Origin of the sequence: Lacrimispora xylanolytica, from assembly GCF_026723765.1 — a bacterium.
Taxonomy (GTDB): domain Bacteria; phylum Bacillota; class Clostridia; order Lachnospirales; family Lachnospiraceae; genus Lacrimispora; species Lacrimispora xylanolytica.
On the sequence record NZ_CP113524.1, the window covers coordinates 2,933,499 to 2,991,169 of the forward strand.

The window sequence follows — 57,671 nt, forward strand, 5'->3', positions numbered from 1 at the left end:
CTCAACATCAAATATAGATGATGAGGACTCTCTTCTATATCTCAGCAAAGCTGCTATAGGAGATAAGATCCGGATTGGATACATGGATGACATAAAAGAGAGCTACCCTGCCAAAATCAATGAAGTATTCCATATCTCCTTGATCGAGTCTGAGCAAAGCACTCAATGGGCCAGAATTCCCATGGTGTTAATAGACGGAAAATTATATTAAGTTTCATAAAAACAGAAAGCAAAGACCGGGAATGATTCGGCTTGCTTTCTGTCTTTATAAAACGATATACTATCTTTTAATTTTTACATGGTATTGGCTTTTTAGGGCATTTGGGTTTAACTGCTCCCGCTATTATAATTGCTTTCTCCTCACAGGCATCTATGCAATCACCACACCCGGAGCATTCTTCCTGGTCGATGATATGGATAAATTTCTTTTTCCCAAGAATGGCATCATCCTCACAAACATCCGAGCATTCATTACAGCCAGTACACAGATCAGGCAGAATATGAAACGTTAAAAACTTCTGGCACACTCCTGCTTTACAGCTTTTCCTTGTGATATGTTCTTCTATCTCACTTTTGAAATGCTCAAGAGCACTCTCCACCGTATTGGCAATGGAAACACCCGCCTCACACAGAGACTGCTGCTGCATCTCATGGCATAATTCTAACATTAGGTCCAGATCGGATATTTTCCCTTTTTTTAAGGTCATATCCGTTAAAAACATGCGTATCTGAAATACACCTTCATGACCAAATAAACATCTTCCACAAGCTTCTTTTCCGTATCTGTCTGCGGTCTTAAGAAGAAAATCCAGCATGCAATCTGTCTCGTTCAGAATTTCAATATAATCCGTGGTTAGTTCCATGGGTTGATTCAACATGGTTTCATTGATAAAGATTCCCATTGGATGACCGAAGTACATTGCCTTAAAATTCCCCTGTACACCAGAGGAAGCCAGTATTTCTGCCGGAGTTGTTATCCTTCCAAAATCAAGAATCCCCTTATTCTCTGCCTTACCTCCAACGTATACGTTCTTTTTCCCGGCATTTAGCAATTCTTCAACCGTTACCACCATGCATTCCCCCACCGTAAATGCATCGTTACGGCATAGTGGAATGGGTTTTTCTCCCTCTGATACCTTTTTTAAGGCAAATAAATTTCCATAAGTAAAACCGGATTTATGACTGGCCTCGATAATTGTCAGGCCCTCAGGTTTATCCCAGCCCCAACCGTCTTTTGGTACTATCAGGTAATGAATATTGGCAGGTTCCCTTAACAACGCTTTTACAATATTTTCTTTATTTTCTTTTAAAAGCTTAGGAGAAACAGGTGCCTCATGATAAGCCGGCACTGCATTGCAAATAATTATATCCATCATCCTTTGTTCCTCCTAATATTCGTTCCAAAGCTTTGGATTTGTTATATTCAGTCTAAGATCACATTGCAGGCAGCGTCCGGCCTCGCATGATGCTTCTCCACAGGTAAAGGGTTGCTCCACTGCAGCAAAGCTTTTTTTCCGCTCCTGAGGTTCCAATCGAGAAGGGGTGAGCCGTTCTAAGTTTCCAAAACCTTCCGTTCTTCCAAGAAACGGATCCGCCATTTCCTTTTTAAGCAGTTCTTCTGAGATATCTCCGTCCCCACCAAGATAACGGTCCATCTCTATGGCAGATTGTCTCCCGGCTGCAATTGCTTCTATCACAGATTTTGTTCCCGTTACCACATCACCGGCCCCAAAAACTCCGGACACGCTGGTAGAAAATGAGCTGTTTACCTTTACATAGGAACCGTGATTCAGCTCGACTCCCAACGTATTCGTCCCATCAGGAGCCTGTCCCACAGCAAAAATCACATGATCCACAGGAATGATTTCCTGGGACCCCTCTACAAGTTTTATCACGGCTTTTCTGTTTTCATCAAAATAAAACTGATCTACTTTTTGAAGCTCTACGCCCTGTACCTTTGTATTTCCTGTAATGCGAAGAAACGAATAGCCGGAATGAAGAATGATTCCTTCGTCCTTTCCCTCCTTGATTTCTTCTGCATCCGCAGTCATGTTATTCTTGCTTTCCAGGCAAGCAATATGCACCTCTTCTGCTCCCAGGCGAAGGGCTGTTCTTGCGCAGTCATAAGCAACATTTCCACCGCCCAGCACCATCACTTTTTTACCAAGATCACCAATCTGGTCTCTTCGTGCATTTTTTAGGAAATCCGTATTAAGAATGACTCCGGAAAGCTTATTTCCCTCCAGAGGCAGCAAGATACCCTTATGGGTACCAATTGCAATCAAAACCGTATCATATCCCTGTTTTAAAAGAACTTCTGGTGCTTCTGACGTAGTATTTACCTTGAGCCTGACGCCTACTTCCAGGATATCACTAATCTCACGGTCCAGAACCTCATCTGGCAGCCGGTAGGAGGGGATGCCATAACGACACTGTCCCCCCGCTTTTTCATTGGCCTCAAAAACGGTTACCTCATGGCCTTTCTTTGCCAGATAATAGGCCGCTGTCAGACCAGCCGGACCGGCTCCGATAATGGCTGCCTTTTTTCCTGTAGGAGCTGCACTCTTTCTGTTTTTCTTCCATTTATCAGAATGTGAGGCAGCAGCGGCTCTTTTTAACTTACAGATAGACAGAGGCTCTCCAAGTTCATTGCGCTTACAGGCTGTTTCACATACGTGATTGCAGATACAACCCAGTGTTTCCGGAAAAGGAAGTTTTTCTCGGATGACGGACGTTGCTTTTTCATAATCTCCCTCTTTTATGTACCTCAAGTACCTGGGAATGTCTGTGTGCGCTGGACATGCCGTCCTGCAAGGAACCACGTGCTCCCCGTAAGACACGTCTTCGCTTATCTGTCCCAAGGCATCCATAATGGAACCGGTAGGGCAAACTTCAATACAGGCCCCACAAAATTTACACCCTGCTTCTATTAAAGAGATGTTACCGTCAGTTCCGATACGAACCCCTTCCTCGGTTGTTTGGAAATCCAGCACCTTCACGCCACGAAGCTCCCGACAGGCACGCACACAGCGTCCGCAACGGACGCATCTGGTAAACAAATGCCTGATCAGGGGATTGCTCTCATCGGTTGGAACTGTTCTGGTCTTCTTTTTCCACCGCTCAGGACCCACACCCAGATATTGATACATGGACTGCAATTCACATTTTCCATACTTTGGACATCCGGTACAGTCTGCCGGATGGGTTGCAAGGATCAGTTCCATTGCCGTCTTTCTGGTTTTTTCTGCTTTGGGTCCATTAACAGTAACCTTCATCCCCTCCTGCACTTTTATCATACAGGAAGGAACTGCCTGATTCATGCCCTCAATTTCTACCGAACACAGACGGCATCCACCTACAGCCTCCAAATCAGGATGTCCGCAAAGATGTGGAATGTATATTCCTGCCCCCAAAGCAGCATTTAAGACAGACATTCCTTCGTTTGCCTCTATCTGCTTATCATTAATTGTTAACCACATATTTCCTCCATTGAACGGATCAGCGCTCCGATTCTAAGACATTAATACTCGACCGCTTCTTCTGCTGCGTTTTCTCCTGCAATTCTTCCACTGTTTAAGCAAAATCCCATTGAATTTCCCGAAAGGATGAATGGGTAACTATCTCCAAAGATATTGCACGCATCTGTACCCACACAATAAAGTCCCGGGATGACCTTTGCCTCTTTGCTCAAAACCTGCGTCTTATGATTAATCTTTACTCCGCCCAAAGTGCCGTAAGCTCCTACATTCTGACGGCAGCAATAAAATGGTCCCTTCTCAATGGGCTGCATATAGGCTCTGTTTTTTTCAAAAATCTCATCAAATCCACCATCGCACATCTCATTGTACTCTTCCACTTGTTTCACAAGCCCCTCCGGATCTATTCCGGCTTTCTCTGCCAATTCTTCTATGGTATCCGCTTGGCAGATGGGTTCGTATCCAGCCGCCAGATCCTTTTCCCACTGATCGTCAAAGTGGTCAAATAAATCGTGAGGATGCACATGAGATATGATATCCGGGCCTTTTTTCTTATATTTCTTTAATAACTTACTGTCAAAAATAGAATACGCTACATACCCTGGCTGGGTGGAAATGGCATTGCCTGTAAAGGTAGTGTTGGCAATCTGGTCTTCCGGCATAAAGCGGTATCCATTACGATTGACCCAGAGACATGGCTGACGAAATGCTCCGTCCAGGATAAAATGATTCATGTTATCTGGAAGCTGGTACATCAGCTCCATGGTACAGGGAGCCTGTCCGGCACCGGCTTCCCATGCCATTTTGATTCCATCTCCCTTCATGCCTGGGATGGCAAAATTAAAGATAGTCTTACCAAATTCATATCCAGTCTGTTCCCGAATCATTTCCGGATTATCCCCAAACCCACCGGTTGCCAGAATCACGGACTTAGCCCTAGCCTCTATTTCTTCTCCAGCTCTGTCTCTGGCAATGACACCTACAGCCTTACCATCTTCCATTATCACTTTTGAAACAGGAGTCTCCATGTAAAATTCAATTCCCAGCTCCTTGGCCCGTTCCGTCATTTTCTTTATCATAGCCGTTGCACAGCGGGGGCCGGGTGCTCCACCGCCTTCTGGTTTTACTACATGCCAGGTAAACTCCCCATCCGAATATGCCCTAGTAGCTTCCGGTGCATTAAACGCCCTTTGTACGCCCAAAAATTCGACTCCCATGTCCATGAGCCATTCAATGGTCTCTCCTGACTTGAAATAGTAATCCCGGACCAGACGCGCATCTACCCGGTAATGGGTATAATACATGTGCTTACGGAATGCTTCGCCAGCTGTCAGGGAAATCATATGCTCCTTCTGTATGGGAGACCCCACCCCAAGAGGTCCCATTCCCATATTGGCAGCGCCGCCCGTTGTATTGGATTTTTCAAACATAATTACTTCCACCCCATTTTCAGCTGCAGAAATGCCTGCTGCCAAACCAGAAAGTCCTGCTGCAACCACAATAACATCTGTCTGTAACTGCTTCATTGAAATACCTCCGTCTTTTCGTATTTATATCGTTTTAAAATTTAAGCTTTTGTATTTTTCTAACTTTTCTTTGGCGATTTTACGTTTCTCTGGATCAGAGAAGAACCCACCCTGTGTATGGATAATTTCTTCCAAATGATGTCCTCTGCCTTCCAGTGTGGTGCGGTCTCTGATAAGCCCATTTTCCTGAATTACAAATTTCCACTTTCCACCCTCTGCTTTTTCAAGGGTTCCACCGGCACCGCATACCTGGCATTCGACGGGAAAATGGAGTCCATCCCACTGCACCTCTCCCAAAATCAGCGCATTGGAATGGCAATTCGGACACCAACCCATGTCTTCCTCTCCCAGCCATTTGCGCTCTTCCACAGGAGTCTGGATTGCAGTCATGATGTTTTTACCCATTTGCACCATCCGTTCTAACATATCGTCATGAAGGAGACATTGAGCCGGAGCTGGCACTCTGGTCGCGAGATACATATCTACAACTTTAAAGTCCGAAGTGAACATTGCTGCCTGCATGGATTCCAGCGCCATGGACTGCCAGGAACGGGTAGACCCCCCTACAGCGATCAAAGCGCTGACTCTGTCCTTGTGCTCGATTGCTCCAATGGACTCAAGAAATGCGTTCTCATAGCTTAAGCTTCTCTGGGCAAACTTTGCAAATACGGAACAGGCTTGTAAGTCATAGGTGGGAGCTGCAAAAATAACACCGTCAGCTTTTAACAGCACTTCCATAATTCTCTTCTTATCGTCCTTTTCATCTAGTACACATCCCGTGTTTTTTCCTTGTGACATGCCTATAGTACATGAAGTGCATCCGGTACAATCTATGATGTTGTAATCTCTCAAATTGATCATTGTAACATCGGCTCCCTCCTCCTGACATGCAAGAAGTGCCTCCTTTAACAAAATATCACAATTGCTGTTTTTACGCCCCGTACTGACTCCTAAAATTTTTACTGACATACATATTCTCCTTTTCAATTTTTATAAAATTTAGTACAATCATAGAAAGTAACGTTTTAATACCTCTGTAAATATCTCTGTTATGTAACTATCTATAAAATACTTATTTATTGGTACTTGTTAAAATAGTAACATGATATAATAGAAGATGCTTCCAACAGTTATCGAATATTTTTCTCATATGGATGGGATCATTTCCTACAGTTGTCTTAATCAAAAAGGAGATAAAATGGCTTGTTTAGAAACTATTATAAGAAATATTCAAGATACCTTTCAGATTCATGTTCATGGACCCGTTTTTTCCGACCAGCGGATAGAGAGTGTTTATTACCTGCTGCCTCCTCATGACGACCAGTTACCCCTTGACCCCCATACCCTTTACATAGGAAATTATAAGGATTTTCCTCCTCCCATTCCAGACGGTTGCATTCTATTACTCAACTGCTGTGGGGAGTGTAAAGACTTAAGCCGATTATACATCAACGAAGACCTGGACTCGTTTGCGGTCCTAAACTGCATACAACAGGAATTATATGCCAGCCGCAAAGCAGATTTAAAAATTGATGAAGTTTTTCAAGTATTGCAGGCAGGATATGGTTACCAGAGTATGCTTGACACGGCAAGGTCCTATCTGAATAACCCCATAACCTTATGTACCACAAGCTTTTCCGTCCTTGCCTCCAGCCCGAAAGAACGTTTTGATGATAAATTTGATGTTTATGAAAAGAAATTCTATCTAAAAAATGAGTTTATTCGGAATATGAAAGAAAAAGAGGTTCTTCAGCATTTATTCACCTCTTCCTCTCCCATGGTTGTGGAAATTGATGATTCTCCCGGAATCGCTTACCTTTTTTGCAGCATCCATATCAGACGTGCCGCTGTCGGATACTTATGTATAAGCTCCCTTTACCGCCCCTTTGAAGCTGCGGACAGTGCCTTTGTTATGAATTTATCAAAGCTGATATCCTTAGAAATGCAAAAGGCTGAGTGTTATGCAGAAAAAACAGGTTTGAAATATGAGTGTTTCTTAACCGACTTAATAGAGCAGAATCTGCACAGTGAGACCATTGCAGTTCGGCACTTAGTACAACTGGGGGAACCTTTTTACCAGTACTTCTGGGTGCTGGGATTCACCTTTCATGGTTTTTCCAACCACCAGTTGAACCCCAATTACTATATAGACCAGCTATCAGGAATTTTTAAACACAGCATGGCTTTCTTTTACAAAGGGACTGTAATTCTTTTGCACACCAGTAGCTACAAAGACCCCTATCAGTCAATTGACAAACATAAGCTGACTCATTTTCTACAACTGAACCAGATTAATGCTGCAATCAGTTATCGGTTCGAAAAAATTCTGGACACCTGGCGTTATTATAACCAGGTCATATTCATGTTGAAGAATAAAAAATGTGTGAGGAAGGAGCGCTGTCTCAATTACGAAGACAACTATTTGAACCATCTTCTGGAGGCCGCTCAAAATGACATCAATGCTGAGACCATCATTCACCCGGATCTTTTGTTTCTGCAAAAATATGACCAGGAAAATAATACAGAATATATAAAAACGTTAAAGGCTTATTTTTTAAATAACCGCAATGCCTTAAATACTTCCAATTACCTTCATATACATAAAAGCACCTTTTTTTACCGCATCGGTAAAATTGCAGACTTGACGTCATTCGATCCCGCCAATGCACAGATTCTTTTTTCCTATGAATTTTCCTTTCGGGTCATGGATTTTTAGAAACTATCTTTGTTCTGAGCGTACACTTCCGGCAAAATGGCTGCCAGATTGGAAAATTCCTTAATGTTGTGGGCAAAAAGACTTTTTGTAACGATTTCCGGGACCTTTACGCCTTCAGGCAGGGCTTTTTTCATGACTCCCTGTTCCATTTTAAAGCCGATCCAGAAGCGGGAGCAGAACATCACCCCTCCCTCACAGGGGTACCATTTATGAGTCATGGCAGCGGCACAGGAGCCCTCTCCGATGGCACAGACCAGGGACTCACAGGCTTTACTTCCGACGATGGCGGAATCATAACCAAAGTCAGCCGGACTTTTAAAGCACAGCTTAAGGAATTCAAAACCAGGGCCTATGTCTTCCATTATGTAGTGGTTGACCCCCCATGTCTTCTCCCTCATTGGGACCAACGGGTCACAGACGTAATCCGGGCGGTCAGCTCTGGCAAAACAATGATCCTCAGGGTCCCAGATTTTATAACGGAGATCAGAACCTACACTATGCCACGGGAACCACCAATCCAGCATCTCTCCTGTGACTCCGGGCATGTAGGTGGTATTGCATACGTAGCCAGTACCATCTTCATGGACACCATAGCCGCTCTGGCAGTATGCTTCATCATCCCCGGCAAGATAGAGGTTTCTTTTTTCAAATGGAACTCCTGGTTTCCTGTCCCCCTGACCTTCTAACAGAGCCAGTTTTTCCTCTGGAATCTCTGCCATAGGTCGTTCAAAAAATTTGTAATAGGATAAGTTCTTTTCTTCCTGGCTTACGCCCACTTTTTTCCCCATATTCCAATCTCCTGTTCTTAATTTTATTGTTGGTATTAGAAACCCCAATTGTTTCTTTAAACTCTATTTATAATTCATTTTACTAAATAATTCAAGCTCCATAACATGTTAGAAGCGCCCAATGTTTTCTGCCATAATGAGAGGTGCTTCTGTCTTTGCGGCCACCTCTTTTGGCGTTGTATGTACAGAAACCTCCATAAGGAGAAGGCCTTCCTTTGTCACTTCAATGACTGCAAGCTCTGTCACTATTATGTGGACCTTACAAACTGCGGTGGGGGGCAGTGTGATGTTATTTAATATCTTAGGAGAACCGTCCTTTGCTGTGTGGGTCATGGCTATGATTACTTTTTTAGAGCCTGTAACCAAATCCATGGCTCCCCCCATGCCTGGAACCATCTTGCCAGGTATGATATGGCTTGCAAGGCTTCCTTGCTTATCCACCTGCAGCGCTCCCAAAACGGTTACATTCACGTGTCCCCCTCGTATAATAGCAAAAGAAAACGCGCTGTCAAAATAGCTGGCTCCATGTTCCACGGTCACAGGTTTTCCTCCTGCATTGACGATATTGGAATCATAGCCGTCGGCTCCAGGCACAGGTCCCATACCCAGTATTCCATTTTCAGACTGGAGATGAATCGTCATTCCCTCCGGTATATAATCAGCAACCATAGTGGGAAGCCCAATTCCTAGATTCACTACATCTCCGTCGTTTAACTCCTTTGCCACACGTCTTGCTATGGTTTCCTTAATCGACATAAGGTTCTCCTCCTACAAGAAAGTCCACGAATATTCCAGGTGTGGCTACGCTTTCTGCCTGAATGCTTCCTACTTCCACAATCTCTTCGGCAGCTGCAATGACTGTTTCTGCCGCTGTTGCCATCATGGGATTGAAATTCCTGGTGGTAGCCCGGTAAAATAAATTGCCTTTCTCATCGGCAACCGAAGCACGAATCAGAGCAAAATCAGCTTTTAGGGGCTTTTCAAGGATAAAGTTCTTCCCATCCACTTCAATCACCTGCTTCCCTTCTTCAATCTCCGTCCCCAGTCCTGTAGGGGTCAGTACGCCTCCAAGGCCTGCTCCTCCCGCACGAATCTGTTCTACGAGAGTTCCCTGGGGCACAAGCTGCACCTCCATCTTCCCCTCGTTCATCAGTTGTCCGGTCAGCGGGTTTAAGCCGATGTGGGAGGCGATCAGACGGCTGACCGCTCCCGTTTTAATGAGACGGCCGATTCCTGTGTCAAGAGTTCCTCCGTCATTTGCAATAATTGTTAAATTCTTTAAATCTTTCTCTATCAGCGCATCAATCAGAATCTCCGGGGTTCCATTTGACATGAAACCTCCAATCATGATTATGGCTCCGTCGTTGATGGAAGCGACCGCTTCCTGGGGCGAAACTTGTTTCATGCGCATTCCTCCTATCGTTCCACTACGATTGCTGTTCCCATGCCGCCGCCAATGCATAAGGTAGCAAGACCCTTTTTTGCATTTCGCTTTTCCATCTCATAAAGGAGGGTGGTCAGGATTCTTGCTCCGGATGCACCGATTGGGTGGCCCAAGGCGATGGCGCCGCCATTTACGTTCGTCTTTGCCGGGTCAAGTCCTAAGCCACGGCACACCGCTATGGCCTGGGCTGCAAATGCTTCGTTTGCTTCTGCCAAATCAAGCTCACTCGAGGTGATACCGGCCTGTTTCATGGCAAGTGTTGCAGCCGGCACAACGCCAAGTCCCATAACTTCCGGCTCCACGCCTGCGGAGCCATAGCCCGTAATCCGTGCCATAACCGGTAACCCTAATTCCTCAGCCTTTTCTTTGGAGCAAAGAATCACCATGGCTGCCCCATCATTTAAGCCGGATGCGTTGCCCGCGGTAACGGTACCTTCTTTTAAAAACGATGGCCGAAGCTTTAAAAGGGTTTCTTCTGTAGTTCCAAACCTGGGAAATTCGTCGGTATCAAAAATCTTTGGCTCACCTTTTTTTACTGGGATGGAAACCGGAACAATTTCTTTTTTAAAGCGGCCTGCTTCTATGGCTTTTTGAGCCCTTTGCTGGCTTTCTGCGGAAAACGCGTCCTGCTCCTGTCTGGTGATATTGTACCTCTTAGCAATATTTTCTGCTGTGACGCCCATATGATAATCGTTAAATGCATCCCAAAGTCCGTCCTGAATCATGGTATCCACTAAAGTTTCATTCCCCATCTTGTGCCCCAACCGGTGATTCCTTAAGACATAGGGAGCATTTGACATGCTCTCGGCTCCGCCTGCCAGGATGATGTCTGCATCTCCAGCTTTAATAATCTGGGCGGCCAGGGTGATTGCTCTTAAGCCTGACCCACAGACCTTGCTGATTCCCATGGCAGGAATCCCCACTGGAATTCCTGCCTTTAAGGATATCTGACGTGCCACGTTTTGCCCCAGGCCTGCACTTAATACATTTCCTACAATGACCTCATCTATTTGTTCCGGTTTTATTTGGCCCCGTTCCATTGCACCCTTTACTGCTATAGCTCCTAATTCCACCGCCGGGATGGCTAAAAGACTGCCGCCAAAGCTGCCGATGGCTGTCCTGGCAGCACTTACGATAACTACTTCTCTCATGTTCTCTCTTCCCTTCCCTTGCTACACCCCAAGAATCTGTCTGGTTTCCTCTGGTGTGGCTACCTCTTTGCCGAATTCATGAATGATGCGTTTTGCCCGTTCCACAAATTCCACATTGGATTTTGCCAGCTCACCCCTTCCGTACATGATGTTATCTTCCATGCCCACGCGGATATTTCCTCCAAGGGCCAGAGCTGTGTATAGAATAGGAAGATGGCCTTTCCCAATACCAAGGGCACTCCAGGTGGAGCCCTCGGGAATGAGATTTTTTAAATAGACCAGATTCTCTACGGTAGCAGGCATTCCTCCTGCCGCGCCTAAGACGAACTGAAAATGAAGAGGCGCTTTTAAGACACCTTTTTTTAAGTAATAAAGGGCATTGTAGATCATGCCGACATCAAATATTTCAATTTCAGGCTTCACACCAGCTTCCTGCATGGTGTTGCCGAGTTTTTCTAAAAAGGCAGGACTGTTCTCAAATACGCAGTTGTTCTGCCAGTTCATGGAGCCACAGTCATAGGAAGCCAGCTCAGGCTTTAATTCTTTAAAGGGCCTGATTCTCATCTCATCGTCTAATCCGATTCCTCCGGAGGTTGTTAAATTTAACACAATGTCGCAATCCTTCTTATCACGGATGAGGCGGACAGTCTCTTCGAATTTACTGTAATCCATGGAAGCTTTCGCTTCGTCATCCCTTACGTGGATATGGGCCATGGAGGCTCCGGCTTTCCAGCAGGCGTAAACCTCTTCAGCGATCTCTGCAGGCTGAATGGGCACGTAGGGAGTGATTTCTTTTGTGGGCCAGGCGCCTGTAGTGGCTACGGTCAGAATTACCTTATTGCTCAAATCTCCCATGTTAAAATCCTCCATACTGATAGGTTCTTTCAGGAACATCATTTAAATCATCCTCTTCGATTTCTGCCACACAACGGGCCATGGAACCGTCGCCTAAGTACCAGCGGAGAGGGAAGCAATAAAAACGGAACCGTTTTCCGGAAACTTTATCTAAATTGCCGCCTAAGTTCTCCACGCCCACAATACCGTGTCCCAGCATTTCCTTATGACATGGCTCCCATGTGCCCCAGCATCCGATCTCTTCCAGTTCACCGAACTTCTTGTCATAAGCCTCCTTGCCGTGAAGCTTGATGTACAATTCCTTATCGAATTCCGCATAGGCCTCCTCACCGAATTTCTCAATATATTCCTCGGTGATGGGTCTACCGGAAGCGCCGAGTAAATTCATTCTTGTCATGCCGTTGTTGCCCATAGCGGTGTGTAGGGGATGGTCTAAGGCCTGCATATCCATGGCAACACATTTTACCTTGTGCTCCACAAACCATTTTCCGGCTTCAATACCGGTGCCGCAGGAATAATGGTAATACTCCTTGGAATCGTCAAACTTGCGGTGCATTCCTGTGTTTAAGCAGACAATCATGCCTTCCAGTTCTTCTGGTTTGATATTGGCTCTTCTGCATGCATCTTCCAAATGCTTACCTGTAATAAGCCCCCAGGCTTCAATCTCAATTTCCAGACAGACAGCGTCTCCGGTATAAGCGTCAACAGGCATCTCATGAGTATAACGGGCACGCTTCCCGTCAAATTCCTTTTCCATGACGTGTCTTGGCGCGTCGCAATGGGTTCCGGTATGCATGGTACAGCCTATGTACTGGGTGAGAACACCGCCCTTTGCCAGGGAATGTTTATTGTCAATGACTGGCTTATCAAAATACGGCCAGCGGGGAATATCGGCACTGAATGGGTGGGTTAAGTCAACAAATACTTTCTTGCTCATGGTGTATACCTCCAAATTTAACTTTATATTTTTGTATGTTTTAATGGTTTGGCTCCAATTAATTGGCCCAATACCCGCCGTCTGTTGCCACATTGGCCCCTGTCATGAAATCACTGGCCTTTGATGCCAGGAAAATGCAGGGTCCCACAAAATCTTCCGGCTCGCCCAGACGTCCGATGGGAAGCCGCTTTAAGAAATTCTGGTAAACAGCACTTTCCGGATCAAACATCCACTCCGTCAAGTCAGAGCGGAACACCGTAGGGTTAATGGTGTTAACATTGATGTGATATTTCGCCGTCCACTCACAGGCCAGAGACTGAGCCATTAAGTCAATGCCGCCCTTTGCGGTGCAGTAACCTGTATAATTTGCCATGCCCATCTTGGAGCGGGCAGAGGAAACCATAATGACCTTTCCTCCCTTGCCCTGCTTAATCATCTGTTCGCCTGCATATTTGCAGAAGAGCCAGGTTCCCTGAACGTCGGAATCCATAATCTGCTTCCAGGTGGATAAATCCTGTTCTATAATAGGCTGAGGCTTGTTATATCCTGCTGCCGTCACCAGCACGTTGATTTCCCCAAATGTGGTGATGGTATCCTTTACCACCTTAATTACATCTGCTTCCACTGCCGGATCCCCTGTGGAGTATCCGCACTCAATGCCCTGTGCCTTTAACTCCTCACAAAGCGCTTTGCAGGTTTCCTCCTTGCGGCCCGTGACCACGACCTTCATTCCAGCCAGCCCGTAACCGATGGAGACTGCTTTTCCCAAAGCTCCTGTAGCTCCCGTCACAAGAGCAACCTTACCGGAAACGTCAAATAAATCCCCCATAAATTCCTTGCTTACCATATGTATTTCCTCCTATTCCGGATAATTGATGATGACCAGCATACTTGCCGGACGGTTGGATTCATTGACTAAATACCGTCCCTCATTGGGCCTAAAGGAAATGCTTTCGTTCTGATGAACCACATACTTCGTTCCGGCTTTGTCCGTCACCGTCATCTCTCCTTCCAGGACGTAATAGACTTTCTCTAAGGGATTGTCTTCATAGGCATATTCCGCACCGCCACCTGGTAAAAAGGTGGAAAGCCCCATCCAGAACTTCTCCGCACCTGTCTCCTCTTTTCCATGAATCCTCATAGCCGTCATACCGAAGTGGCCTGGGGCGTTGTAGGTTTTTAATTCTTCCATGGTTCTCTTTATCATAAATTCCCCTCCGTTTTATATATTTTTCTGCTTTTAATCGTAATTCTTACTGGCCTTAAGCTGTCTGATCAGACGCTTATGAAACTGGTTCTGAAGCTCCTGCTTTTCCTCCTCCGGATAGGTAAAGAACCCCTCTCCCGTCTTAAAGCCCAGCTTCCCTTCCATAACCTTTTGCCGAAGCAGTGGACTTGCCTCTGCCGACCGGTCCATAACAGCTAAGAGGTTATCTCCAACTGTGCACCAGATATCCAGCCCGCCGAAATCCGTCACCTCAAGCTGTCCTGTGGTGGCATATCGAAAAGCCGGTCCGTATTTTAAAGCGGTGTCTATATCCTTTGGATCAGCTGCTCCCATAGCCATGAGAGAAAATACCTCTCTTGCAATTCCCTGCTGTATCCGGTTGGCTAAAAGTCCAGGAATGTCCTTTTTTACCTTTGCCGGACGTTTCTCAATGGAGCGGTAAAGGTCCTCCACCTCCTGATAGCGGCTTTCCGGCATATTTCCGAAAAATGACAGCTCCACCAAAGGAATTAAATGAGCCGGGTTATACCAGTGGCATACCATGGTCCTGGCTTTATCCTTCTCAGCCATATTGGCAGTTAAATCTGAAAACCCTATGCTTGATGTGTTACTGGCGATGATCGCGTCAGCGGGTGCATGCTTAATAAGGCTCTCAAAAAGCTGCTGCTTTAAATCCAGTCTTTCCGGAATGGCTTCAATAATATAATCTGCCTCCTTTACGGCGGACTCAAGATCATCATAGGTCTCTATGTTAGCCAAAGATTGTTCTGCTTTGGCTGGCTCCATCAGCCCTTCCTCCTGGAGAAATTCATACTGTTTTCTGATTTTTTCCTTGCAGGTACTTCGTACCTCTTCAAAGCTTTCGTATATGGAAACATGATATCCATATAAGGCAAAGCATCCCGCAATGGCATGCCCCATGGTACCGGCTCCTATGACGGCAATCGTTTGAATCATATGTAACACCTTCTTTCTCTTTCTTCCCTGTGACCATGAATTCGCATTTGTCACGTCTTCACATCGTAATTTCAGTGTATCATCCTTTTGTTTTTATAATAAATTGATAATTTTCATTACTGTAATAACATTTTTTCATGTATTTTGACTATGATTTTAGGGGTTATTGAGATTTTTAAGAGAATTTATGATATGATAGTTGAGTAAATATGAGACTTTTTTAGTGAAATGGAGAGTGTAAATGAACCTTTTTCAATTAGAATACTTTATTGTCCTGGCTGAAACCCTCAGTTACACAAAGGCTTCCCAGCAGCTTCACATCACCCAACCGACCCTTAGCAAGCTGATTCTCAACTTGGAGCACTCCATCGGTTCCCAGCTTTTCATACGAAACAAAAGGGAGGTAAAACTGACTCCTACCGGAAAGGTTTTTTACCATGAAATAAAAAGGACCCTCCACTCTTATGATTCTGCTGTAAAAAAAGTAAAAGACTTGGAAAATGGGACAACAGGAGTCATAAGCATCGGTCTTTTAGGCACTGCCCTTGTCCATCATTTCCCTAAGCTTATCAAGCGGTTCCATGAGCTTTACCCAACCATCAAGGTCAATCCCATGGACTACACCTACAATCACATTATGGAAACTTTAATAAGCGGACAGATCGATGTTGCCATCCTGCCGGATATCGAGATCGACTGCCCGCCTCATATTTTAAAAAAGACTGTTTTCACAGACCACATGTGCGTGGTATTTCCTGAAAGCCACAAATTTTCAGAGCTTAAATCCGTCTCTCTCACCATGATTAAGGACGAGCCATTTATCCATATGGATCCAAAGTTTTCCAGAACCGACCACAATTTAATCGACAACATTTATTCAAAAGAAGGCTTTTCTCCAAATACGGTCTACGAGGCTAACTCTCTTCTTAATATGATGCTCATGGTAGACTGCCAGATTGGCATCTCTCTTCTTGCCAGTCATATGAAGCAGTTTGCTAATGACACGGTGCGTTTTGTTCCTTTGACGGGATTTGAGGATTATTTTAAGGTGACATGCCTTTATAACAGAGAATCCAACGACTGTATTGAGAAATTACTGGAGGTGGCGGACGAATATTCCAAAAGCTGTAACGCTTGACCTTCTATATGGAAGAGGTATCCAATTTGGGTAAAAATATAGCCATAGAGCTTTGACCCTATGGCTGTTCATTCATAATATCATTAATTTTACTCAAATGTTGAACGAATCATCTTACTAACAACCTTAACAATAATGTTATTATATGCCTCGTCAAAATGAGACTTTGTTGCAGTCATGGCAGTAATACAGCATTGCACTTTTACACGATTTTCAATGGTGTTTTCCACATAGTTTACAGACATAAGCCTATTTAGAAGTACTTCCGTTACATAATATGGCAGAAAAAGACTATGAGTTCCCTCCGTATAAAAGGGAAATGTTTTCTTTATGTCATTTACCCTGAAATCACAAAGAAATTTTTGAAGAAAACGTTCTGGTTCTGTAAAGAACTCTTCATAATAATCAAGGGAACCGATCGTGTTCTCAATAAAATCAGACACAAGTTCGTGATATAAATCATAAATATCGGAGTAATGATGATAAAATGTCCCTTTGTTTATAAAAGCCTGGGAGGCAAGCTCAGTAACCGTAATCTTTTCTACAGGCTTTTTCTGTAATAGTTCCATCATTTCACTTTTTATGTTTCTTCTTGTCTTAACAACTCTCAAATCTTCTTTCATATAGCCCCCATCCTCCAATTAAATTGATTCATTTATCAAGAGATAATCAACGCTTTCTTAAATTCGTCTCATATTGAACAAAATATAATCATTGACCATTGACTAAACAACCATAGTTCAATAAAATAATACTCGTTTGAAAAACAAATGTAAAGGAGAAAGTAACATGATAAAGACGCTGATGAAGAGTATTAGAGAATATAAAAGAGCCTCTATTTTAACGCCATTATATATAACGTTGGAAATAATATTAGAATGCTTATTACCTCTGGTCATGGCTAATTTAATTGATAAAATGACTGGACAATCAATGATACCAATAATACGTTATGGAATTATGTTAATTATTATGGCAATGTTATCCCTGCTATTTGGGTACATGTCAGGAAGGATTGGTGCCACTGCATCCTGTGGCTTTGCCAAGAATTTAAGACAGGATGTATTTTTTAAAATACAAGACTTTTCTTTTGCCGATATCGATAAGTTCTCCACCTCATCTTTGGTCACAAGAATGACAACGGATGTGACCAATGTACAGAATGCATATCAAATGATTATCCGGATTGCAGTAAGAACTCCGCTTATGCTTATTTTTTCAGTCATTCTCAGTCTGACAATCAGTGTGAAAATGTCTCTCATCTTTTTAATTATGATCCCTTTTGCAGCCGTTGCATTATTTTCAATTGTATTTACTGTATTTCCTATTTTTAAACGCATTTTTAAGAAATATGATGCTATGAATAATTCGGTTCAGGAAAATATACAAGGTATTCGTGTTGTGAAATCTTTCGTAAGAGAGGACTATGAACGAGAACGGTTTCAAAAGGCAGCCGCTGATGTGTGTAAGGAATTTACACGAGCGGAGAAAATTATTGCTTTGAACAATCCCATTCTGATGTTTTGTATTTCTCTTGCTATCTTTCTTGTAAGCTTTATTGGAGCAAAGACTATCATAAACAGTGGTGCAACAGAATTAACAACGGGACAGTTATCTTCACTGATCAACTACGGGGTGCAGATTCTCTCCTCCCTTATGATGTTATCCATGGTTTTCGTTATTTGTTCCATGGCAAAAGAATCGGCCAATCGTATCTGTGAGGTGCTAAATCACGAAAGTACATTAACCTCCCCAATAAATGGGGTGATGGAAGTAAAGAACGGAAGTATTCAGTTTGAGAATGTTTCATTCAGCTACTCTGAAAAGAGCAAAAAACCCGCATTGGTAAATATCAATTTGGATATTAAATCGGGGCAGACCATTGGCATCCTTGGAGGAACCGGTTCCTCCAAAACATCCTTGATTCAGTTGATCTCCAGACTTTACGATGTCACAGAGGGCAAGGTCTGTGTTAGCGGAGTCGATGTGAGAAATTATGATCTGGAATCCCTCCGTGATGAGGTCGCAGTCGTATTACAGAAAAATGTCTTATTCTCCGGAACAATCAAGGAAAATCTCCGTTGGGGAAAGAAAGACGCCAGTGACGAAGAGCTTGTGAGAGTATGTAAGCTGGCCCAGGCAGATGAATTCATTCAGCAGTTCCCTGACAAATATGATACCTATATAGAGCAGGGCGGAACCAATGTTTCAGGTGGACAGAAGCAGAGGCTCTGTATCGCACGGGCCTTATTAAAAAAACCTAAGATTCTCATTTTGGACGATTCCACCTCTGCAGTCGATACAAAGACCGATGCCATGATTCGGAAGGCACTTCGTGAAGAGATTCCCGAAACAACCAAAATCATCATTGCACAGAGAACCTCTTCTTTGGAAGATGCAGACCAGATTATTGTTTTAGATGGCGGTAAGGTCTCGGAGCAGGGAACCCATGAAGAATTGCTCGCACAAAAGGGAATCTATTATGAAGTTTACCAGTCACAGACCAATGGAAAGAAGGAGGACTAACCAATGAGTCAGAAAAAACAACACAGCTTTGGGCGTCTGGTCCGCTATTTATTTTCACATTACAAAATCCAGTTAATTGTAACTTTAATTTGTATTGTAATCAGTGCATTCTCCTCTTCCATTGCAACGATTTTTATTCAGAGGTTAATTGATGAATGTATCACTCCTGGCGTGAATCAGGGATTTGAAACTGTTGCAGGCAAATTTACATCCATACTGTTAACCATGGGCTTCATCTATATCTGCGGTACCATTGCAGCAATCATCTATAATCAGATCATGGCAATTGTGACACAGGGAACGCTTAGAAATTTAAGAAATGATATGTTTGATAAAATGCAAACACTTCCAGTCAAGTATTTTGATACCCATGCACATGGAGATATCATGAGTACTTATACCAACGATACCGATGCCATAAGACAGCTCATCGGACAGAGCCTTCCTACACTTTTTCAGTCTGCTTTGACTATTACGGTCATGTTCCTTACCATGTTATACTACAGTATCTGGCTTACCCTCGTGGTAGTGCTTGTAATCATCCTGATGCTAAAGATTACAAAAAAACTGGGTAGTATCACTGCAGCCTTCATGATTCAGCAGCAAAAATCTTTAGCAAAAGAAGAAGGCTTTATCGAAGAAATGATGCAGGGACAAAAAGTTGTTAAAGTATTCTGCCATGAAGAAGAGAATAAAGAAGCATTTAAAAAACTGAATGAACAGCTTTTTAAAGACGGAGAAAAAGCAAACCAGAACGGTAATGTTCTGATGCCGATTCTAGGTAATGTGGGAAACCTTATGTATGTTCTTCTTGCAGTCATTGGTGGACTTATGGTCTATTTAAAGGCACCAAACATTAGTCTTACTGGTGTCAGCATTGTTTCAATTGGTATTATTGTTTCATTTTTAGGCATGTCAAGACAGCTTTCCCAGACCATTGGTCAGGCATCTATGCAGGTCTCCATGATTGCAATGGGACTTGCCGGTGCGACCCGGGTGTTTGAGTTAATGGATGAACAGCCTGAGGAAGATCATGGCTATGTGACTCTGGTGAATGTGAAAAAGGATGCCGGGGGCAACTTGATAGAGACGAAAGAAAACACAGAAATGTGGGCTTGGAAGCACCCTCACCAGGATGGAACGGTTACTCTCACCGAGCTTACTGGAGACGTCAGATTAGAAGATGTTGACTTTGGCTATGTGCCTGAAAAACTGGTGCTAAACAATGTATCCCTGTTTGCAAAGCCAGGACAAAAAATAGCATTTGTTGGCGCTACCGGTGCTGGAAAGACTACCATTACGAATCTGATCAATCGTTTTTACGATATTATGGAAGGTAAGATTCGTTATGATGGAATTAATATTTCTAAAATCAAAAAGCCAGCTCTTAGAAGCTCATTGGGCGTAGTATTACAGGATGTCAATTTATTTACAGGTTCTGTCATAGATAATATCCGCTACGGCCGTCTGGATGCGACGGATGAGGAATGTATCGCTGCTGCAAAATTAGCCAATGCGGATGATTTTATAACCAGACTTCCAGATGGCTATGAAACAATATTGACCGGTAATGGCTCCAGTCTCTCTCAGGGACAGAGACAGCTGATTTCCATCGCCCGTGCAGCCGTCGCTGACCCGCCAGCTATGATCTTAGATGAAGCAACTTCCTCTATTGATACGAGAACAGAAGCCCTGGTTCAGGCAGGTATGGATAACCTAATGAAAGGAAGAACTGTATTTGTCATTGCACACAGGCTTTCGACTGTAAAAAACAGTGATGCAATTATGGTTCTGGATCATGGAAAAATTATCGAAAGGGGCTCCCATGAAAGCCTGATTGAACAAAAAGGGACGTATTATCAGCTTTATACAGGCGCATTTGAACTGGAAATTTGATGGCATAACACAATCAACTAAAAAGAAGTTCTGGAAATTTTATTTTGTTTAATAACATAGTTAAAAATTACCATAAATTTCTACAAACTTCTACATATTTCTACAAGTTACCATAAATTTCCACCAATTCTTGCAGATCTACTATAATGTATTTATTAATAATGTAACAAATTCTTATGATGAAGGCATGACCAGTAAAATAGTACACTTCTCTGTACAAAGTTATTCAGCATCATTGGAGTATGAAAGCCCAGCAAACTCAAGAATACCCCTTGTTGTCTAGAATCAAGGTCCCATCCCCTATAAGATATAATTTAAGCCACAAGCATTCATGCCTGTGGCTTATTGATTAAGTAAAGATAGAGGGATTCAAACCATGACCTCTCGAATACCATTCAAGCGTTCTCCCGATATGTCATGTGTGCACCGAGTATGCATGACTCGGTTAATCTTTAATTTATAGGTTTTCAATTCGTTCCACTTTGTGTCCTAAAAATTCCTCAAGTCTCTTATCGGAGTATTGAATATTTACTGTTTTATAGATATGCTGGTATCCGCGGCCTAAAGGCCCTCGGTCAAACGGTTTATCCTTTAAATAATTCTGCTGAAATTCTCCCGAAAAGCATTCGATGTATGCGTCGACGTAATCGATTGTAATTGGGAGCATTCCATGGGCACTATAAATATCCTTAATATCATTTTCCAATCTTTTTATCTTTTTCCAGCTGTCTAGTGCCATGAAAAATGGTGCGTTTCTATCAGATTCAAAAAAGTAAATGATGACATAATCACAAATCATATCTCCTGAAAAAAGTCTCTTTTTTTCCCTATCCAGCAGCATGATATGTCCATAAGAATGCCCTGGTGTAAATATTACTTCCAAGGTTTTTCCGCCTAAGTCAAACATTTCTCCGTCCTTTACAAAATGCGGAGTCAAGATTCGAAGCAGGCTCCTTTCAGTGAATGCCTTGCTATCAAATTCTTCAATGGCTTCAGGCTTATTTTCCTTCAGATAATTCACTCCCATCTCAGCTATGAACTGTCTTTCCTTTTTCGTGTCAAAGCCTATAATCTGACCGTAGTCAGGCTGATACAGCCATATATCTCCAAAATATTCACTTCCGTAGCTGTGGTCAGGATCGCCATGAGTCAATACCAGCATAACTGGCAGACTCGTTATACTTCGAATGATAGGCCTTATGTCCTCGAATCCATAACCAGCATCAATTAAGATCGCTTTTTTTTGCCCCAGGATAAGATAAAGATGCACAAGTCCAGCTTGAGTAATGACATATAAATCATCGTCCAGTTTTTGTACCTTACAGAAATTTGTTGATGTAATCATGATTATCACCTTCCCCGTATTAATAGTATTTTTTATAGTCCCTCTCCAAGGACTGTATGTAATTCATTGGAATTACTACGAATTGATTTCACCTCCCTACCAAAATATTTCTTTATCACGAACTCAGATAATGCGGTATATTTAAAATTTCATCTATATACACATTTTATGTTTGAACAATTATTATATCAAGTACTATAATATCTAATATATACTATTGAAAATGATAGTATTAAGTTAGAAAATGAGTGAAGCTACATATTGGAAATAAGATTCCTGCCATTCATTCAGAGGTAACAAGGATAAAGGACTTTATATCCATCTATCTTTACTTTTGAATATTACAATGTATAATAATTACTAAGGAGTACAATATTATTTGATTGGTACTATTATATGTGATAGTAATGGGAGGCATATGGGAAAAAAGTCTGAAGATGATTATGTGGAAAATTGTCCAATATCAAATGTGCAAAAGATAGTCCGTGGAAAGTGGACCATGGTTATCGTGTTTTTCTTAAGCCAAGGTACTTTGAGATTTGGGGAACTTAGTAGGAAAATACCACAGGTAACGCAGGCAAACTTAACGAAAGAACTTAGAACGCTGGAAGAATATAGGATTATACATAGAGAAATATATAAAGAAGTTCCTCCTAAAGTGGAATATTCATTAACAGAGTTGGGCATAAAGTTTTTACCAGTGCTGAAATCCCTGGAAAAATGGGCAATCGAATATGAAAAAATGTTAAAGCAGTGACAATAAGTAATGTAGAATCTATAATATAAGTGCTGGACAAAGGTTCCATCCCTATAAGTTATAAGTTAAGCCACAGGCATTCTTGCCTGTGGCTTATTATCTAAGTGGAAATTCCCAACAAATATTGTTGAGCAGTGAAAATTCGAGTGCGTCAACGGTATCTCTCGCATCTAATCAGCCAATATCGGATCTCCAATCGTTTCCAATCCTAAAAGGTGTTTTTCATTGACATTAATCAACGGAGTCTATTTGCCCATCGGAATTTAATTCACTCAAGATTCCTGAATTACTTCCTGTACCAAATTTGAACCAGTTTAAGTTGAATATGTATCCGCTTCCTCCCGTAAATTTCAGATATAAGTCATGCTTTCCGCTCACCCCACTAACATTGCACCTTGCAACCGCCCAAGTCTGCCAACCCCCAGTCCCGGCGACTGGACAAGTCCCTATCAAAGTCCCGGTAAGACTATCCAGCCTGATTTCAATATTCCCTCCGCTGGCAGCACTGGCGACTCTGGCCTGAAAGCTTGCAGAACCACTGCCGAAATCAATATTTCTGTAAACGGCATAATCCCCGTTTTCGATATATCCGACATTCTCCCCACCTTCCGAACAGCTTTCGGTTTGAACTCCCGATTGGTTATCGTAACTCTCCGCTTCGATTTGTGTAAAGGCCGATCTTGGATCAGGAGCTGGCGGTACACTCCCAGAATCTAATGCTGCACCATCAAACGGAATGACGATAACCTTACTGCCATGACTGTCGTTGCCCAAGTCTTTGTCTTTTGCAACGTCTATTGCCGAGAGTGTCATCGCAACCACATGGCCATTCTCCATATACACATTGGGACGTTCTAATTTATTCCAATGATTGACCGTACCATTTGAATAGCGGATAAAATTTGCTGTTGGGTCATAGGCATATCCAGGTTCTAATTTCCAGTTGCTGATACCATCTTTGGATGTGATGTGATACGCCTTACGTGTGTCCCACTTATTGACAATAATATGATAAAGTCCACCACTATACCACATAACGGGATCTTCCATGTTGACTGTCGGACAACCGGGAATCTTCGCATAAATATTGGTTCCTTGAATGGTGTAAGGTCCAAGGACATTATCAGCAATACCAATGACCCCATCTCTTTCAATCAACCCATAACGTCCATCCGGACGAAGCATAATGTAAACATTCGACGCTGTATAATTGGATGAGTAAGCATTGGAAGCAATCGATACACTACCCAGCTTTGACCATGGCCCATCCAGGGAATTGGAGACAAAAATTTCCGCCGGCCGCCTGGTTTCACTCACAAGAATAGCATACCGCCCGTCTTTCAGTTGAAACGGAACCACGTTGTGACCTTTACCACCCTGATCGTTGGGCCAGCACAAACCCTTGTCCGTATATGGTCCATACAGATTGGAGCTCGTCGCATGAACAGCCACAGAACCAAACCACCCGTTATGACCAGCAGATTGATTCCACCGGCTGGCAAACATATGATACGTGCCATCCTGCCCCTTGATGATTCCTCCATCCCAATAAGCATACTTTGACATGGTCCTGTCTTCCAAACCATTCGATTGATCACGAGGGCCCACTGCTGCTGCGCCCCAACAGGACGACGATAGGGAATCTATTATTGGCGTCGCTTTAAAATAATCAATATACGATGAAGCAGCATGTACTTCCTTGAAAGATGCCATTGATAAAACTAATCCAATCATTAATATAGAGATTTTTTTCATAATCCACAATTACCTCCTTATTTGAATTTAGCGGTATTGTTGTAAACAACTTAAGAACTCACGTCTTTAAGGTAAAAAGGTAATTTCGTAATAGTACCCGGCAGGAAATCCGCAATAGACCCGAGCAGGTACATTTTCATTAAGGCATAGTCTGTTCATTGACACTCTCATCTTCCTTGAGAGCTCCGGCGGTTACACTTTTACCGGTAAACTTGAACCAGTTAAGGTTGAATAAGTATCCGCTTCCTCCTGTAAATTTTAGGTATAAGTCATGTTTTCCACTTACTCCGCTAACACTGCAGGTTGCATCAGCCCAAGTCTGCCAGCCTCCGGTTCCGGTAACCTGACAAGTCCCTACTAGAGGACCGGTAAGACTATCAAGCCTGATCTCAATATTCCCTCCACTGGCGGCGCTGGCTACCCTAGCCTTAAAGCTTTCTGCACCATTGCCGAAATCGATATTGTTGTAAACTACATAATCCCCGTTTTCGATATAGCCGACATCTTCTCCTCCTTCGCTGCAGCTCTCAGTTTGGATTCCAGATTGGTTGTTGTAGCTTTCCGCTTCAATCTGTGAAAAAGCCGATGTCTGGCCAGGAGTTGGAGTTACACCTGTGCCAGTGAACTTCCACCAGTTAAAGTTAAATAGATAACCGCTTCCTCCAGTAAATTTCAGGTATAGGTCATGTACCCCTGTTGCACCGCTTACATTACAGGTCTTAGTTATCCAGGTCTGCCAGCCTCCGGTACTTGGAACAGCACAAGTTCCCACCAGTTTCCCTGTCGGGCTGTCTAGGCGGAGTTCAATATTCCCACCGTTCGTTGCCGAAGCTACTCTTGCTTCAAAAGAGGCCGCACCAGAACCAAAATCTACACCTTTTACTTTAATCCAGTCCCCGTTTTCGATATTGCATACATCCATTCCGCCTTCACTGCATTTTTCTGTCTCAACGCCGGATTCCCAGCAAATTGTTTCAGCTTCCGTTTTGACATATGGGTTTAGATTGCTAAGCTGGTTCGGACCATTTTGGGTAATTGGAATATTGGGAATTGTGCCATCCGCATTGTATTTGAATTGCTCCAAGCCAACAGAACGATGGTAGCTTCCGCCACCCGGTAAGATGCCGGTATGATAAAAGAGGTAGGAATTTCCTTTATAATCGATTACTCCCGGATGATTTGTATAGCTGTTTTTCGAACCCATTAAAGTTCCCTTGGAGGTCCATGGCCCGGTAGGACTGTTGCTGGTAGCATAGGAGATATTTTCGGATCCTCCAGTCATACCTGCGTATACCATGTAATATAAATTATTGCGCTTGTAGAACCACGGACCTTCGATAAAGTTTGCTGGTTTCGGAGATACTTGGACAATACCTCCTGAGTATGAAATCATATCTTGATTCAATTTCACATAATAGAGGTTTCCATTCCCCCAATAGAGATACGCCTGTCCGTTGTCATCAATGAATACGGTAGGGTCGATATCCTGTGCCCCGTTATTGGTAATTAAAGGTTTCCCCAGAGGATCGGTGAACGGCCCGGTAGGACTGTCTGATACCGCTACACCGATTACCCTTGCGCCTCCGGCATTTTTCCGGGTCATCGGACCGTAGAAATAGAACTTTCCGTTCCTATTAATAACCTGTCCAGCCCATGCATCGCCTTGCGCCCAACTGAATGTATTGTAAGACAACGGTGATCCATGATCCGTCCAGTTTTGCATGTCGGTGGATGAATAGCATCTCCAGTCATTCATAGTATAAAAATTATTGACGGTGGTGTCCTCGTCATGAGTGGTATACAAATAACAAGTCCCGTTATAGATCATTGGGGCAGGATCCGCAGTATAATTCGTTTGTACGATTGGATTGTCTGCATAAGACTCTGTTGAATGAAATAGGGAAATAGTCAATAGGAAAACCACAACTCTACATACTTTTTTCATAGATTTACCTCCAATCTATATGATAATTTCGTAATAGCACCCTCCGCTAGCGGCCTTCTTTAGCCTAGAAGCCTGCCGCACCGCTGCTCAAATCGATATCGTTGTAGATTGCTTCATCCCCATTCTCTACATCTCCGATATTCTGTCCGTCCTCGTTAAAAGCTTCGGTTTGGATTTCAGACTGGTTGTCGTAACTCTCTCCTTCGATCTGAGTGAATGCCGATCTCGGGGTGCCATAATCCGTAAATCCTTTCGCGCTGGCCATTTGTGCAAAATTCCACAGACTTGGTTTCCAAACAGTCCAATCGTGACCTCTTCCTGGAATTTGATAATAGGTGTAAGGGATACTATTGCTCTTACAGAAATTAGCTATGCCGTCACTGTAAGATAAATTATCATTGGTTCCAATGCAAAGAAACAATAGCTTCATCTGCTGACGGGTAGCTGCAGGATTTGGAAACAACTTGCTGGTCGGATAGGCAACAGGACCACCGCCTGAAAAAGCTCCGACATAGGCGAATTTGTTCATATTGGTACACCCAATATTATATGATTGTGGACCACCATACGAGAGACCGGCAATTGCTCTGTGAAGGCGGTCAGTATAAACGGAATAGTGTGAATCTATGTATGGTATAAGGCTGTTTAGTATATCATCCGGAAGCTTACTATCAGATATTGACGATGTATTAGCATTTGGTGTTACAATGATAAATGGCTGAATATTGCCATTGGCAATAAGGTTGTCCATAATGACATTGGCTGCGCCTCCGCCTGTAAACCAATCACCTTCACTCCCGCCATAACCGTGCAATAAATACAGGACGCTGTATTTTTTGCTTGTTGAATATCCTGGTGGCAGGTAAATTCTCGCCTTCCTCTGGCTGTTTGTTGCGGATGATTGATAAGTAATACTGTTGACCTGCCCGTGCGGAATATTGTTCCTAGCCTGGTCATATCCTGTCGGCGGCATGGTTGGGAGCGCTTGCGCCGCCATTGAATTTACAGGCATTGCTAAAAGTACTGCAAGAGTGAAAAAAGCCGGTACTATTTTCCTGCCAATTTCATTCATTAAGGGTTTTAGTCTCATTTTTTATTTCCCCTTTCTTTTATATCGCCGTATCCCATACAGGATACACGGCAGTATGGTTAGAGTACACTATCTTTAAGGTGAATAAGGTGAATTGGATATAACACCATCAAGATTTAAGTCCCCGGCTAAAAGGTCACTTCGTACAGGGACTTAAATCTTTAATGGACCCGAGAATCGAGATTTCCAACCACATATCAGGGAGTTGGCGTCTAAGTCGGTATAGGAGTTACACTTCACTTGTTAAATTGGAACCAGTTTAGATTAAATAAGTAGCCGCTCCCACCGGTAAATTTCAAGTATACGTTATGCGTCCCGCTTGCTCCGCTGACACTGCAGGTTCTGGTGGCCCACGTCTGCCAACCGCCAGTCCCGGTGATAGAACAAGTTCCTACTAAAGGACCAGTAAGACTGTCCAGTCTGATCTCAATATTCCCTCCACTGGCACCGCTGGCTACTCTGGTCTGGAAGCTTGCAGCTCCGGCACCGAAATTGATATTGTTGTATACGGCATAATCTCCATTTTCAATATACCCAATGTTCTTTCCGCCTTCGCTGCAGTTTTCCGTTTGAATACCCGATTGGCTACTGAAACTCTCCGCTTCAATCTGTGAAGACGTTACGCTTACTCGGAGCAGTGCCGCCGATTCACCCATCTTCACGCCTTGTGAATTTACTACACACAACTTGTACGTACCAGCAGTGGCCGGGGCAGTAATCGTTGTCGCAGTTCCTTCCGCTTTCGTCATTGTAGATCCCTCGACAAAACTGGTTGTCCCGGCCGGGGCAAACCATACCGTATTGGAAGAATTGCCGCTGCTCCTTATACTAATGCTAGTTTCGGCTGTAGCAGCACAACTTGCTGGGAATACATAATCCGGTGTTGAAAGCAAGTTCGCCGGGATAATATCCCTGTATGCTTCCTGGATTCCCGAATTCAAACAGGTAGTGTACTGTGTCAAAGGCCATACGTTATCCGGTACGACAACCGGGGGATCAATTTTACTGTTTGGAGGATTAACGCCCATTTTATTTACGGTGGCAAAGGTCCGCAGTATGGTTAAATCGTGTTTTTCTCCAAAATCCTCACAGTTGATGGTATACTTTACCCCCGGATCAATATCCAGTACGTTGTCATTTTCATTGATATAGGCAGTTCCTTCATCGTTATGCAAACCATAGGTCGGACCGGAGGTTGCAGGAGGAATTCCTCTGACATAGTTCTGGTTAATGTTCGTACCTGGCATCTGTCCAATGGTATAGATGGCACCGCTGTCATGAAGCCTGGTTAAGGTATTAATAATCCGGTTATTACTTACTGTGTTGTTTTTACAGGTAGTGGAGTCAGTGAAATTACGCCATCCCCAGCCTAAATGGATTCCATTGTATGCTGTTGATTGAACATGGTTATTCGTTATTTTGGTGGTATCGACAAAGTAAGCCGTGATGGCGGCACAGCCCCCAAATCCGTGAGACGTGCTTATGTTGTACAGGAAATTGTTGTTGATGGTGATATTCTTACAAACCCCTTCTACTCCGGGAGCATATTTAGCATGGTTTCCACCATCTCCGATATAAACATGCTGCGGATGCCCTATCGTAATGCCACTGGATGTGATGTCCGTGATGTAGTTGCCGATAAGATTGGAATTTATAACATCGTTTACCATGGAAATTCCATCATTGCCGCTGTGCTTCACTATATTTCTTATAAAGTTGATGGAATCACTGCTGCTTACGTTGATCATTCCAGGCAATGTATCAACAAGATCATACTTGGTGTTGTGCCAATTGTCGTTATAAAAAGCGGTAAATGCCTGTGCCGCCTGACATGTAGATTTACCGTGTGAGCCTGCAACATTCACAAGGCTGTAATCCGTATTTTCAAAAGTAATGCCCTGGAAGGTGATATTCTTGACCCTGTTAGTCGTTGATGTTCCTGCGATGTCTAACAGCTTCTCTACAGCAGGAGCCTCTACATCGGCAGTGGCCATATTCTCACCTGGACGGATATAGTAATAAAGCGTTTTGGCCGTCTTATCAAAATAAAATTGTCCAGGAGAATTTAAGAATTCGAAGGCATTATAAATTGTATGGGTACCGGAAGCACTAAAAGCTGCCCCCCACCCCGGAGTCTGTGCTATCGCCCCATAAGGCTGCTGCAAAAGAAGCACTCTATTACTGCCGGATGTAATGACATCCCTGGTACAAACTATATTCTCATTCCAGGTAGTACCGTTTACAATCTCAAGGTCATCTTTGTTGCTGGCAATTGCCGGTACATCCGATGTATTATACTGAACTCCGTCGCTCTTACTGCCGCTTGTCCATGCCCAACTAGCCTGTCCTGCAGTTACGGAATAAGTCCCGTAACCTCCGCGGGCTGTAACGGTTTTGCTGGTCATTGAAGCCCTCTGGTCATTCACATAAAGGTTTCTCAATTTGGTCGAACGATTGAGCACAGCCTTATAAATATTGCCGCTATGCTGAGTCCAGCCTGTAACTTTTGTTGCACCGTTTAAGATAGGCGTTTCACCAGGGTATGCCTGGTAATAGATCCTGTATCCGTTTGTCCCTGAATCCTGTGGTCCGAAAGTAACGGTACTGGTGATGCTGTAGTTTCCGCCCCGCAAATAAATATAGATATCTCCGGTCATATTGCTATTGATTATGCGTACAGCGTCACGCGCCTTTGTGATTGTTTGGAAGGGTGCTGCAAGCGTTCCTGGGTTGCTGTCGCTTCCTGTCGGCGAAACATAATAGGTTGCCTGAGTCGCAGCGGATGTAGCTATCGGAAAGACAGTAAAAGTGAATATGCTGCATAAAACAGTTATCAAAGAGAGAATCAATAAAACACTTTTTGGGGAAGCCTTCTTTTTTAACATACTCGTTTCCTCCTGGTTTAATATTACATGCCAACTCACCAGCCGAGGGCTTGAATCATTTTTTCAGCATATCGTTTGCCCAGGGTAACCGATGAATCATGACTAAAATGGAGACGGTATTGTGTATCGCCAGGGTCTACTACCAGACCTTTTGCAGAGACTACCGAGCAATTTGTAATCATGGAAGGCAGTTTGTTTACCAACGTATTGTGACCTGCACAAGGACCGCTGTAAAGCAGTTCGCCAGCGATAAAAGGAGCATTCCCCAAGTTTAAATCTTTTCTAAGGTCTTCCACCAGTGTTTTTACCTTGCCGGGCCAACTCGGATCGCCACTGTTGGATTCGCCCTGGTGAAAAATGATACCATCAATGACGCCACCATTTTGCTGTGCAATCCTTGCACGGTTGAGAATCCAATTATATTTGGTGCCTCCCGATTTCATAAATGTCTCGATCCTTTCACCGCTAATCGCACATGGTATCAGTCCGATCGTATCACCCGACGGGACTTTCTGAATCATGGTCTTGCCAAACCAATCTCCAGGGCCGATAGCATTAAGCCAGGAAGCATGAAGAGGTGGAGATGCCACATCCCACTTATTGGTTACCCGTCCGAGTGCAGCATTATTATCATACCCCAATACAAGCACGCGAGGGTCTTCTACTTTATCAGAAGATTGTGCCAAAGCATAACCTGCCATATTGGATTGACCTAATAATAGAAAACAGTGGAATTTACCACCATTTGGTGTTGGAGTTGTTGTCTGTACGAGTGCCTGTGCAGGCGTAGAGATGAGATTTTGTTCGTTTTCAACCCCTTGAATTTCCATGCTGTATAACGTATTAAACTTAAACCAGTTGAGGTTGAATAGGTATCCACTTCCGCCTGTAAATTTCAGATAAACATCATGTTTTCCGCTTACCCCACTGACATTGCACTTTACATTGGTCCAGGTCTGCCAACCACCGGTTCCGGCAACCGGACAAGTCCCGATCAAAGTACCGGTAATACTATCCAGCCTGATCTCAATATTACCACCACTGGAGGCGCTGGCTACTCTGGCCTGGAAGCTTGCCGCACCGTTGCCAAAATCGATATTGCTGTAAACAGCATAATCCCCATTCTCAATATACCCGATATTCTGTCCACCTTCGGTACAGTTTTCGGTTTGGATTCCCTGCTGGTTTTGGAAACTTTCCGCTTCAATCTGTGTAAAGGCAGATATCGGGTTAGGGTTTGGGGTGGTCTGATCCGTAAAACCTGCTGCGCACGCCATCTGGGCAAAATTCCACAGACTTGGCTTCCACACGCTCCAATCATGGCCCCTACCCGGGAGAAGCCATTCCGTGTATCGAATATTATTGGACTTGCAATAATCTCTTACCCTATTGTTATTGGATATAAGTCCATCTGAGGTTCCGCAGGAAAGAAACAGCAGTTTTGAATTCGCCCTAACCTTAGTCCCGCCGTCAGGAAACAGCTGGTTAACCTGTTTGGTGATGGGCGAGGAGGAAAAGCCACCGATATAGGGGAATTTATCCACGTTGGGCAACCCGATATTCAGCGATTGGGCACCACCCTGTGAAAGGCCGGCAATCGCCCGGTGTTGGGCATCCGTATAAACGGAATAGTGTGATTCGATATAGGGTACAAGAGAATTCATTAAATCATTTGTAAAATTCTCCCAACCATCCCTTACTCCATTTCCCGTTGCATTTCCGTTTGGTAATACAAGGATAAAGGGTTGAATTTTACCGGCAGCAATGAGATTGTCAAGGATGACATTCGGTGCGCCGTTGTTGTACCACTCGTCTTCATTCCCACCAATGCCATGCAATAAATACATGACGCTGTATTTGTTGTTTGTTGAATACCCTGGGGGCAGGTAAATTCTCGCCCTCCGCTGGCTGTTTGTCGCCGTGGACTGATAAGTAATGTAACTGACCTGACCGTGTGGAATGTTGCTCTTGACTTGGTCAAAGCCTGACGGCGGAAGGGTTGGGAGCGTTTCCGCCGCTACTGAACATACAGGTCTTGCAAGAAGTACAGCAAGAAGTACAGCGAATACGGAAAATGTTCGTCTCAATTTCCTGCTTATTTCTTTCATTAAGATTTTTGATTCCATTTTTATTTTTCCTTTCTTTTTTGGTTATTTAACAAAAACCCACCTTTGAATAAATTCATTGTTACGTTACCATTTTCACCTCCTTCATTTTTAGTAAGTACACTGCACTCGTATTGCTTATCTTTAAGTTTTCAGCCCCCCCTTTCACTGCCTTATTGTGTATTATAAAATAAACTTATCTTTAAACCGCCGATATCCCGAAGGGGAAGATGCACGGCAGAATGATTAGAGTATACGCAATACCTTCCAGTCGGATCCCAGTATTCCAACCACTATTGGTATTGGCGGCTCCAGCCTGAAAGCCTTTCGCACATATCTTACCGCAGCGCTGAAGTCGTCGCTCTGGGTCTGGTCAGTACTGATATTGGCAGTCTTGTCCGCTGCCAGAGTCCAGTTGGTATTGTCTGTGGAGACTTCCACCCAGGATGCCCGCTGTCATACGTATACGGGAAGTAATTATAGCCAACTAAATCGTGAACGCCGACACCCCCTTGTTCAGTTGCATACCCCATCATCAGGGCTACTTTAGCTTCCATTCGCCAAAATACTTAAGTTTCATTTTCATAGATATAAGGTGTTCGTAACAACTGGGATATATCTTACATCAACATCATTACACTTATTAATTTCAAAATTTTCGAACAAAAATTAAGAAGTTCTTAAATCAATTCTCTATTTTTATATCTATCACAATCACCAAATTCAGTGATGTATTTATAAATTTTTATACTATTTTCACAAATATCAACCTGTACAAAAAATATTTCTTCTGAAAAAGTATTGATTTATACTATTAAAATAACATTTTTTATGTATAATTTTTGTAAGTTGTAAAAAAAACGACACTCCTAGTCATTATATTCTGCAGCACAAGTATATGTTTATATGTAACAGTACATCCATACCAAGAGCTATAGTCGCCGTTACTCCAAATATTGACTGAAAAGTCTTCGCAGGCAAAAAATGGCCTGCCGTATGCTGTGAAATCACACACACCACTTCTAATCAGGCTGTTACCCCTATTTATGCTCTTCCAGCTGAGCGATAATTTTAAGCTTTGCTCTATATAAAAAAACAAAGGCACCGAAATTTTGCATTCCGATGCCTTTGAGTTTTTCTATATGAAATGTTCAATTAAAATATGATACTATGCATTAACCTAATTTGCATGTTCCATCAGAGCAATACTCATCGGACGATGGTTCAGATTTATTCTCTTTGGTCATAGCATTGTCATAGTCTTCTTTCCATACCTTTTGTAGTATCTCTAAAAAAGTTTCACTAGGTTGTGCTCCAGTGATGGTATATTTGTCATTTACAATGAAAAAGGGAACACCCTGAATACCGATTTTTAATCCATCTGCCCTATCTCTTGCAATATTTTCACTATACCAATCGCCTGCTAAAGCGTCCAAAGCCTCTTTCTCATTAAGTCCTATTTCACCTGCCAATCCAGCAAGCGTGGCATGATCACCAATATCCAGCGAATCTACCAGATATGCCTTCATAAGGCGTTCCATCATTTCTTTCATTTTGCCTTTCTCTTCTGCAAAATATGAAAGGCGGATTGCATCGTAGGAATTGGTGGGTATTAATGTATCAAAATGATAATCCAGTCCAATTTCTCTCGCTTGCTGTGCGAGCTGATTGTTCCATTGCTTTGCTTTTTTCATATGGTATTCCATGCTTGGAAGATGATACCTGATGAATATCCATGCCGGTATTCTTTTTCGCATAAGGGTCTAATTGAAAACTACGGAAAGATATTTTAACATCCTCCTTATGCTCAAACCGCTCCAATGCTATTTCCAGGCGTTGCTTGCCAATATAACAAAATGGACACGCAATGTCAGACCAAATTTCTATTTTCATATTTATAAAACTCCTTTCTACTGAACTCTTATCACCAACTGTTATTTCTATTTAGAGTTGGTTGTGAAATAATGTTCTTCCCTGCAGGGACTCTTTTTAACACCCGCCTGAAAAATACGAAACTTTAAGGCCAAAATAGTTATTGATACAATCAAGACACCGCTATCAAAAAGAACAAACTTAAGAAATACTCTACTAATTTCCATATCCTCCATTCGAAGAAAACTAAAATCAAACGTGAGTATTTTAGCAATATAGATACCATAGCCGACATTTCTTCACACAAACTTTTTCTTACTGTTATAATGGTACTCCTACTCATCAATGATTAATTGTCAACGAATGATTCTTTTTTTGGCAATCTAACGAACATTTATTTTTTGTAAAACAACCCCTCAAATCGGCGAATAGCACTCTCTAATGGCCCATTAGGAAGCTTGGCTAATAACCATCCAATCAGAAGTGTAAATAATACCACCATAATATCACCAAAGGGTATAGCTCCTATATCAATACTTGTAATGTCTACCCCAATCAGAGTAGTGCCCCAAACCAAAACGAACTGAGCAACATACAGCGTCAGGGCTACACGCCCGGCAGCAGCAAAAGGTCGAAGTACGACTTTAAGCTTATTTTCTATCAGAAGCAACAGTCCAAGAAGAATTAGTGTGCCACCTAATCCAATCAGCAATTCAAAAGCTGCACCACTTTGTGGGGAATCAAGAAAAAGCATTTGCCATTGTATTGGCTGTGTGTTTAATGGCCAAATAGCGTATTGATCTACCATAGGAGGATTTTCATAGGCTGGGAACTGTACAAGCCAATTTTCAAACTTCTGACGTAATCCAGGTAGTAAAAATATCGCAATCAGTTTGAATGGAATCAAAATTGTGAGCCCTGTCACTACAAACTTGATTGCTGTTTTAAACTTGTAAAGATCCATTTTTCCTATTGCCATACCTGCTATAAAAACAGGTGCCCAAGCCAGTGCTGATAATGGACCACCTGCAATATCACCTAATAAGGCAGTATCTGCAAATAAGCTTAGGCCAATCAACATGAGTGGTGGACTCACCAAAAATAGTACTCCGGAAAGAATGATCAAAGTACGGGCAGAATAGTGAACCAATGCAAGCGACAGAATAAACAGCATTGCATAAGCAGACAAAACCATTCCAAAAGGGCCGTTAAGCATGAGTATTAAATATCCAATGAAATCAATAAATACAGACCGTGCCAAAACACGTGAACGGAATGTAGTAGGCTCTATCCCGTGCTCTTTCATACTCTGTGACATAATGGAATAAGAAATACCTGAACAAAGGATAAAGAGAATCATTGTATTTCCTGACACAAAACTGTTTATCTGATTCAGTGCAAAGTGCTGCACAAACATTCCAACTACCGCCAGCCCTCTTGCAGCATCCAATGCAAGGAGCCGCTTAGAACGCTGCTTTCTTGGTATAATGTTCAATTCGGTTATATTATCGCTCATTTCAAACGTTCTCCTCTTGGGTATTTTGTATTAACTCTACGTTCTCAACTATTTTTTTTCTCAAATTTATAGCCTATGCTAATCGCTTTAGTTGGACACACCTCTGCGCACTCTCCACATCGAATACATTCAACTGAATTCGGAGATTTCACAGGATCAACAATCATCTTACATGTCTTTGCACACTTTCCACAGTGGATGCACTTATGTTCATTTACATTTAGATGATAAAAACTGATTTTATTTAAAAGACCATATATAACTGCAAGTGGACAAAGTGTTTTGCAGAAAAACCGATAGCTCAAAATGCATCCAATTATTGTGATAATCAAAATTGTCAATTTTAAACTAAAGAGCGAGCCAATTGTCTGACGAAGTTCGTCATGCATACTGAGCAATGGGATTCCGCCTTCTAGTGTCCCTGCGGGACAGATAAACTGACAAAATGCAGGTTTTCCGATGCCCATATAGTTTGTAAGAACGACTGGCAGCAAAATTACAAATACAATTAATATGACATATTTGATATATAAAAATGGCCTTGGCACCTTGAATTTTGGGCTAGGTATCTTGTTTAACAATTCTTGAAAAAAACCAAAGGGACATAAGAAGCCACATACAAAGCGTCCCAGAAAGACACCAACCGCAAGCAAGAAACCTATAACATAGAAACTGAATTTGAAATCAATTGAACCACTTACTGCCTGTAATGCTCCTATTGGACACGCAAATGAAGCTGCTGGACAGGAATAGCAGTTCAACCCGGGATTACAAAATTGTTTCCACTGCCCAGTGTAGATCTTACCTGAAGCAAAATTACCGACATGTGAATTGGAGAATCCAAAAGCTGTTATCTGTATTAGTTTTCTTTTTAATTTATTTGGAATATTCATATGCTCACCCCAATCCTATACACTCTAAACAGATATTGACAGCTTTATTAAGAACAATGGCTACCTCTCCCCGCTGCACCCCGAAGCACAAAAACGCAGCGGCTAACAGGAGAACAAATGCTGAAAGGAATCTTCTCTTAGTTTGCGTTTCCATTTAAGTATGCCTCCACAGCTGATTTGTAGGAATCCATTTCAGCTCCGACAATAGGATCTCCCACAATTGCACCGTTCTGATCCACAAGAAATGTTGTAGGAAATCCAATAATCCCACTCATCATGTCTTTAAAATCATCGTTTGCAATCAAGTTTGTAAAATTAACACCCGCTTTATCAACAATCTTTTTCGCTAAGTCTAAATGCTTCTTATCATTTTCCCCTTCAATATCACCTACCAAGCCAATAATCTGAACATTATCAGACATTTCTTCAGACCACTTTTGAAGTTCAGGCATTTCCTCAATACAAGGACCGCAGAAAGTTCCCCATACATTAACAACCGTCAGCTTTTTCTTACCAAAAATATCATTTGTAACCGCATTGCCGTTTAAATCATTTGTTGTGAAAGAGGGCATGGTTTCTCCAAGTACAGTATCTGTGTTTTCCAATTCAACCGGAATAAAAGAAAGATTCTCCTTAACTGTTTTCATATATTCCTTGCACTGATTATATTGCTTGATTTCATCCTCACTGAGATCACCATTATCCAAATCCGGAATAGAGATAATGTAGGTATAGCCGTCGTTGATTCCCAGTTCTTCAGAAGGTGAATATCCGGTAATTTTATCCAAACTGGTTCCAGAGTCAACTAACTTCTTATACTCATCCGTTTCCAGCATTACAATGTCCATAATGGTACGGCTTGTATTCCATATCTTCTGCGTATACTCATCAGAGACTTCTTTGGTTCTTTTCTCTTCATCCATATTGATAATTGTTTCTAAAGCTTCTGTGGCAGTCGGACTATAATATGTAATACTAACTATGCGGTATCCATCCAGGTTTTGGTTATACCCTTCCAAAGTGACACCTTTATCCATATATTCCTGAGATATGGTGAATTTAAGTCCCCGTTCCTTTACCTCAGTGGTAACATTACCGTCAGAATTTACTGGAAGCGCACCATTTGTTTCAGCTTTTTGTGTAGGACTACAACCAGATACTGTTGTTAAAATTGTTACTGTAGCCAGTGCAATCGCCACATAATTTTTAATTCGTTTCATTAATAATTCTCCTTTTATTCAAAGTTTTTTCACAAGTGTTTCACCTGTAATAGTGCAAAGTATACTACAAAAATTATGACAAAACAGCGTTTCTACGTTAACAGTGGCTTTACGTCTCGAAACATCTTTTTTAAAAATATGTTCAGGACAAAAATGCAGTATTCAGGACAAAATATTTGCGACAAAACAATAATATGGTATAATTTATTATTGCTTTTTTATTATGTAGGAGGTTCGGCCATGCTAAAAATAATTGTATGCGACGATGATGCTTTTACCCTATCCATGATATCGGATATTCTTAATAATATAATTCGTACTTTAAAGATGGAAGCAGAGATAGCTTGCCTTGCATCTTCGGCCGGAGAGGTATTGGCGTATTTAAACAGCAATCCCGATTCCTACTTATTTTTTCTAGACCTTGATATGGGAAATCACCAATTAAATGGCATTGACTTGGCGCAACAGCTCCGTGAAAAAGCAATTCCTGCTAAAATTGTTTTTGTCACAAGCCATATTGAAAAAAGCATGGCACTCCTAAAAAGTGGAGTTGAACCATTTGATTTTATTAAAAAAAATTTTAACCTAGCAATGATGACAACGGAATTTGAAAACTGTTTAACAAAATGTATGAATTTAGAAAATAGTTCCATCGATGTGCCAAGCAATACAGTTGAACTTCAGATTAGTATTGACGAATATGTAAGTATTTCAGTTGAACGAATTGCATATGTCGAAACATTAAAGGGACAGCCGCATAATATCTGCTATCACACTATTGATGGTTCACAAATTACTGTACGAGATTCCATTTCTCACGCTCTTGAATTATTGGGGGAAGACTTTGCGCTCAGCCATCGTTCCGTTGTAGTGAATAGACGCTGTGTTGTTGGCATAGCAGATGGACAATTAAAATTATCAAATGGAGAATTAGTTACATGTGCAATTAGCAAAAAAAATATTTTTAAAAATAAATAGATTGGAGAAATAATGATGCCTTATCCCGTTGGTAGCTTAACAGATTTATTTAGTACAGGATTTATAGAAATTGTACTAAGCTTTTTACACTCATTTATTATATTACTTTGCATGACAATAACCAAAAAAGCACCAAAACAACTACAATTCCTGATAGGGATTGCAATTGTTCTGGTGCAGGCTTTCTATATCTGGAATATCACTTCAAAATCACAATTATTGCTCGTTATTGTAACTGCAGCATTATTTTCTATTGAGTTTAAACAGCTAAGGCTATGCGATGTTTCGACTGAAAACGCTCTATTTCTTTTTGCTGCTTTTTTGTTACCTTATAGACTATTAAATTCAAGCTTAACTACTATGGGTTATGGTAGTTGGTATCTGCTTATTCTTTTTACATTATTAACCTTTGAATTTCTCAATGCTGGTACCTTGAGGGGAAGAATTCTTAGTGTTTATATCTCCTTTATTTATCTGTCATTCTCAGCATTAATTTTTTTCCCAATCATGGAATACATCATGTACCATTTTCAAACCGGGAAGTCGCTGGACCGAGTAGCAATGGTATTATTTTTGACCTTAGCCTTATTGTTTGCTTTTGGAACAGTCTACCTGGTTAGCAAAAAGTATAACCGGATTATAATCACCGCAAGAAGAATTAGCAGAAAATTTATTGTTGTTGATAAAATAATCTCTTTCTTCGCTGCCATAACCACTATTTCTATTGTAGTTATACCGCTTCCATTCCTATTGACCAGAACGGTTAGTGATCTGCTTCTAATTTATATCAATATTTTTCATTTGTTTCTTTTGATTTTTCAGGTAGCATTTGTATATATGTTATACTTCATAGAGGATTATCGAATTACATTAGATTACATGAAACAGTCACAAAAGAGCACAGTTGAATACTATCAAAACTTGAATAAAAATCTTCAAGATATGGAAAACCTCCGTCATGATACCAAAAATCTCTTTATGACAATGGGTGGATTTGTAGAAAAAAGCAGTGACTCTGCAATGAAGATCTTTTATCAAGAAAAAATATATCCATTTGCATTAGATCAGATTGAGAAGAACTATCAGTTTTCGCAGCTGTATCAAATTCCTTCCGAAACGCTGCGCTCTTTTTTGCACATGAAACTATTTCAAGCATTTAATCTCAATGTAAATATATCACTGAATATTCAAATCGATGAAGATTTATTTTTCTTAGGAATGGATATTATTGATCTGACAAGGATACTCGGAATTTTTATGGATAATGCTATCGATGAATGTGAAAACCTCCCTGACTCACATATAAATATAAATATACGCAATCAAGAAAACCTGGTCTCTTACTCTATAAAGAACAGTGTACGTGCAGGTCATCAGTTTGAACATATGATACTGAGAAAATCAGATAAGATAGGACATAGCGGGAAAGGATTGCAAATTGTTAAAGAAATAGTCGACAGTTATCCCCAGGTTATGTTGAACACCTATTATGATAAAGCGGAATTTCGCCAAAGCTTAAATATAAGCAATTAATATTTATCTTCTAAACGAAACGGCTTTATAACTCACTTTATGCTATAAAATAGATATTAATGTGTATTTACCCTACGGTATCAATCACACGAATGATTATCTTTATTATCTGTATTTTTTACTTACCCGTTTTAATATGTCAAATTGGATAACTTTTCTATACTTCTGCCTCAGGCTCTCTGCAGCATAGTTATTACCTCCATTTGCCTCCTATCAGAAAATATATCTTCTGATTTTTAAAAGTAATCATTAGTAGAATTTAAATCAATAAAAAGGCACATTGTGAACTGGCCCTCAAAAGTTGGACCTAAATGATATGTACCATTTTATCCTTGATTTATCAAGTGTCCCGTCCCTAAAAATTCTAATTTAAGCCACAAGCATTCATGCCTGCGGCTTATTGTTTAAGTGGAGGGTGGTCTTCAGATAAAACCTTAAAGCAGGTTTATCGCGGAACAATTAATGATTATGAGCAGAAATATGAAGATGTAACTATAAAACATTTTGAATCAATGCAACATGAAATGCAACACAAAAATAAAAAAGCCTAGTATATACTAGACTTTTACGATGGAGATAGTGGGATTCGAACCCATGACCTCTTGAATGCCATTCAAGCGCTCTCCCAGCTGAGCTATACCCCCATATGGTCGAAAACCCTTTATTTATCTGGGTTTCCAGCATTTTACTTCTTTAAATCTACTTCCTCTTTGAGGGGTCGTTTACCGGACATCTCGCGCTCCCAGCTGAGCTATACCCCCATATGGCCGAAAACCCTTTATTTACGCAGGTTTCCAGCATTTTACTTCTTCAAATCTACTTCTTCTTTGAGGGGTCGTTTACCGGACATCTCGCGCTCCCAGCTGAGCTATACCCCCATGGACGCTATTATAGCAAACCGATAAAAAAATTGCAACTACATCTTGCAATTTTTTTATTGGGTGATATAATGTATCCAGAACATTTGCATATAGTTGTCTTCAGGGCAGGGTGAAATTCCCGACCGGCGGTAAAGTCCGCGAGCGTGTATCACGCAGAATTGGTGTAACTCCAATACCGACAGTAAAGTCTGGATGAAAGAAGATGTGTTAAATAGAGATAATACACCTGTCTATTATTAACACCTGAAGGGCACACTTTCAGGTGTTACTTTATTTTCAGGAGGAAAGTATTATGAATATGAGCAAGAAAACTAGTAAAATAACCATAATGGCCATGTTATGTGCTTTGGCTTTTGTAGCCGTTTTAATTATCCGAATTCCTATTGTCCCGGTCGCCCCATTTTTGGAGTATGAACCAAAAGACGTTATTATACTGACTGGAGGCTTTATATTTGGTCCCATGTCAGCCGTCATTATATCCGTTATCGTTTCTTTTATTGAAATGTTTACCATCAGCAGCACTGGAATCATTGGCCTGATCATGAATATCTTGTCCACAGTTGCCTTTGTCTGCCCTGCCGCTTATCTTTATAAAAAACGCCATTCCATGACTGGCGGCTTTGTAGGTATGGTGATCGGTTGTCTGCTTATGACAGTTGTCATGGTGTTATGGAATTATCTGATTACACCTATTTATATGGGCTACCCCAGGGAAGCTGTCGTAAAACTTTTGTTACCAGCTATTATACCATTTAATCTTTTAAAAAGCGGTATCAATACAGTCCTGACTCTTCTTATTTATAAACCACTTGTTACTACACTGAGAAAATCTAATCTCCTGTCTTTTCAGACGCAAGACACGAGTAAAAATGGAACAATCAGTTTAGGCATGACACTGATTGTAGGAGTTATTTTAGTGACAATCGTTATGGTGATTCTTGTTTTAAATGGGGTCATTTAATTCAACTTAACTTTCATTTCTATATGAAATAATGCGTAGAAAATGCAAATCAATTTCATAATTGCAAATTCTACGCATCTATCTAAATATTAGTTTCTGTTCCTGTCAAATATAAAAAATCTCTTTTAAATATTCCCAGACATTTTATTTGAATATTTATATTTATTATACTTTAAAAAAGAACCGCTTCTAATCATTTAATCGATTCCATAAATACTTTCCAACGCTTTAAATCATCAATCCCAAATGTATACTCCGGAGTAACAATAGAATCTTTTATTTCTGTAACATAATACCATGGATCGTCTTCATGGAGAGGATTATTAAGAACGTGAAAATCCTGAGCAGGCATGTATCCCTGGGCGAGAAGAAAGCATTTATTTCCTGTTTCATCCTCTGCTACATCAACCACCATAACACAATGACCGGGGCTTCCTCCTCGGATCAGCAGATCTCCCGATAATAGCTGTGTTAAATCAACACTGCTGCTCTCTCTTTCAAGGGAAATAGTTCCCGCATAAATCATGACCTGCCTTAAATATTTTATCAGATTTTCTTTGGAGTCATCATAAGAAGCCCGCTTTTCCCACCATACCTTATTTCCTTCCACAGACAGGCGCTCTCCCTCTCTCCAGGAAGAATAATCCATGAGAAAGCCATTGGTGAGCTGAAATGAAATGTCTTTAAATGCACCGATCGACCATAGATATTCCCCATACATACGAATGACACTGTCTGCACACTGCTGTAAATCCCCATTTACTAATGGCATTGAGAAAACTGCAGCATGGGCCTTTTGATTTCTCTTTTCGCTTCCATCATGCAAAAGTACAGGGCTCTTATCCGGTTTGAGTTCGTATTTTCTTAAATATCCCTGAAAGCTGCCCAATGGTTTTTCCACTCTGACAAAGCCATCAGGGGGAGCAAATCGTTCCTCCAGCGTTGTTCCAGCAGAATGGATCAAAGTCTTTTTTATTGTTGTGCTATTGACAGAAATTGTACGTTCCTCATTGTCACTTATTGGTGTATTTACTGTAGGGTCAGCCGAATGGGTCAAGATTTCATGACTTGAATATTCTGTTTCCAAAATCATGGCTTTTTGCTTATTAAAATATTTCGTCTGAAACACCAAGAGACTTATTAATGCGCATGTCATACATCCGTAAACCCACTTTTTCATATTCGGCATCCCCCACATGATTCTTGTTCTATCCCTGTTTGTTTCTGCAATTGTAACACGATAGAAATAGGATTACCAGTAAATATAACGAATATTTAACATTATAATTTGATTACCTTGAAGTACTGTCTGAATCCTTCTTATCCATCAGTTGTTTTGCCAACACTTTAATATGCCTGTTTTTATATCCAGCAATACAAGAGTATGTCCCCAGAATACCGGTACATAGAAACATGACCGCCATACCACCTCCTGCTCCAGTTCCTACGACCTTATGTAATAAACCTGCGATAGGGTGGTCGGACATCATAAATGGTTCATATGCGAAATCTGCCAGATAGCCACCTAAAAGTATCCCTGCTGGAATGGTGGAATATTGAATTGCATTACGAAGTGCAAAGATGCTTCCTTGCTTACTCTGCGGAATCATCTGGTATAAAATTATGGACTGTCCCGCTATGATATACGGAATTGGAATGCTTGCTCCTAAGCCAGCTAAAGACCATGCAAATATACTTTGGCCGCTTCCCATCATTAGGTCTCCAAACAGGAATGATATTCCAGCAGAAACATAAATAAGCTTAATCGGATTGGCTTTGGCTCTTCCACATGTAACCATAATCCCTCCTATGATACCTCCTGCCCCCATTACTCCGCTTATAAAAGAGAGTGCCTTAATATCATTTCCGCTTCTGGCTAAAATCATTGGTGATAAGATATTTTCATACGTCAGTCTGGAAAAGAAATTAATAATTGCCAGACTTATCATAATGTGCAGTATCCCTTTTTCATTGTTTAGTAATGAAATGCCCTCCTTCAGACTGCTAATTATCATATCCCGCACTTTTGTCTTTTCCTCATTTAGAGAAGGCTGTTTCACTGGGATCACGATTAATGTAAGCATGCAAAATATAAATGTAATTAAGTCTGCCAATAAAACAGGCGAAAGCCCTGCTGCCCCTGTAATCATTCCAGATAACATAGGGGCTGTAACCATGATTAGATTGCTTGAGAATGATTGAAGACCGCTTGCCTTTTTATACTGTCCGGCAGGTATCAATATTCCGGTAACAATGGCAGATGCCGGAGACTGAAAAGCATTGGAGCATCCTATCAGGGTATTAACCGCATAGATATGTTCTATGGTTAGCTGATTTTGCCTCAGAGCAAAGAAAACTCCTACGGTTAATAAGGCTGCAATCGTATCTGATATAATTAGGATACTCTTTTTAGAATGTCTGTCTATAAAGGCGCCTGCAAAAATGCTGATTACTATGTATGGTAAATACGTGCAAAATGTCATAAGTGAGACTGTCATTGCAGACTGTGTTCTTTCATAAGCCCATATTGTCAGGGCAAATGATGTCATTGCACTTCCGAGCTGCGACATGGATTGTCCCAGCCAAAATATAATATAATTTTTATTATTTTCCATTGTTCTCTTTCCTTATAAGTATTTAGTCTTATAAGTACAAGGCCCAATGGGGACGAGATCGATTAAAACAATTGATTCTGTACAAGCCTCGTCCATGAATCAGACCTTGTACAGAAATGTGCGCTCATATAAATTACCTTAGGATGCTTTTTCATACACTCAACCTCTCATCTAATCTAGTATCCAGATACTTTTATATTATAACTGATATTAATAAAAATGGAAACCTGACATTTCCTCATAACAGGTTAAGAAAGTTCCCCCTCCCATTAGAGGAGGGGGATTTAAACTATAGTAAAAAATTAGATCACACGAACAACGGTCAAATAGGTACTTGCTCCTCCAAGAAGAGTTGCAGCACCAAGCAGACCAAACAACTGAAGCGTCAGTGTGTCACCAGCAGTCAGCGGAACAATAAACGATGTTGACAATTCAGAAGCAGCCACTACTGGCGTAACGACGGACGCAGCGATTGGTGCACCATTCTCCAATACCCGTGAAGATACCAAAAGTGCTGCTGTTGTAGCAATAGCATAGCTTATGAGATATTCTCCAGTTGCAGGTACCGTAAAATCGGTATTTGTGCCATCTACGGTAAAAGTATTCAAATTTTGATTATCTGGTAATGGGACATCTGTACCACCCAGTACTACAGCAATAACAGTTGAAGTCGTGTTATTTGCTGACATGCTATCACTAGTAACGGCCGGACCTGTCGGGCCGGTTGCTCCCGTTGAACCGGTAGCTCCTGCTAGACCAGCTATTCCAGCGGGGCCGGTTGGACCGGTGTCTCCCGTTGGACCGGTGGGGCCGGTATCTCCGGTGGGGCCGGTGTCTCCTGTTGGGCCGGTGGGGCCGGTGGCTCCCGTTGGGCCGGTGGGACCAGTATCTCCCGTCGGGCCGGTAGCTCCTGTCGGACCGGTATCTCCGGTCGGACCGGTATCTCCGGTCGGGCCGGTGGCCCCGGTTGGACCAGTATCTCCCGTCGGACCAGTAGCTCCCGTCGGGCCGGTGGCTCCTGTCGGACCGGTATCTCCGGTCGGGCCGGTGGCTCCGGTTGGACCAGTATCTCCCGTTGGGCCAGTGGCTCCTGTCGGACCGGTATCTCCCGTTGGGCCGGTATCTCCCGTCGGGCCGGTGGCTCCCGTTGGACCGGTGGCTCCTGTCGGACCGGTATCTCCCGTTGGGCCGGTTAATCCGGTTGGGCCGGTATCTCCTGTTGGGCCAGTATCTCCCGTCGGGCCGGTTGGGCCGGTATCTCCCGTTGGACCGGTATCTCCCGTTGGGCCGGTATCTCCCGTCGGGCCAGTAGCTCCTGTCGGACCTGTTAATCCCGTTGGGCCGGTATCTCCCGTTGGGCCGGTATCTCCCGTCGGGCCGGTGGCTCCTGTCGGACCTGTTAACCCGGTTGGGCCGGTATCTCCCGTTGGGCCGGTATCTCCCGTTGGGCCGGTATCTCCCGTCGGGCCGGTGGCTCCCGTTGGGCCGGTATCTCCCGTCGGGCCGGTGGCTCCGGTTGGACCAGTATCTCCCGTCGGGCCGGTGGCTCCGGTTGGACCAGTTAATCCCGTTGGGCCAGTTAATCCGGTTGGACCGGTGGCTCCTGTCGGACCGGTATCTCCCGTCGGGCCGGTGGTTCCGGTTGGACCGGTAGCTCCCGTCGGGCCGGTGGCTCCACTAATATCATCTTCTACAATCACCAAAGTTCCTTTTAACGGAACGATTAATGAGAAGAATACAGTTGCATTGCTAATGTTTACAAGTGATAAGGTAACCGGAGCCGTTATAACTTCAACAATTCCAATACCAAATACCTCACCAGTTTTTATCGGAGAATTTCCTTCTAAAAAGTCTCCCTGTGAAGAAGACAAAGCAAAAGAAGCTCCATTGGTTGCTTGAGACGATTGTGTGGCAAGCCACCAATCGATTACAAATCGTCCAGGCTGGGTAAATGTAACTACACCAGTGGCTGGATTATAGAGTATCCCGCCAGATGAATAGACTATGGTATCAAAAAGGACATTGGCACCAGAGGCAACAGTCGTAGCTGTATTTAGCTCTATTTGCAGTGCACTATTTGCCATATTTAACCCTCCATTCTTAATATTTACGGCATGCTCTATTTAGAATCATGCCTATAACTATTTTATGAATGGTTTTATGTTTTGGCAACTGTACTAACATTAAGATTAATTTGATTTTTCAGCAATGGCTATCCGTCCATTTATTTTACCAATATCCTGTATTCAATTATAATTTTATAGTAAAATATCAATGTTTTTTGAATAAAAGAGAGAATGTAAGTAAACACATTCTTATTACAATTAACTATTTATCTAAAACATTTAAAGAATAACAAAAAATTAAGATAAAAAAGCGATTTCAATTTTACATATCCGATCCTGCTTATTACTTACGGCATTCATTATAATTTGCTTATCATACTAATTTATATTTTTCCTTTTCTTGTAATTATATATGAACCAGTTATAAATCTTTTTTGGCTATTTGACCTACGCCAAGCTGTCGTAAAGTTCCTATGAAAATAGCTGCCTGCATACGGAATCGCTTCCGTACGAAGACAGCTATTTTATTCGAAACTAATTATGAAATTACCTTTTATGAAAATGGATTCTCTGATTTATAAAGCATTCCCTTTGGCTGGTTAAATCCAATTTCTTCTACACCAAGGTATTTAAACACTTCAAAGATTGCTTTTCCATAGTGTCCAAAAGCAACTGCTCCGTGATGTGGGAAGTTCTTTTCAATCAGAACATGGCGGTAGAATCTTCCCATTTCCGGAATAGCAAATACGCCAATGGAACCAAAGGAACGGGTTGCAACCGGAAGGACCTCTCCCTGAGCAACATAAGCACGGAGTAAATTATCTGCAGTGCTCTGTAAACGGAAGAATGTAATATCTCCAGGAGCAATATCGCCTTCCAAGGTACCCTGGGTAACTTCTTCTGGAAGGGTTCTTGCCATGATCATCTGATACTTCATAGAGCAGGCAGACAGCTTTCTTGAGCAGGTATTTCCACAATGGAATCCCATAAAGGTATCCTGGTGGGTGTAATCATGATTTCCTTTGATATCTTCTTCGTACATATCAGCTGGAACTGTATTGTTGATATCAAGAAGTGTTACTGCATCAAGGCTGACGCAGGTTCCGATGAACTCACTGAGTGCTCCGTAAATATCCACTTCGCAGGATACTGGAATACCCATTCCGGTCAGACGGCTGTTTACATAGCATGGTACAAAGCCAAACTGGGTCTGGAATGCTGGCCAGCATTTCCCGGCAATGGCAACGTATTTGCGATAGCCCTTGTGTGTTTCTACCCAGTCTAAAAGAGTAAGCTCATACTGAGCAAGTTTTGGAAGAATCTCAGGCTTCTGATTTCCAGATCCAAGTTCCTTCTCCATATCTTTTACCACATCAGGGATTCTTGGATCATTTGCATGTTTATTGAAAGCCTCAAATAAATCCAGCTCAGAGTTTTCTTCAATCTCCACTCCCAGGTTATAAAGCTGCTTAATCGGAGCGTTGCATGCCAGGAAGTTTAATGGACGAGGACCAAAGCTAATAATCTTTAAGCTGGAAAGTCCAACAAGTGATCTGGCAACCGGAAGGAATTCTTCAATCATATCAGCACACTCTGCTGCTGTTCCAACAGGATATTCTGGTATGTATGCTTTTACATTTCTAAGCTTTAAATTGTAGCTGGCATTTAACATTCCGCAGTAGGCATCACCACGGCCCTGAGTTAGATTATCTCCGCTTTCCTCTGCGGCGGCAATAAACATGACAGGTCCATCAAAATGCTTTGCTAAAAGAGTTTCAGAAATCTCTGGTCCAAAGTTACCAAGGTAGACCACTAAGGCATTACAGCCGGCATTCTTTACATCTTCAAGGGCCTGAACCATGTGAATTTCACTTTCAACGATACAAACGGGACATTCATAAATATTGTCCCCATTATACTTTGCCTCATAAGCCCCAACTAAAGCTTTTCTTCTGTTCACTGACAGTGATTCCGGGAAACAATCTCTGCTGACCGCTACAATACCTACTTTTAATTCAGGGATATTATACATGATATGACTCCTCCTATTATTAAGACATTTTATGAATTACGCCTTCTTTTCTTATGTTTCATTGTGTTACACGGAGAGATTCTCCCCGGTGATACCAATATAAGCTACTTCTGGAAGTCCGCCTTCCTCGTGGCCAATGAGCCATTTATTCGTTGCAAACAGCAGCTGATCCTCCTTGTATACGGCTTCGCCCAGAGATTCCAGTTCCATATTTGTTCCTTTTGGAAGAATTACCACACAGCGAAATCCACCGTCCTCAACATGGCAGGGGGCATAATGCAGCGTGGTTGCATATACCTCAATTACAGTACCAGCAGGCACGAGAAATGCTTCCATCAAACCGGAATCATAAGTAAATTCCGTGGTAATATCCTGCTGCTTTCCAAGGATTAAGATTAGATCGGTCACCGCAATATTGACCTCTGAATCCCTGTGATATTCTACCGCGTTCAATTTTTTGTTATGGCCGTTGCAGAAGCCAACCTGTATTGGCATCTGGCCGTAAACCCTTTTAGCAAATTCCTTTGTGACTTCTAATTCCTCCAGTTCCTTAACGGAAGGTACATAGATGACATCATCAGGAAGGGGCGTGCTGCCCATCTTTTTTAATAATTCCCCTGTTTCATAGCCAGTTATGACTTTTCCATAAGCACGAAATGCTTCATCTGTCACCGGCTTGACTGCTAAACCCATAAATGCGTCCTCTCCTTTTTTATTCTCCGAATACAGCCAGGTAATCCTTTTTGAACTTTTCAATTCCCTGATCTGTAAGAGGGTGCTTTGTCATCTGCTCTAATACTTTGTATGGAACCGTTGCAATGTCAGCTCCTGCCTTAGCGCAGTCAATGACATGAATCGGATTTCTCACACTGGCAGCAATAATTTCTGTCTCAATTCCGTGGATTTCAAAGATTTCCATAATATCTGCGATTAAATCGATTCCAGGCATTGATATATCATCCAGGCGTCCAAGGAATGGAGATACGTAAGTGGCCCCAGCTCTTGCTGCAAGAAGTGCCTGAGCTGCGGAAAATACTAAAGTGACATTGGTCTTAATATCTTCTGCGGTCAGAACCTTTACTGCCTTTAGGCCTTCCGTGGTCATTGGTATCTTCACTACCATATTGGGGTGAATGGCAGCGATCTCACGTCCTTCTGCAATCATCCCTTTTGCATCCACAGTGGTGGCCTTAACTTCACCGCTTATAGGACCGTCTACAATGGAAGCAATTTCAGCAATTACCTGATTAAAATCCCTTCCCTCTTTTGCAATCAGGGACGGATTGGTGGTTACACCACAGATGATTCCCATCTCTTCCGCCATTTTAATTTCTTCCACATTTGCCGTATCAATAAAAAAACGCATATCCTTTGCCTCCTGTATGTTTTATTATTACTCTATAAAGATGCCAGCTTTTTATAGCTGTCCTTTAAATCCTCATAAAGCTTTTTGTATAATGAGTGATATTTTTTATAAAGCTCTGCCTGTTCTGATTCCGGTTCCGTAGACTTATCTTCGGAAATCATGGTATCACAGGCTGATTCCACACTTTCATAGATTCCGCATCCAACACCAGCTAAAATTGCCACTCCAAGCGCCGGGCCTTCCGTCTGTTCTACAGTTTTAACTCCACATTCATACATATCCGAAAGCATCTGCCGCCAGATAGGGCTTTTTCCGCCGCCTCCACAGGCCATCATCTCATCTACTTCAATTCCCATCTCTTTTAAGATGTCGTTGCAGTCACTAAGAGAATAGGAAACTCCCTCCATGACAGCTCTGAGCATGTGAGCTTTTGTATGAATGGCAGATAATCCAAAGAAAACGCCTCTGCAATCCGGGTCCAGATGGGGGGTTCTCTCTCCCATCAGGTAAGGCAGATAGAGAAGCTTGTCACTTCCTGCCTTGATGATCGCTACATCCCGGTTGATTAAATCGTATACATCAACGCCCTGTCGATCGGCTTCTTCAATGTAATCCTGACAGAAATTATCTTTAAACCATTTTAAGGAAAGGCCTGCACCCTGGGTAACTCCCATTACGTGCCATGCACCTGGTACCGCACAGCAACAGGTATGGACTCTTCCTTTCGGGTCTATGGTGACCTGACTGCTGTGAGCAAAAACCACACCAGAGGTTCCTATAGTGGTAAAGGCAGTACCATCTCTTACAACTCCGGTTCCCACTGCTGCTGCTGCGTTATCCCCAGCTCCTCCAACCACCTTTGTTTCCTTGGAAAGACCAGTAAGCGCGGCAATCTCCGGAAGGAGTGTTCCAGTTACCTCACAGGATTCATAGACTGTCCCTAAAAGCTCTCCGTCGATATCAAGTTTATGCAGGACTTGCTCGGACCAGCACCTTTTTGCAACATTTAACAGCTGCATGCCGCTGGCATCGGAAACCTCGGTGGCAAAAACGCCTGTCAGCACAAATCGTATGTAATCTTTTGGCAGAAGAATATGTCTGCATCTTTTATAAAGCTCAGGCTCATTCTTTCTCACCCATAGTATCTTTGCAGCCGTCCAGCCGGTAAGAGGGGGATTGGCTGTGATCTCAATCCATTGTTCTCTTGGCATAATCCGCAGCATATCTTCTACTTCTGCCCCGGTTCTCTGATCACACCAGATGATAGAAGGGCGCAGCACTTCATTGTTCTCATCAAGCATGACAAGTCCGTGCATCTGGCCGGAGATTCCAATTCCTTTTATGTCTTCCTTTGAAGCCCCTGACTTTAAAACCACCTGGGAAAGAGTCTCTAAAACCGCATCTCTCCAGTCCTCAGGCTTTTGCTCCGCCCAGCCGTTGTTTGGCTGGTAAAGAGGATATTCCTTTGATGCGGAAGCTACTACTTTTCCCCCTTCTTCAAACAGAACTGTCTTTGTGGCTGATGTTCCTACATCAATCCCAATCAGATAATTCATCCCCATACCTCCTCGTTAAGTATCATACCCTGATTATAATATATATGGAGAAAAAAAGCGTGCTCTTATTTGTCCAAGTAATAGCACTTTCTTGCACTTTTATTATTTCCTGAAGGTATGGCCTTAAAAATAAATCAAATCTGCGAACTATGTACCGCGAAAAATTTCTGACATAGAATAGACTATATCTTTTTCACAGGAGTGGCTTCTATGTTCGATCCTAATCTGGTGCTGACACCAATGCACTATCTTTATCTTTTGGGCGTCATCGTAATTCTGGCCGTAATGATTTTAAGAAAAGATACTCTTCTTGTCTGCATTGCATTTCTTTTCTTTCTGGGGGTTGCTGGGTATGGGTCTGTGACCGGCGGCATCATGACTGTTTTCAATGCCATTGTATATGCTGCCAGGGAATTTATGGATATCATTGCCACCATTGCCCTGATCATAGCTCTTTCCAAATGCTTAAAGGAGCTGGGAAGCGATTATTTAATCATGACACCTATGTCAAAAATCATGAAATCCCCCTCCATTACCTGGTGGATTCTAGGGCTTACCATGCTGATGTTCTCTCTGTTTCTCTGGCCCTCCCCAGCGGTGGCTTTGGTCGGAGCCATTGCCTTTCCTTTTGCAGTAAAGGCAGGATTAGACCCTCTTTTTGCCGCCATGGCCATGAATCTTTTTGGTCACGGAATTGCCTTAAGCTCTGATATTATCATTCAGGGTGCACCTTCCATCTCCGCAGGAGCCGCCTCTATTGAGACCTCTGATATCCTGACTCAAGGCGGTCCTTTATTCCTGGTTATGGGTATTGTTACTGTCTGCTCCGCATATTTTCTAAATAGAAAGGAAATCTCGGCCTGCTGCCCGCAGCTCTACATTCAGGAAACACCTGAGCCGGAACTTAAGACCTGGGATTATACCTCTCTTTTTATGGCGATTTTAACTCCCCTCGCCTTTCTTGCCAATATTGTCTTTATGCTTGTTTATCATTTGAAAGGGACTGATGCCACCAGTATGATATCAGGTACCGCCATTCTGCTCACATGTATTGGTACTGTTCTGGGTTTTGGCATTCATTCACTGGAACGGATTACCTTTTATATTACAGACGGCTTCCTGTTTGCCATCCGCATCTTTGCTCCTGTCATCATTATTGGGGCATTTTTCTTTTTAGGCGGAAATGGGATTACTGCTATTATGGGAGATTCCTTTCAAAGAGGCATTATGAATGACTGGGCCTTATGGCTTGCACATAATACCCCTCTTAACAAATATATGGCAGCAATTCTAGAAATGGCGGCAGGCTGCCTGACCGGTTTAGACGGTTCCGGCTTTTCCGGATTGCCCCTGACCGGCTCTCTCGCCAACACCTTCGGGACTGCGGTAGGAGCCTCTGTTCCTATCCTGGCCTCTCTTGGACAGATCACTGCCATCTTCGTAGGCGGGGGAACCATTGTTCCATGGGGGCTTATCCCAGTTGCCGCCATCTGTAACGTAAGCCCTCTGGAGCTTGCCAGAAAGAATTTTCTTCCAGTCGTCATAGGCTTCCTGGCAACATTTCTGGTCGCCTGTGTTCTTTTATAACCCATTAAGCTCAAAGGAGGAATTGCTATGTGTGGAATTGCTGGTTTTTACAATCCGAACCGGAATTATGTGAAAGACAGAACTTATTATGAAAATGTATTGGAATCTATGTCAGCAGCCCAAAAGCATCGGGGTCCTGATGATTCAGGAATCTGGCTTTTTGAGCACGGTGGACTTTCCCATGCCCGCTTATCCATTATTGACCTGGCAAATGGGAGCCAGCCCATGAAAAAAACTGAGGCTGGGAAAACCTTTGTCATTGTATATAACGGCGAAATATACAATACAGAGGAACTTCGCAAGGATTTAATCAAACGAGGTCACTCCTTTGCCACCACCTGCGATACAGAGGTTATTCTTACTGGATATATGGAATTTGGACCTGATTTTGTGAAGCAGCTGAACGGAATTTTTGCATTTGCCATTCAAGATCCCTATCGCGACGGATTGTGTCTCTTTCGGGACCGCTCCGGGGTTAAGCCCTTGTTCTACACTATTCAGGATGAGGAGATCATCTTTTCCTCGGAATTAAAGGGGATTCTTGCTTATCCGGGTATAAAGCCTGTGTTAGACCGGGATGGACTGAACCAGGTATTTTCCATTGGCCCAGCCCGAACCCCTGGCTCTGGAATCCTAAAAGGAATGAAAGAGCTTCTTCCCGGACATTTTCTCTTTTGTTCCAGGGATGGCTTCCGTTTAAAAAGCTACTGGAAGCTAGAAAGCCACCCCCACGAGGACAGCTATGAGGAGACCATTGAAAAGACCTCATTTCTTGTACGGGATTCTATCCGCCGCCAGATGGTATCTGATGTCCCTATCTGTACTTTTTTATCCGGGGGACTTGATTCCAGTCTTGTTTCCGCTGTCTGTGCCCAGGAACTAAAAAAACAGGGCAAAAGGCTTTCTACGTTTTCCTTTGACTTTGTCAACAACGACAAGTTTTTTAAGGCCAATAACTTTCAGCCGTCACAGGACCGTCCTTATGTAGACCAGATGGTAAAATTTCTGGATTCTGACCATCATTACCTGGAATGCGACAACTTGACTCAGGCAGACCGGCTTTATGATTCCGTAAGAGCCCACGACCTGCCTGCCATGGGAGATATTGATTCTTCTCTGCTCCACTTCTGCTCCCTGGTAAAACCTTATAACAAAGTAACACTGACGGGAGAATGTGCCGACGAAATCTTTGGCGGTTATCCCTGGTTCCATAAAGAGGAATGCTTTAATGCCCACGCATTTCCCTGGACCATGGATTTAAAGCCACGAAAGGCCATGTTAAATCATGAGTTTCTCGATTACCTTAAAATGGAGGATTACGTGAGGGAAACATATGAAAAGTCTATTGCCGAGACACCGGTTCTTTCGGAAGACAATAAAACGGAAGCGAGAAGAAGGGAGATTTCCTACTTAAATCTTCGCTGGTTCATGCAGACTTTATTAAACCGTATGGACCGTACCAGCATGTACTCCGGCCTGGAAGCAAGAGTTCCATTTGCCGATCACCGTATCATCGAATACGTCTGGAACGTGCCATGGGATATGAAAACAAAAAATGGAGTTGTAAAGAATCTCCTTCGGGAGTCTGGAAAAGGTCTGCTTCCAGATGAAGTCCTGTTCCGAAGAAAATCGCCTTATCCAAAAACCTATGACACCAACTATGAGGCACTTTTAGTCGACCGGGTGAAAGAAATGGCATTGGGTTCTTCCCCAGTCATGCAGTTCCTTGACAGGGAACATCTGGAAAAATTCTTAACAAGTCCTTCCGATTACGGAAAACCATGGTATGGTCAGTTAATGGCAGGTCCTCAGATGCTTGCCTATCTCCTCCAGATCAATAACTGGCTGGAAACTTACCATATTTCAGTGGAATAAAAATGGAGGTGCTGGCTCAAAACACCCGGGTCAGCATCTCCATTATTTGCCATAAAAAATCAATTTTCTACAGGCTTTGTCATTTTTTCGTAAACATAGAAAGAAAACTGTAAGACCATTTATTCCCGTTTTATGTTAATATATGATAATAAAACATGAGACTGAAACTAAGGAGTTATTATGAAACATTACAGCATTGGCGAAGTTTCAGACCGTTTGGGCATAAGTAGGGATGCACTTCGATTTTACGAGAAAAAAGGAATTATAAAACCGAAAAAAGAAAAAAACGGATACCGGGCCTATACTTATGATGACATTCACAAGCTTTCCAGCATTTTATTTTACCGCAGACTTAACTTCAGCCTGGAAGACATTGACCGGATTCTGTCTCATAGTTCACTTCCCTCCTACAGTTCCATCATTCAGGAGAAAATAGCAAAAGAAAAGCAGGAAGTGGAAAAGCATAAGCAATCTCTGGTCCACCTGGCCCATTTAAAGCAGTTATCAAAAAATGTGGAATTGTGTCTGAACCGGTACGATATCCGTCCGCTGCGCAGACATTATATCATTCCGGATACTAGTTTTATACACGCAAAAGAGATTTCCGACCTGTGTTATCGTTTTCAGGAATATCGGATCATGAAGGATTGTGCAGAAAAAAGCAAAGAATATACGGTACTGGCAAGCCATACTGCGGCTGTCATGGATCTGCAGGAAGAGCTAGAGGACTTCTCCATGCTCCAGCATAACCGTTGTGTTTATACCATCATAGCCTCCAGTCAGCCTGTCCCTGATTCTCTTTCAATCACAAAAGCAGCTAACTGGGCAAGGGAGCAGGGATACCATTTAACCGGTGCCGCCTATAGCTGCCATCTTCCAGGTTACACATTTCAAAATAAGTCAGATGAAAAGACAGTGGAACCGATTTACTATATCGAATTATTTTTACCCTTACATACTTCATAAAAACAAACATAAAGGGAAGCCACGACCGGCTTCCCTTATCTTTCATTTAAAGGATAATTGTTTCTATAAAATTACACGCTTTTATGATCCCTGCTTTTACCATTTTTAAAATATTCTTTGAGCCCGTCGGCGTATTTTATTCGCTCTTCTGGCTTTGAATACACTCTGCCTGATGAATATAGATTATCATCCTTGTATCTTGGAAACACATGCAAGTGATAATGCCAGACTTCCTGATTTCCGTAAGGTTCATTATGTTGCCTTGATGATACCCCATCGCACTGATAGACTTCTTTCAGTGCAATAGCAACTTCCCTTTCCAATTTGTGTATCTTTGCTGAGATGTCATCAGGCAGATCATAAATATTTTCATAATGATCATTGGGTATGATAATTACATTTCCTTTGTTATTCTCAAAAAATCCCGCATTAATAAACGCTGTTATGTATTCATCCTGGTATACAATGTCCGACTGTTTTGTATGGATGAATTGGTTTTCTATTCCCTGAGCAACTTGGCAAAACGGGCAGATATAATTATCTGGTGCGTGATTATACATCTGGTTCCTCCTTCATATTATGAAATTCATCGGCAAACCTTAGTTTAACACAGATAGAGCCATTTTCATATATCCTGATATGATCCACCAATTGTATTAAAATATCTCTGGTCAATTCGTTGATATTTCCACTTTTCCTATATGCCTCCAAAACAGGATTCTCCAATTCATTGGACCTATCAAGTTCTTCCCTTTTGTCTTGCAGATGATCTAATATATGCTGTATGGCCTCTGACCTTCTTTCGTAATCTTCCTTCATCTGCTGATAATCCCTTTTCGTGATTTCACCATCCTTCCAGTCTTCATAAAGGCTCTGCTTATAATGTGTAATCCTATACAGCTCCTTTTCTTTGGTTTGTATCAGACCCTTTAACAAATCAGAACGGCTCTCCTTTTTGGGGGCTGCATCTATTTCCTGAATCACTTCGTGATAACAAACACCAGTGGAGATCAGCTGTCTGATCACCTCTAAGACCGCCGGCTCCAAATCTCTGTGTCTGATGGTGTGTTTGGTACAGGCGTTTTTTGACTGGTTCTTATAAGTGCTGCAATGATAATAAACATTATTTTTGACCTTGCTGCGTGTCATCGCCTTGCCGCAGTCTCCGCAGCGCAGAAAACCGCTGAATAAATAAAGGCTCTTCTGATTCGGTGCCGTCCTTGTATCTCTTTTT

At 42.3% G+C, this 57,671-nt stretch carries 47 protein-coding genes, 1 tRNA gene and 1 riboswitch (2 of these 49 cut by a window edge); of the genes, 12 read left to right on the forward strand and 36 right to left on the reverse strand.

Annotated elements, in window-relative coordinates; genetic code table 11:
• Positions 1–211, forward strand: partial view of a hypothetical protein gene (locus OW255_RS13770; RefSeq protein ID WP_268114375.1) — the 3' portion only. The gene continues 200 nt to the left of window position 1, outside the view; the window shows 211 of its 411 coding nt (coding positions 201–411); its start codon lies beyond the left edge, outside the window; it ends in the stop codon at positions 209–211.
• A 76-nt stretch (positions 212–287) separates the two neighbouring features.
• On the opposite strand, the gene OW255_RS13775 is transcribed toward OW255_RS13770, so the two are convergent.
• From OW255_RS13775 to OW255_RS13790, 4 genes are read right to left on the reverse strand one after another with little or no spacing between them, the layout of a single operon-like run.
• Positions 288–1,376, reverse strand: coding sequence for an NADH-ubiquinone oxidoreductase-F iron-sulfur binding region domain-containing protein (locus OW255_RS13775; protein ID WP_268114376.1), 1,089 nt, complete (start codon positions 1,374–1,376; stop codon positions 288–290).
• A gap of 12 nt (positions 1,377–1,388) precedes the next feature.
• Positions 1,389–3,479: an FAD-dependent oxidoreductase gene (locus tag OW255_RS13780; RefSeq protein ID WP_268114377.1), complete on the reverse strand. Its 2,091-nt coding sequence runs from the start codon at positions 3,477–3,479 to the stop codon at positions 1,389–1,391.
• Positions 3,480–3,520: 41 nt separating this feature from the next.
• Positions 3,521–5,002 carry an FAD-dependent oxidoreductase gene (locus tag OW255_RS13785; protein WP_268114378.1) on the reverse strand — a complete coding sequence of 494 codons (1,482 nt, stop codon included), beginning with the start codon at positions 5,000–5,002 and terminating at the stop codon, positions 3,521–3,523.
• Positions 5,003–5,026: 24 nt separating this feature from the next.
• Complete coding sequence (locus tag OW255_RS13790; protein ID WP_268114379.1) at positions 5,027–5,971, reverse strand: flavodoxin family protein; 945 nt, start codon at positions 5,969–5,971, stop codon at positions 5,027–5,029.
• A 229-nt stretch (positions 5,972–6,200) separates the two neighbouring features.
• On the opposite strand from OW255_RS13790, the gene OW255_RS13795 reads away from it, so the two are divergent.
• Positions 6,201–7,718: a PucR family transcriptional regulator gene (locus tag OW255_RS13795; protein ID WP_024835168.1), complete on the forward strand. Its 1,518-nt coding sequence runs from the start codon at positions 6,201–6,203 to the stop codon at positions 7,716–7,718.
• Here the strand turns inward: OW255_RS13795 and OW255_RS13800 are convergent.
• The 9 genes from OW255_RS13800 to OW255_RS13840 form a co-directional block, all read right to left on the reverse strand.
• The gene (locus OW255_RS13800) at positions 7,715–8,506 is read right to left on the reverse strand and encodes a DAPG hydrolase family protein (RefSeq protein WP_268114380.1); all 792 of its coding nucleotides are present in this window, start codon (positions 8,504–8,506) and stop codon (positions 7,715–7,717) included. The two genes, OW255_RS13795 and OW255_RS13800, sit on opposite strands and share 4 nt — an antisense overlap.
• Before the next feature lie 108 nt (positions 8,507–8,614).
• Positions 8,615–9,262, reverse strand: a complete 648-nt coding sequence (locus OW255_RS13805) for a 3-oxoacid CoA-transferase subunit B (protein ID WP_268114381.1) — start codon at positions 9,260–9,262, stop codon at positions 8,615–8,617.
• Entirely contained in the window at positions 9,252–9,911 is a 660-nt protein-coding gene (locus tag OW255_RS13810) for a CoA transferase subunit A (protein ID WP_268114382.1), read from the reverse strand. The genes OW255_RS13805 and OW255_RS13810 overlap by 11 nt, the downstream gene beginning before the upstream one ends.
• 11 nt (positions 9,912–9,922) lie before the next feature.
• Entirely contained in the window at positions 9,923–11,101 is a 1,179-nt protein-coding gene (locus tag OW255_RS13815) for an acetyl-CoA C-acetyltransferase (RefSeq protein WP_268114383.1), read from the reverse strand.
• Positions 11,102–11,122: 21 nt separating this feature from the next.
• Positions 11,123–11,956 (reverse strand): beta-keto acid cleavage family enzyme, encoded by an 834-nt coding sequence (locus OW255_RS13820; RefSeq protein WP_268114384.1) that lies wholly within the window; start codon positions 11,954–11,956, stop codon positions 11,123–11,125.
• A gap of 1 nt (position 11,957) precedes the next feature.
• Entirely contained in the window at positions 11,958–12,893 is a 936-nt protein-coding gene (locus OW255_RS13825) for a cyclase family protein (RefSeq protein WP_024835164.1), read from the reverse strand.
• A 58-nt stretch (positions 12,894–12,951) separates the two neighbouring features.
• Entirely contained in the window at positions 12,952–13,740 is a 789-nt protein-coding gene (locus OW255_RS13830; protein ID WP_268114385.1) for an SDR family NAD(P)-dependent oxidoreductase, read from the reverse strand.
• A gap of 12 nt (positions 13,741–13,752) precedes the next feature.
• Complete coding sequence (locus OW255_RS13835) at positions 13,753–14,100, reverse strand: cupin domain-containing protein (protein ID WP_268114386.1); 348 nt, start codon at positions 14,098–14,100, stop codon at positions 13,753–13,755.
• Positions 14,101–14,133: 33 nt separating this feature from the next.
• Positions 14,134–15,078 carry a 3-hydroxyacyl-CoA dehydrogenase family protein gene (locus tag OW255_RS13840; protein WP_268114387.1) on the reverse strand — a complete coding sequence of 315 codons (945 nt, stop codon included), beginning with the start codon at positions 15,076–15,078 and terminating at the stop codon, positions 14,134–14,136.
• A gap of 241 nt (positions 15,079–15,319) precedes the next feature.
• Between OW255_RS13840 and OW255_RS13845 the strand changes: the two genes are divergently transcribed.
• Complete coding sequence (locus OW255_RS13845) at positions 15,320–16,216, forward strand: LysR family transcriptional regulator (RefSeq protein WP_268114388.1); 897 nt, start codon at positions 15,320–15,322, stop codon at positions 16,214–16,216.
• A gap of 89 nt (positions 16,217–16,305) precedes the next feature.
• Here OW255_RS13845 and OW255_RS13850 read toward each other — a convergent pair whose 3' ends face one another.
• Positions 16,306–16,839, reverse strand: a complete 534-nt coding sequence (locus OW255_RS13850; protein ID WP_268114389.1) for a TetR/AcrR family transcriptional regulator — start codon at positions 16,837–16,839, stop codon at positions 16,306–16,308.
• Positions 16,840–17,005: 166 nt separating this feature from the next.
• Between OW255_RS13850 and OW255_RS13855 the strand changes: the two genes are divergently transcribed.
• Entirely contained in the window at positions 17,006–18,742 is a 1,737-nt protein-coding gene (locus OW255_RS13855; RefSeq protein WP_268114390.1) for an ABC transporter ATP-binding protein, read from the forward strand.
• A 3-nt stretch (positions 18,743–18,745) separates the two neighbouring features.
• A complete protein-coding gene (locus OW255_RS13860) occupies positions 18,746–20,638 on the forward strand; it encodes an ABC transporter ATP-binding protein (RefSeq protein ID WP_268114391.1) in 1,893 nt (630 codons plus the stop codon).
• 457 nt (positions 20,639–21,095) lie between these two features.
• On the opposite strand, the gene OW255_RS13865 is transcribed toward OW255_RS13860, so the two are convergent.
• The gene (locus OW255_RS13865) at positions 21,096–21,983 is read right to left on the reverse strand and encodes an MBL fold metallo-hydrolase (RefSeq protein WP_268114392.1); all 888 of its coding nucleotides are present in this window, start codon (positions 21,981–21,983) and stop codon (positions 21,096–21,098) included.
• A gap of 418 nt (positions 21,984–22,401) precedes the next feature.
• Between OW255_RS13865 and OW255_RS13870 the strand changes: the two genes are divergently transcribed.
• Positions 22,402–22,740: a winged helix-turn-helix transcriptional regulator gene (locus OW255_RS13870; RefSeq protein ID WP_024835156.1), complete on the forward strand. Its 339-nt coding sequence runs from the start codon at positions 22,402–22,404 to the stop codon at positions 22,738–22,740.
• Between the two features lie 231 nt (positions 22,741–22,971).
• Here OW255_RS13870 and OW255_RS13875 read toward each other — a convergent pair whose 3' ends face one another.
• From OW255_RS13875 to OW255_RS13925, 11 genes are all read right to left on the reverse strand, one after another.
• The gene (locus OW255_RS13875; RefSeq protein ID WP_268114393.1) at positions 22,972–24,348 is read right to left on the reverse strand and encodes a carbohydrate-binding protein; all 1,377 of its coding nucleotides are present in this window, start codon (positions 24,346–24,348) and stop codon (positions 22,972–22,974) included.
• 286 nt (positions 24,349–24,634) lie between these two features.
• On the reverse strand, positions 24,635–26,440 hold the full coding sequence (locus OW255_RS13880) for a glycoside hydrolase family 43 protein (RefSeq protein ID WP_268114394.1): 1,806 nt from the start codon (positions 26,438–26,440) through the stop codon (positions 24,635–24,637).
• Between the two features lie 64 nt (positions 26,441–26,504).
• Positions 26,505–27,530: an alpha/beta hydrolase-fold protein gene (locus tag OW255_RS13885; RefSeq protein ID WP_051464588.1), complete on the reverse strand. Its 1,026-nt coding sequence runs from the start codon at positions 27,528–27,530 to the stop codon at positions 26,505–26,507.
• 236 nt (positions 27,531–27,766) lie between these two features.
• Positions 27,767–30,415 carry a carbohydrate-binding protein gene (locus OW255_RS13890; RefSeq protein ID WP_268114395.1) on the reverse strand — a complete coding sequence of 883 codons (2,649 nt, stop codon included), beginning with the start codon at positions 30,413–30,415 and terminating at the stop codon, positions 27,767–27,769.
• A gap of 35 nt (positions 30,416–30,450) precedes the next feature.
• Positions 30,451–32,541 carry a sialate O-acetylesterase gene (locus OW255_RS13895; RefSeq protein WP_268114396.1) on the reverse strand — a complete coding sequence of 697 codons (2,091 nt, stop codon included), beginning with the start codon at positions 32,539–32,541 and terminating at the stop codon, positions 30,451–30,453.
• Between the two features lie 1,154 nt (positions 32,542–33,695).
• Positions 33,696–34,214, reverse strand: a complete 519-nt coding sequence (locus OW255_RS13900; protein WP_268114397.1) for a DsbA family oxidoreductase — start codon at positions 34,212–34,214, stop codon at positions 33,696–33,698.
• A complete protein-coding gene (locus OW255_RS13905; protein WP_268114398.1) occupies positions 34,141–34,413 on the reverse strand; it encodes a DsbA family protein in 273 nt (90 codons plus the stop codon). The genes OW255_RS13900 and OW255_RS13905 overlap by 74 nt, the downstream gene beginning before the upstream one ends.
• A 373-nt stretch (positions 34,414–34,786) precedes the next feature.
• Entirely contained in the window at positions 34,787–35,908 is a 1,122-nt protein-coding gene (locus OW255_RS13910) for a DUF418 domain-containing protein (protein ID WP_268114399.1), read from the reverse strand.
• A gap of 44 nt (positions 35,909–35,952) precedes the next feature.
• Positions 35,953–36,801 carry a 4Fe-4S binding protein gene (locus tag OW255_RS13915; RefSeq protein ID WP_268114400.1) on the reverse strand — a complete coding sequence of 283 codons (849 nt, stop codon included), beginning with the start codon at positions 36,799–36,801 and terminating at the stop codon, positions 35,953–35,955.
• A 4-nt stretch (positions 36,802–36,805) separates the two neighbouring features.
• Entirely contained in the window at positions 36,806–36,955 is a 150-nt protein-coding gene (locus OW255_RS13920) for a CD1871A family CXXC motif-containing protein (RefSeq protein WP_268114401.1), read from the reverse strand.
• A complete protein-coding gene (locus OW255_RS13925) occupies positions 36,939–38,021 on the reverse strand; it encodes a TlpA family protein disulfide reductase (RefSeq protein ID WP_268114402.1) in 1,083 nt (360 codons plus the stop codon). The genes OW255_RS13920 and OW255_RS13925 overlap by 17 nt, the downstream gene beginning before the upstream one ends.
• 240 nt (positions 38,022–38,261) lie before the next feature.
• Between OW255_RS13925 and OW255_RS13930 the strand changes: the two genes are divergently transcribed.
• On the forward strand, positions 38,262–38,999 hold the full coding sequence (locus OW255_RS13930) for a LytR/AlgR family response regulator transcription factor (RefSeq protein WP_024835149.1): 738 nt from the start codon (positions 38,262–38,264) through the stop codon (positions 38,997–38,999).
• A 12-nt stretch (positions 39,000–39,011) separates the two neighbouring features.
• On the forward strand, positions 39,012–40,532 hold the full coding sequence (locus tag OW255_RS13935) for a GHKL domain-containing protein (RefSeq protein ID WP_268114403.1): 1,521 nt from the start codon (positions 39,012–39,014) through the stop codon (positions 40,530–40,532).
• Positions 40,533–41,103: 571 nt separating this feature from the next.
• Here OW255_RS13935 and OW255_RS13940 read toward each other — a convergent pair.
• Positions 41,104–41,176, reverse strand: a tRNA-Ala gene (locus tag OW255_RS13940).
• A gap of 328 nt (positions 41,177–41,504) precedes the next feature.
• A riboswitch (FMN riboswitch) is annotated at positions 41,505–41,621 on the forward strand.
• An 84-nt stretch (positions 41,622–41,705) separates the two neighbouring features.
• Here OW255_RS13940 and OW255_RS13945 point away from each other — a divergent pair.
• A complete protein-coding gene (locus OW255_RS13945) occupies positions 41,706–42,374 on the forward strand; it encodes an ECF transporter S component (RefSeq protein WP_197029634.1) in 669 nt (222 codons plus the stop codon).
• A gap of 193 nt (positions 42,375–42,567) precedes the next feature.
• On the opposite strand, the gene OW255_RS13950 is transcribed toward OW255_RS13945, so the two are convergent.
• The 7 genes from OW255_RS13950 to xylB form a co-directional block, all read right to left on the reverse strand.
• The gene (locus OW255_RS13950; protein WP_268114404.1) at positions 42,568–43,554 is read right to left on the reverse strand and encodes a DUF4846 domain-containing protein; all 987 of its coding nucleotides are present in this window, start codon (positions 43,552–43,554) and stop codon (positions 42,568–42,570) included.
• Between the two features lie 112 nt (positions 43,555–43,666).
• Positions 43,667–44,989, reverse strand: coding sequence for an MFS transporter (locus tag OW255_RS13955; RefSeq protein WP_268114405.1), 1,323 nt, complete (start codon positions 44,987–44,989; stop codon positions 43,667–43,669).
• A gap of 302 nt (positions 44,990–45,291) precedes the next feature.
• Positions 45,292–47,073: a BclA C-terminal domain-containing protein gene (locus tag OW255_RS21090; RefSeq protein ID WP_331485635.1), complete on the reverse strand. Its 1,782-nt coding sequence runs from the start codon at positions 47,071–47,073 to the stop codon at positions 45,292–45,294.
• 535 nt (positions 47,074–47,608) lie between these two features.
• Positions 47,609–49,087, reverse strand: a complete 1,479-nt coding sequence (locus OW255_RS13965) for an L-fucose/L-arabinose isomerase family protein (protein WP_268114406.1) — start codon at positions 49,085–49,087, stop codon at positions 47,609–47,611.
• Between the two features lie 66 nt (positions 49,088–49,153).
• Positions 49,154–49,780, reverse strand: coding sequence for a DUF4867 family protein (locus OW255_RS13970; protein ID WP_268114407.1), 627 nt, complete (start codon positions 49,778–49,780; stop codon positions 49,154–49,156).
• Between the two features lie 19 nt (positions 49,781–49,799).
• A complete protein-coding gene (fsa, locus tag OW255_RS13975; protein WP_024835140.1) occupies positions 49,800–50,453 on the reverse strand; it encodes a fructose-6-phosphate aldolase in 654 nt (217 codons plus the stop codon).
• A gap of 32 nt (positions 50,454–50,485) precedes the next feature.
• Positions 50,486–52,009 (reverse strand): xylulokinase, encoded by a 1,524-nt coding sequence (gene xylB, locus OW255_RS13980; protein WP_268114408.1) that lies wholly within the window; start codon positions 52,007–52,009, stop codon positions 50,486–50,488.
• A 210-nt stretch (positions 52,010–52,219) separates the two neighbouring features.
• On the opposite strand from xylB, the gene OW255_RS13985 reads away from it, so the two are divergent.
• The 3 genes from OW255_RS13985 (at position 52,220) to OW255_RS13995 (ending at position 56,437) form a co-directional block, all read left to right on the forward strand.
• Positions 52,220–53,596, forward strand: a complete 1,377-nt coding sequence (locus OW255_RS13985; RefSeq protein WP_268114409.1) for a citrate transporter — start codon at positions 52,220–52,222, stop codon at positions 53,594–53,596.
• A gap of 27 nt (positions 53,597–53,623) precedes the next feature.
• Positions 53,624–55,471, forward strand: coding sequence for an asparagine synthase (glutamine-hydrolyzing) (gene asnB, locus OW255_RS13990; protein ID WP_268114410.1), 1,848 nt, complete (start codon positions 53,624–53,626; stop codon positions 55,469–55,471).
• A 180-nt stretch (positions 55,472–55,651) separates the two neighbouring features.
• Positions 55,652–56,437: a MerR family transcriptional regulator gene (locus OW255_RS13995; RefSeq protein WP_268114411.1), complete on the forward strand. Its 786-nt coding sequence runs from the start codon at positions 55,652–55,654 to the stop codon at positions 56,435–56,437.
• Between the two features lie 71 nt (positions 56,438–56,508).
• Here OW255_RS13995 and OW255_RS14000 read toward each other — a convergent pair whose 3' ends face one another.
• Positions 56,509–56,997: an HIT family protein gene (locus tag OW255_RS14000; protein ID WP_268114412.1), complete on the reverse strand. Its 489-nt coding sequence runs from the start codon at positions 56,995–56,997 to the stop codon at positions 56,509–56,511.
• On the reverse strand, positions 56,990–57,671 hold the 3' portion of the coding sequence (locus OW255_RS14005; RefSeq protein ID WP_268114413.1) for a recombinase family protein. The gene runs 977 nt beyond the window's last position; only the last 682 of its 1,659 coding nucleotides appear in the window; its start codon lies off the right edge, out of view; the stop codon is at positions 56,990–56,992. Before OW255_RS14005 ends, OW255_RS14000 begins: the two co-directional genes overlap by 8 nt.

What these genes read in the sequence shown, in the direction of transcription:
- OW255_RS13965 (WP_268114406.1), bottom strand. Translation starts at nt 49,087, where the DNA reads ATGTATAATATCCCTGAATTAAAAGTAGGTATTGTAGCGGTCAGCAGA.
- OW255_RS13865 (WP_268114392.1), bottom strand. Translation starts at nt 21,983, where the DNA reads ATGATTACATCAACAAATTTCTGTAAGGTACAAAAACTGGACGATGAT.
- OW255_RS13970 (WP_268114407.1), bottom strand. Translation starts at nt 49,780, where the DNA reads ATGGGTTTAGCAGTCAAGCCGGTGACAGATGAAGCATTTCGTGCTTAT.
- OW255_RS13835 (WP_268114386.1), bottom strand. Translation starts at nt 14,100, where the DNA reads ATGATAAAGAGAACCATGGAAGAATTAAAAACCTACAACGCCCCAGGC.
- OW255_RS13780 (WP_268114377.1), bottom strand. Translation starts at nt 3,479, where the DNA reads ATGTGGTTAACAATTAATGATAAGCAGATAGAGGCAAACGAAGGAATG.
- OW255_RS13785 (WP_268114378.1), bottom strand. Translation starts at nt 5,002, where the DNA reads ATGAAGCAGTTACAGACAGATGTTATTGTGGTTGCAGCAGGACTTTCT.
- OW255_RS13930 (WP_024835149.1), top strand. Translation starts at nt 38,262, where the DNA reads ATGCTAAAAATAATTGTATGCGACGATGATGCTTTTACCCTATCCATG.
- OW255_RS13945 (WP_197029634.1), top strand. Translation starts at nt 41,706, where the DNA reads ATGAATATGAGCAAGAAAACTAGTAAAATAACCATAATGGCCATGTTA.
- OW255_RS13900 (WP_268114397.1), bottom strand. Translation starts at nt 34,214, where the DNA reads ATGAAAAAAGCAAAGCAATGGAACAATCAGCTCGCACAGCAAGCGAGA.
- OW255_RS13870 (WP_024835156.1), top strand. Translation starts at nt 22,402, where the DNA reads ATGGGAAAAAAGTCTGAAGATGATTATGTGGAAAATTGTCCAATATCA.
- OW255_RS13800 (WP_268114380.1), bottom strand. Translation starts at nt 8,506, where the DNA reads ATGGGGAAAAAAGTGGGCGTAAGCCAGGAAGAAAAGAACTTATCCTAT.
- OW255_RS13820 (WP_268114384.1), bottom strand. Translation starts at nt 11,956, where the DNA reads ATGGGAGATTTGAGCAATAAGGTAATTCTGACCGTAGCCACTACAGGC.
- OW255_RS13830 (WP_268114385.1), bottom strand. Translation starts at nt 13,740, where the DNA reads ATGGTAAGCAAGGAATTTATGGGGGATTTATTTGACGTTTCCGGTAAG.
- OW255_RS13855 (WP_268114390.1), top strand. Translation starts at nt 17,006, where the DNA reads ATGATAAAGACGCTGATGAAGAGTATTAGAGAATATAAAAGAGCCTCT.
- xylB (WP_268114408.1), bottom strand. Translation starts at nt 52,009, where the DNA reads ATGAATTATCTGATTGGGATTGATGTAGGAACATCAGCCACAAAGACA.
- OW255_RS13905 (WP_268114398.1), bottom strand. Translation starts at nt 34,413, where the DNA reads ATGAAAATAGAAATTTGGTCTGACATTGCGTGTCCATTTTGTTATATT.
- OW255_RS13985 (WP_268114409.1), top strand. Translation starts at nt 52,220, where the DNA reads ATGTTCGATCCTAATCTGGTGCTGACACCAATGCACTATCTTTATCTT.
- OW255_RS13895 (WP_268114396.1), bottom strand. Translation starts at nt 32,541, where the DNA reads ATGGAATCAAAAATCTTAATGAAAGAAATAAGCAGGAAATTGAGACGA.
- OW255_RS13795 (WP_024835168.1), top strand. Translation starts at nt 6,201, where the DNA reads ATGGCTTGTTTAGAAACTATTATAAGAAATATTCAAGATACCTTTCAG.
- OW255_RS13810 (WP_268114382.1), bottom strand. Translation starts at nt 9,911, where the DNA reads ATGAAACAAGTTTCGCCCCAGGAAGCGGTCGCTTCCATCAACGACGGA.
- OW255_RS21090 (WP_331485635.1), bottom strand. Translation starts at nt 47,073, where the DNA reads ATGGCAAATAGTGCACTGCAAATAGAGCTAAATACAGCTACGACTGTT.
- OW255_RS13915 (WP_268114400.1), bottom strand. Translation starts at nt 36,801, where the DNA reads ATGAATATTCCAAATAAATTAAAAAGAAAACTAATACAGATAACAGCT.
- OW255_RS13885 (WP_051464588.1), bottom strand. Translation starts at nt 27,530, where the DNA reads ATGAGACTAAAACCCTTAATGAATGAAATTGGCAGGAAAATAGTACCG.
- OW255_RS13805 (WP_268114381.1), bottom strand. Translation starts at nt 9,262, where the DNA reads ATGTCGATTAAGGAAACCATAGCAAGACGTGTGGCAAAGGAGTTAAAC.
- OW255_RS13890 (WP_268114395.1), bottom strand. Translation starts at nt 30,415, where the DNA reads ATGTTAAAAAAGAAGGCTTCCCCAAAAAGTGTTTTATTGATTCTCTCT.
- asnB (WP_268114410.1), top strand. Translation starts at nt 53,624, where the DNA reads ATGTGTGGAATTGCTGGTTTTTACAATCCGAACCGGAATTATGTGAAA.
- OW255_RS13910 (WP_268114399.1), bottom strand. Translation starts at nt 35,908, where the DNA reads ATGAGCGATAATATAACCGAATTGAACATTATACCAAGAAAGCAGCGT.
- OW255_RS13955 (WP_268114405.1), bottom strand. Translation starts at nt 44,989, where the DNA reads ATGGAAAATAATAAAAATTATATTATATTTTGGCTGGGACAATCCATG.
- OW255_RS13845 (WP_268114388.1), top strand. Translation starts at nt 15,320, where the DNA reads ATGAACCTTTTTCAATTAGAATACTTTATTGTCCTGGCTGAAACCCTC.
- OW255_RS13840 (WP_268114387.1), bottom strand. Translation starts at nt 15,078, where the DNA reads ATGATTCAAACGATTGCCGTCATAGGAGCCGGTACCATGGGGCATGCC.
- OW255_RS13790 (WP_268114379.1), bottom strand. Translation starts at nt 5,971, where the DNA reads ATGTCAGTAAAAATTTTAGGAGTCAGTACGGGGCGTAAAAACAGCAAT.
- OW255_RS13815 (WP_268114383.1), bottom strand. Translation starts at nt 11,101, where the DNA reads ATGAGAGAAGTAGTTATCGTAAGTGCTGCCAGGACAGCCATCGGCAGC.
- fsa (WP_024835140.1), bottom strand. Translation starts at nt 50,453, where the DNA reads ATGCGTTTTTTTATTGATACGGCAAATGTGGAAGAAATTAAAATGGCG.
- OW255_RS13935 (WP_268114403.1), top strand. Translation starts at nt 39,012, where the DNA reads ATGATGCCTTATCCCGTTGGTAGCTTAACAGATTTATTTAGTACAGGA.
- OW255_RS13880 (WP_268114394.1), bottom strand. Translation starts at nt 26,440, where the DNA reads ATGAAAAAAGTATGTAGAGTTGTGGTTTTCCTATTGACTATTTCCCTA.
- OW255_RS13860 (WP_268114391.1), top strand. Translation starts at nt 18,746, where the DNA reads ATGAGTCAGAAAAAACAACACAGCTTTGGGCGTCTGGTCCGCTATTTA.
- OW255_RS13920 (WP_268114401.1), bottom strand. Translation starts at nt 36,955, where the DNA reads ATGGAAACGCAAACTAAGAGAAGATTCCTTTCAGCATTTGTTCTCCTG.
- OW255_RS13925 (WP_268114402.1), bottom strand. Translation starts at nt 38,021, where the DNA reads ATGAAACGAATTAAAAATTATGTGGCGATTGCACTGGCTACAGTAACA.
- OW255_RS13825 (WP_024835164.1), bottom strand. Translation starts at nt 12,893, where the DNA reads ATGAGCAAGAAAGTATTTGTTGACTTAACCCACCCATTCAGTGCCGAT.
- OW255_RS13850 (WP_268114389.1), bottom strand. Translation starts at nt 16,839, where the DNA reads ATGAAAGAAGATTTGAGAGTTGTTAAGACAAGAAGAAACATAAAAAGT.
- OW255_RS14000 (WP_268114412.1), bottom strand. Translation starts at nt 56,997, where the DNA reads ATGTATAATCACGCACCAGATAATTATATCTGCCCGTTTTGCCAAGTT.
- OW255_RS13950 (WP_268114404.1), bottom strand. Translation starts at nt 43,554, where the DNA reads ATGAAAAAGTGGGTTTACGGATGTATGACATGCGCATTAATAAGTCTC.
- OW255_RS13995 (WP_268114411.1), top strand. Translation starts at nt 55,652, where the DNA reads ATGAAACATTACAGCATTGGCGAAGTTTCAGACCGTTTGGGCATAAGT.
- OW255_RS13775 (WP_268114376.1), bottom strand. Translation starts at nt 1,376, where the DNA reads ATGATGGATATAATTATTTGCAATGCAGTGCCGGCTTATCATGAGGCA.